Origin of the sequence: Bifidobacterium platyrrhinorum, assembly GCF_010667645.1 — a bacterium.
Lineage (GTDB): Bacteria > Actinomycetota > Actinomycetes > Actinomycetales > Bifidobacteriaceae > Bifidobacterium > Bifidobacterium platyrrhinorum.
This window is the reverse complement of sequence record NZ_WHZV01000006.1, coordinates 115,343-166,836: the sequence shown is the minus strand read 5'-3', so window position 1 is coordinate 166,836 and position 51,494 is coordinate 115,343. Positions and strand designations below refer to the sequence as shown.

Here is a 51,494-nt window from a genome sequence, read left to right as displayed (position 1 = left end):
GATCCCGTTCGACTTGCATGTGTTAAGCACGCCGCCAGCGTTCATCCTGAGCCAGAATCGAACCCTCCACAAAAAACTTCATGAAAAGCATCCGAAAAGATGACTCACAAAAAAAAGAAATCGACAATCCTTATAAGGAAAGGACAATCACAAAAACCCCACCCCCAATTACCCACTCTCATGGAACCCCGCAAAACACGAGGAAGGGAATGAACTGGCAATCATTGACTATAAAGAAGTAGTACAAACACACTCTTGAGTTCTCAAACCACCACCACACACAAACCAACCCGGCAACCAAACCAACCAAGGAAAGCAACCGGACCGCTCAGCGGCAGCGAGTGATTAACTTACACGCAAAACCCCAACCACGCAAACCCACCACCACACAACACCCCACAAACCCCGGAAACAAGCCAAAACACCGGCGTGTCGAAAACACCAAAAACACAACACAAACACACCCACCAACCCACCACACCCACAAAACACACACCAACACCAGCCACGGCACCGTCGGCGCAACCATGGCGCGCTATACCTGTAGGTATGACGAAGAAGATCGCAGTCCTGACCGGCGCAGGCATCTCCACATCCGCCGGCATCCCCGATTTCCGCGGCCCGGACGGCGTGTGGACCAAACACCCGGACCAGATGAGCGTCTACGACATCGACGCGTTCCTCACCGACAAGGAGGCTCGCGAATACTCATGGCGCTGGCAGAAGGAATCCCCCGTATGGAACGCGCAGCCCGGCGTCGCGCACAAGGCGCTCGTCAAGCTCGAGAAAGCCGGCATGCTCACCTTGCTCGCCACGCAGAACTTCGACGCCCTGCACGAGAAGGCCGGCAACAGCCCGAGCATCATCGTGAACCTGCACGGCACCATCGGCACCTCGCACTGCATGAAGTGCCATGCGAAGTACGATACGGCCGACATCATGGCCCGTCTTGACGAGGAGCCGGATCCGCGCTGCCATCGCACGCTCAAGTACCAGGGCGACATGCCCTGCAACGGCATGATTAAAACGGACGTCGTCTACTTCGGCGAGGCCCTGCCCGACGGCGCGATGGAGAAATCCTACAAGCTCGCCACGCAGGCCGACGAGCTGTGGGTGATCGGCTCGACGCTGGAGGTGTTCCCCGCCGCGAGCATCGTGCCGGTCGCCGCGCAGGCGGGCGTGCCGATCACCATCATGAATATGGGCCGCACACAATACGACCGTCTCGCCGACCGCCTCATCCACGACGACATCGCCGTCGCTCTGCCGAAGCTCGTCGACGAAACGATCGCCGCGAACAGCTGAGATCGCCCCGTTTCGTACGGGGCCGAAGGGTCGTCGTCGTTCTGTCCCCGACACACTCCAGGCCGTTCGGCCGAGCCTACGGTCGGGAACAGAACGACGACGACCCTTCTCAGTTCCGACGAATGCAGCGCCATGGCTCATCCTCCACGAACCACAACAAGAGCGACGGGCCACCGCATCCCGTTCCCGACCGTGGGCCCGGCCGAACGGCCTGGAGTGTGTCGGGAATGGGATGCGGCGGCCCGTCGCGGTCACGTCCGTCGCGGTCACGTTTGCCGAGTGGCCATTACCGTCGCACGACGATCGATCAGTAGATGCGCTTGGGCTGGAAGCCTTCGGCGCGCAGGGCGGCGAGGATGCGGTCGATGTGGTCGGGGCCGTTGGTCTCGACGGTCACGCCGAGCGACACCGCGTTCGTGTAGTGGCCGGACGCCTTGAACTGGTCGTGGTCGAGGGCGATGACGTTGGCGCGTTCGCGCGCGAGCAGCGAGGCGACCTTGACGAGCTGGCCCGGGGTGTCCGGCAGCTCCACCTCGAAGTTCATGATGCGGCCGCGGGCGATCATGCCCTTCTGGATGACCGCGCCCATCGTCACGGTGTCGATGTTGCCGCCGGACATGATCGGCACGACCACGTGCGGGCCGTGGGCCGCGGCGAACTTGCGCGAACGCAGGTTGAGGTGCTCGAGCGCGGCGAGCGACACCGCGCCGGCGGCCTCGACGACCAGCTTGTGCTTTTCGAGCATGAGCAGAATCATCTCGTTGATATCGCGTTCGGTGACGGTGACGAGATCGTCGAGGAACTCGTTGAGCAGCGCGTACGGCAGGTCGCCCGGATGCTTGACGGCGACGCCCTCGGCGGAGGTGACGACCTGGTCGGCCTCGGTGACGCGGCCCGCGGCGAACGAGTTCTTCCATGCGGGGCTGCCTTCCGGAATCGCGCCGATCACGCGCACCTCCGGCTTGAACGTCTTGATGGCGAGCGCGACGCCGGCGCCCAGGCCGCCGCCGCCGAGCGGCACGACCACGTCGGTGACGTTCGGCACGTCCTCGAGGATCTCCAGTCCGATGGTGCCCTGGCCGCAGATGACCTCGTAGTCGTCGAACGGCGGCACGAAGATCATGCCTTCCTTTTCGCTCAGTTCGGCGGCGTGCGCGGCGGCCTCGTCGAAGACGTCGCCGTAGAGGACCACGTCGGCGCCGTACGCCTTGGTGGCGTCCACCTTGAGCGGCGGGGTGATGGTCGGCATGCAGATCGTCGCCTTGGCGCCGCGTTCGCGGGCCGCGTAGGCGACGCCCTGCGCGTGGTTGCCGGCGGATGCGGTGACGATGCCGCGCGCCAGCTCCTCGTCGCTGAGGGAGGCGATCTTGTTGTAGGCGCCGCGGATCTTGAACGATCCGGTGACCTGCAGGTTCTCCGGCTTGAGGAGGATCTCGTGCCCGGTCATCTCGCTCAGTGCGGGGGACGGAATGATCTCGGTGTGGCGGGCGGTCCCCTTCAACCGCTCGGCGGCCTTCTTCAGTTCGGCCGCATGGTCACGCTGCAATGCTTTGAGGACGTCTTTCTGTTCCATAGTGCGTATTGTAGGCGGGCACGCGGCCGGAACAGGGCCGCGTGCCCGATTCGCGAATCGTCAGATCCGTACGACGATACCCTCCCACGGATCCAGTTCACGGTTGGCGAGTGAGACGACGGCGTGGGTGGCGCCGTGCGTGGCGATCACAATGTCGTGTTCGGTGACGCCGTTTTCGACCAACGCGTACGATTCGGCCGGCAGGTCGACGGTGCGCCCGGACAGGTTGACGGCGACGAGCAGCGTGCCTCCCGCAGCTCCCGGCGTGGTGGCGAGCGAGCGTGTGAACGCGTAGACGTGCTGGTCGTCGGCGTCGAGCAGCGTCCAGTCGCCGGCGGCGACCACCGGGTTCTCGTGGCGCAAGGCGATGAGCCGCTTGTAGAACGCGTACACGGAGTCGGGGTCGTCGAATTCGGCGGCCGCGTTGATGTCGACATGATTCGGGTTGACTTCGATCCACGGCTCGGCCGGAGCGTCGGGGGCGGTGAATCCGGCGTACCTGGACGCGTCCCACTGCATGGGGGTGCGGGCGTTGTCGCGGCTGATGAGCTCGAGCGACGCCATCATCGATTCGGCGGTCTGGATCTTCGCCTCCTCGACGCGCTGGCGGAACGCGTTGATCGATTCGAGGTCGCGGTATTGGTCGAGCGTCTTGAAGTGCGCGTTGGTCATGCCGAGCTCTTCGCCCTGATAGACGTACGGGGTGCCGCGGTGCATGTGCAGGAGCAGTCCGAAGGCCTTGGCGGAGCGCACCCGCGCCTCTTCGCCGGTGTCGTCGCCCCAGCGGGACACGATGCGCGGCTGGTCGTGGTTGCAGAAGAACAGGCTGGCCCAGCCGGCGTCCTTGACGGCGGCCTGCTGGTTCGCCAGAACGCCGCGCAGCCACGGGGTGCGGAACGGGACGATCTCCCACTTGGAGCGGCCTTCGCCTTCGCCCATGTGGTCGAAGAGGAAGAGCATGTCGAGTTCCTTGTTCGCCGGGTTGGTGATGTGCTCGTTGCGTTCCGGGGTGATGCCGGGCGCCTCGCCGACGGTCAGGAAGCCGTCGCGGCCCTCGAACACCTCGCGGCGCATTTCGGCGAGGAACTCGTCCTGCCGCGGGCCGTCCGCGCAGAACGGGTTCGGGTTCGAGTAGCCTTCCTCGCCGACCGGCAGGTCCTCGAGCTCGGAGCCGGCTTCGCCGGGCAGGCGCCCGGCCGCGTCGGTGCGCTTGGAGATCAGGGTGATGACGTCCATGCGGAAGCCGTCGATGCCGCGATCGAGCCACCAGTTCATCATGTCGTACACGGCGCGGCGCACGTCCGGGTTCTCCCAGTTGAGGTCGGGCTGCTTCTTCGAGAACTGGTGCAGGTAGTATTCGCCGCGTTCCGGGCAGTACTCCCATGCGGAGCCGCCGAAGTAGGATCCCCAGCGGTTCGGTTCGGCGCCGGGCGCGCCGGGTTCGTAACCGGGGCGCGCGGGACGCCACCAGTACCAGTCGGCGTGCGGGTCGTCGGGGTTCTTCGACGCTTCGAACCATGCGTGCTCGTCGGACGTGTGGTTGACGACGAGGTCCATCACGATCTTCAGCCCACGCTTGTGGGCTTCGGCGAGCAGCTCGTCCATGTCGTCGAGCGTGCCGAACAGCGGGTCGATGTCGCGGTAGTCGGAGATGTCGTAGCCGTTGTCGTCCTGCGGGGACTTGTAGACCGGGGAGAGCCACAGCACGTCGACGCCGAGGTCGGCGAGATAGTCGAGACGCGAGGTGATGCCCTTGAGGTCGCCGAAGCCGTCGCCGTTCGTGTCCTGGAACGAGCGCGGGTAGATCTGGTAGACCACGGCGTTCGCCCACCACGGGTTCGGGGTGGCGCCGTTCGTACGGACGGCGTCGGGCAGAGTTTCACGGTTGAATGCGGTCATCATCGGCTCCTTTGCAGCTATGGCGTCGCCGCCGCACGGCCGTCGTGGCGCGTGCGCGGCATCTGCGAGCGAGTGTAAGCGACGACGGTTTTCTTTCCCATTCGCGTCCGTGCCGGGTGCGCCGGAAAGAAAACCGATGGAGGCGATCGCGACGGGCGGGGTTGGGTATTCTGGGGACGGAATGCACGACCGGCGGAGCGAGGACGGCTGATGGACGGAACGCAACGGGAGTTTCCCCGATGGTTCGAGGGCTCGGAGTACACGCATCGCGTGGCGCGGGCCATCGCGAAGTACGGTCCGATCGCGCGCACCACCCTGGCGCAGATGCTGGGACTGTCGCAGGGCGCGCTGTCGCGCATCACCGGCGATCTCATCTACGCGGGCGTCATCGAGGAACTGCCCGGCGACGCGGTGGGCCGCGGCCCGCTGCCGCAGGGGTTCACGCCGAAGGAGAGTTCGGAACGCCGCGGCAGGCCGCAGACCGCGTTGGTGCTGTGCGCGAACGCACGCACGTTCATCGGCGTGAAGGCGCAGGGCACGTCGGCCATCGCGGCGGCGGTGAACGCGCGCGGCGAGGTCGTGTCGTCGCGTCACGAACGCGTGTTCCCGGACCGTTCGCCGGAGACGGTGACGGCCGCGATCGCCGATCTCGTGCGGGAATGCCGTGACGACGTGGCGGCCACGACGCTGCCCTCCCCGACCGCCGTGGGCGTCGCGATCGGCGGGCACGTACGCGACGATACGGTCGTCACGCATGCGCCGTTCCTGCGCTGGGACCGTGACGTGCCGCTCGCCGCGATGGTCGAGGAGGCGAGCGACCTTCCCTGCAATCTGTACAACGACATCGACTCGCTGCTCGTGGACGCCAGCTGGTTCGGGCCGGGCGTGGGATTGGAGGCGTTCGCCGTGCTCACGATCGGTGTGGGCGTCGGCTATTCGCTCGCGATGCGCGGCGAGCCGGTCTCCTACCCGGACAAGAGCTACGGGCTGCTCGGGCATGTGCTCATCGACCCGGAAGGCCCGCGCTGCGTGCTCGGGCATATCGGATGCGCGCAGTGCCTCACCGACGAGTCGTTGGCGAACCAGTATTCACGCATGATGGGTCGAGCATGCACGTTCGACGAGTTCGCGCGCGACGCCCGCGACGGCCGGCCGCAGGCGTCGCGGCTCGTGCAGCTCACCTGTTTCCGTCTGGGTTCGCTGATCGCCATGATCGCGAACATCGCGATGCCGTCGAAGGTGATGGTGGCGGGCGAATCGGCGTTCATCGCGGCGATGGGCGTCGACGCGGTCCGCGACGGCATCCGCCGCTACCGGCACAGCCAGGCCGCGCCGGTGGAGTTCACCGTGGTCGACCACGACTGGCAGCTATGGGCGAAGGCCGCCGCCAGTCGCGTCATCGAACGGTATATCGGCTGAGGTTCCGTTCACTGCCTGACAACGGTGAACAGAACCGACTGAGCGGGATGCAGCGACGGCGGGCGTAGGCCGTAGGCGGCGAGCGTGCGGCCGGTCATGAGGACGCCGTCGGGCGTCCACCAGCCGAGCGGGGACTGGCCGTTGCCGATGCCGAGCGCCGCGAGGTCGAGGTCGAGGTGCAGCGGCTGCACGCGGTATGTGGCGTCCGGGTCGAGGCCGGGCAGACGGACCGGCGAGGCCGGATAGGTCTGCGATGTGGTGAGCTGCGTGAACCGGTAGAACGCGGCGGTCCGGTCGGGTTTGACCATGCCGTCGACGCGCACGGCCGGGTCCGGGGTGTCGGTGTGGACGCACGTGTCCACGGCGAACCAGGCGCGGTGTCGCTTGAATTCGGCGACCCATGCGGCGAGCTTGGCCACGTCGGCGTCCGGTTCCTTGAGCAGGTTCCATTCGATGCCCATGTGCCCGTAGAACGCCATCGCCATGCGCAGTTCCTGGCTGGTGGCGCGCTGCGTGGAGTGCGCGGGGCTCGCGCCCACGTGTTCGCCCATCATGCATGGCGGCACGAGCAGCGACGTGTAGCGCTGGATGTCGGCGCGTTCGACCGGGTCGACGCAGTCGGACACCCAGATGCGGTCCGCGAGTTCGAGGATGCCGAGGTCGACGCGGCCGCCGCCCGAGGAGCAGCTTTCGATCTCGAGGCCCGGATGCGCGGCCTTGAGGTCGCGGAAGATGCGGTAGACGGCGAGCGTCTGCGCGTGCACGGCCGGTACGCCGTACCCGTGGCCGCCGCCGTTGTCGAACCGCTGCGTGGCGGCTTCGGTGACGAGCTTGTTGTGGTCCCACTTGATGTAGTCGATGCTCAAGCTCCCGACGAGCCCGTCCATCGCGTTGTAGATGTAGGCGTACGCCTCCGGGTTGGTCAGGTCGAGCACCTGCTGGGAACGGCCCTGCATCGGCAGGCGGTTCGGCGTGGACTTCAGCACCCAGTCCGGGTGGGCGCGGTACGTGTCGGAATCGGGGTTGATCATCTCCGGCTCGAACCACAGGCCGAACTCCATGCCCTTGCCGTGCACGTGGTCGGCGAGCGCCTTGAGGCTCTTCGGCCCGTCCGGCCACACCGCGGACGAGATCTGCCAGTCGCCGAGTCCGGACGTGTCGTCGCGGCGGGAGCCGAACCATCCGTCGTCGACGACGAACCGTTCGACGCCGGTCGCGGCGGCCTTGTCGGCGAGCGCGGTCAACGTGTCGTAGTCGTGCTGGAAGTAGACGGCCTCCCACGTGTTGAGGATGACGGGGCGCGGTTTGGACGCGAGTTCGGGGTGGAGGTCGCGCAGGTGGGTGTGGAAGCGCGCGGCGACCTGGTTGAGGCCGTCGCCGGTCGCGCCGTACACCCACGGCGTGGTGTACGTGTCCGTCGCGGCGTCGCCATGCAACGTGGCTTCGCCGCCGAACAGGATCTCGCCGCCGCCGATCATGCCGTCCGTGTACGGCTGGCGTTCTGCGGCGAGCACGCTGTTGCCGCTCCAGCCGACGTGCACGGCGTAGGCCTCGCCGTGTTCGAAGCCGAAGCCGGGCACGCCGGCGGTGAGCAGGAGGCTCGCGTCGAAGTCGGGGCGTCCGGCCAGCGAGACCTTCTCGAACCGGCCGACGGTGAGCGGCTGGCGCTGCGGGCTGCGTTCGCGCAGATGGTGGCCGGTGGTGGTGAGGATTTCGGTGGCGACGGCGGGCAGCGGGAAGCCGAGTTCGACCTTGCCGATCTCGAGCGCGTCACTTGCCGCGCCGGTCGTGTCGGTGATGGCGGCGCGTTGGCGGATGAGGCCGCCGTGCAGCAGTTCGACGGTCCAGACGAGGCGCACGCCCTGTTCGGCGTCTTCGGCGGTGACGGTGACGACCGGGGTGTCGACGGTTGTGACCGGCGCGGCGACGCGCGCTTCGGCGGGCGTGGATTCGGGGGCGTCGACGGCCTGCGTCACGTCGAGCGCGGGGCGTGCGTCGAGCGTCGTCGCGATGTCGGTGACGGTGAACTTCGGGAACAGTTCGATGCCGCCGCGGCGCACCTCGAAGCGCTTCTGGCCGATCCACGATTCGCTTTGCGTGGGCAGGATCGACGGCCACATGGTCTCGTCGAGCGCGCCGGACACGCGTTGGGGCCTGAGGGCGTCGACCTGGGAGATCAGGGTTTCCGGCGCGGCGACCGGCTTGCCCCAGTGCACGAAGCGCGGCAGTTCGCCGCCGGGGAAGGCGAGCGCGAACGCGACGGCCGATTCGGGGGTCACGGCCGATTCGTGCGCGGTGCCGGCCTGTTCGGCGTAGATGAGGGTGATCGGGGTGCCGTCGGCGGCGGTTCCGGCGAATCGTTCGATGCGCGTCATTGCTGATCTCCTTTGGGGTATCGGATCCGGTCCCGTGGCTGGTCCGTGACTGGTCTGCATCCGGTTCCGATGGTAGGACGGCGACCTTTCCTTGCCATCCCCCTGTGTGTTCCGTGCCGCTGGAAAGAAAAACATCTCCCATGTCCGAATCCGGTTCCGGTTTTGTCGCGGTCTTCCGTTCCCTGCTCACCCGATGCGCTTCGCACGGCGGCCTACCCGCATCGACGAGGGGCCAAGGGCTAGCGCCGTGTGGCGAAGAAGCCGGCGAGCAGGGCCGCGCATTCCGCTTCGCGCACGCCGCCGTACACTTCCGGCTCGTGGCCGACGTGCGGGTCGCGCGGGATGTCCCATACGGATCCGCAGGCGCCGAGCTTCGCGTCCCATGCGCCGAACACGATGCGGCCGACGCGGGTCTGGAGGCATGCGCCCGCGCACATCGGGCAGGGCTCCAGGGTGACGGCGAGCGTGCAGTCGGCGAGGTTCCAATCGCCGCGGGATGCGGCGGCCTCGCGCATCGCGACGATCTCCGCGTGGGCGAGCGGGTCGCCGTCCGCTTCGCGCGTATTGAACCCACGTCCGATGACGGCGCCATGGTCGTCGATCACCAGCGCGCCGACCGGCACATCGCCGGTGGCCATGGCGCGACGCGCCAATCCGATGGCCTCGCCCATCACCTCGTCATACCGCATATCGCCCCCGTGCTGTTGTGGCCCGCTGTCGCATTGCGGCCGATTCCCTTGTGACCATTGTTCCATCATGGCCGTCGTTCCATGGGGGCCGCCGTTCCGTTGTGACCGCCGTTCCGTTGTGACCGCCGTTCCATCGTGACCGTTGCTCCGTTGTGACCTCACTCACCCCGTCGCGGCCGACCTTACCGCATCCGGCGGCGGATTCCACGGAGAACAACCGCCACCTCCGTAAAAACCGCCTCTCACTCCGACTCAGCGGCGGATTTCACGGAGATCAGGCCCATCCTCCGTATTTTCGGACGCTGAACCACCGTAAGAGGCGGATTCCACGGAGCAATGGAATCATCTCCGTAAAAACCGCCTCTAGATGCCGGAATCGGCATCTACTTGCATGACGTAGATGTTGCGGCGGAGTTCTCGGGCCTGGGGTCGGGAGATGTCGCCGGCTTCGAACATGTCCTGCACGACGCCGAGCTCGATCGCATAGCTCTGCTTCTTGATCTCGTCGGCCTGGCCGGCCGCCGCCGCGCTGCCCTCCATGTTCGGACGGGACTTGAGCGAGGCCTCGGCGCGACGGTAGTCGAGGATCAGCGCGGAGCAGAACTCCGTGTTGAACCGGTCGTGGCTCATCTCCTCGCCGAGCTTGCCGATCACGTGTTCGATGGCGTCCACCTGCAGCGTGCGCATGTGCGCGAAGATCTGATCCTCGCTCACCAGCGGCGTGGTGCGGCGGATCTTGTTGACCGTGCGCTTCACCAGATTCAACGTGCGATGCTGCAATCCGCGCAGACGGCCGCCGAGCTGCCATCCGATGCGCCCGCTTTCCGGGCCGGCGGTGGTGTGGCGCAGCGTGTTCATGATCTGGTCGAGCATGCGCTCGCACACCTCCACGTTGAGCTCCTGCTCGGCCTTGTCCGGGATCGGATGCGCCTTGAGGTCGGCGAGGCGGTCGCGCACGAACTGCTTCTCCCAGTTGAGCGCCTGGATCTGCAGCTCGCCGTAGCCCTGCGGGTCGAGCGCGCCGAGACGGTGCTTCAGGCGGCTGATGCGCTTCGTGTACGAGTCGATGACCATGAGTACGGCGCGGCGGTTGTCGGGCGTGATGCGGCTGGTGAGCTCCTCGACGGTGCGCCGCAGCACTTCGATGGTGATCTCGTTGAGCTCGGTGCCCGTGTCCTTGTTGCGGTTGGGGGCGAGCAGCGGCAGCAGGAAGTTGGCGAGCAGCAGCGTCATGACGATCACGCCGGAGGCGATGAAGATGAGCTCGTCGCGCATCGGGAACGGCTTGCCGCCGGACAGGTAGTACGGGATGGTGAACATCAGCGACAGGGTGATGGTGCCCTTGGCGCCGCCGAACGTCATGACCGCCGCCGAGCGCCAGCGTTCGGGCGTCATCCTGCGCCGTTTGCCGGTGTTCACGTCGCGGGCGATGCGCAGCATGCCAGACACCCAGATGAAGCGCAGCACGATGACCACGGCGGTGACGAGCAGGATCGCGACGACGAGCAGCCGGTTGCTCACCCACGGGTCGGACCAGCTGGCGATCATCGCGCCGGGCAGCAGCATGCCGAGCAGGATGAACACGGCGCCGTTGAGCGTGAACGAGAGCACGCCCCACACGCTGGTGGCGACGATGTTGGTGCGCGCCACGTTCGGCCCGATGCCGGTGCGGTCGAACCGCACGAGCAGTCCGGCGGCCACGACCGACAGGATGCCGGAGACGTGCACCTCCTCGGCGCCCAGGTACAGCAGGAACGGCAGGAACAGCTCCATGAGGATGCGCGTGGTGGTGGTCTCCCAACCCAGCGAGCGCACCGTTTCGAACAGCCAGTTGATGACCAGTCCGACGAACGTGCCGAACAGGGCGCCTCCGATGAACGAGACCGCGAAGTCGCCCGCGGCCTCGCCGACGGCGAATTCTCCGGTCACGGCGGCGGCGATGGCGAACTGGAAGCCGACGATGCCGGAGGCGTCGTTGAACAGCGATTCGCCTTTGAGCACGCCGCGCTGGCGCATGGTCAGCGACGCCTCCTTGCCGAGCGAGCTGACGGCGACCGCGTCGGTGGGGCCGAGCGCGGCGCCCAGGGCGAGCGCGGCGGCCAGGGTCATCTGCGGCCATAACGCGTGCAACGCGAAGCCGACGGCGGCCATCGTGGCGATGGCGAGCCCGATGGCGAGCGACAGGCTGAGCTTCAGGGTCTTGAGCAGGGCGGATTTGTCGATCTCATGCGCCTCCAGATAGAGCAGGGGCGCGATGAACAGCACCATGAACACTTCCGGGTTGAGGTCCACGGTCGGGAAGACGGGCAACAGCGTGATGGCCGCGCCGAGCACGATCTGCACGAGCGGGGTCGACACCTTGGGGATGAACCTGCTGAGGAACGAGGACAGCACGACCGCCGCGATGATGCATAGAATCAGTTCGAGCACGTCCATGTGTTGCCGCTCCTTCCGCCTTCTCCCAATCGCCCAAAGTATAGGAACAGGGTTAGGAAATCATTACGCGGGAGGCGTGACGGCCGCGTGGACGGGCATCACGCGGGAACCCGACCACCGTGATCATCCGGCGGACCGTCGGGTCGTTCGGACCGTTTCGGCGCCGGCCCGCGCGATCAACCGCATCGTCACCGCGCCTGTTTCGCCGCCTTCGCCGCCTGCATCGCCTTGCAGGCGACGAACACGGACCGCACGAGCAGCACACCCAGATACACGGTGAACATGATCGCGCCGGCGCGCGGCGTGACGGAGGCCGCCATCCACGTGCCGAGCGGCGCAGTGAGCGCGGCCACGACGCCGATGATCAGCGCGGCCTTGACGTGCACCATGTGGCGCCGTGCGTTCGCCACGGATGTGGTGATCGCGTTGGGGAACATGGCGAGCAGCGACGTGCCGCGCGCGATGAGGTCGCTCGCGCCGAAGAGGATCGACAGGGCGGGCACGCAGATCGCGCCGCCGCCGATGCCGAGCAGCCCGGCGAGGATGCCGGCGACCACGCCGAACGCGACGAGGCCGACCACCGTGGCGACGGTCATCTCGATGCGCGAGTCGCGAGACGGGTTCGACATGGCCTGGTTGACCATCACGAACAGCAGGAACACGACGAACGCCCACCGCAGCACGATCTCGGAAAGCCGGGAGAGCAGCCATGAGCCGATCTGCCCGCCGACGAACATGCCGGCGAACACGATGAGCGCGGCGATCCAGTCCACGTCGCCCTCGAACGCGTAGGAGGCGACGCCGGAGACGGCGGTGGGCACGATGGCCATCATCGAGGTGGCTGCGGCGTGCCGCTGCGTGAGGCCGAGCCAGACGAGCGCGGGCACGATGACGGTGCCTCCACCGATGCCGAACAGGCCGGACAGGATGCCGACGGCCACGCCCACCACGGCCATGATGATCAGGCCGCGCGGGGATTCGTCCAGATGGTTCTCGTCAAGGGCGGCGCCGGCCGCCGGTTCGGCTTCGATCGTTGCGTTCATGCCGCCAGTCTAGGCACGGGCCGCCGCGCGGGGCCGGCCGGTTTCCATTTGCCACGCCCTTACGGCGCCGCCTACAGCACGCCGGAGGTGATGTCGTGGTCGAGGAACCACTGGCGCAGGTCGGCGAGCTCCTCGAGGCTCACGTTGTGGTCGAGCGCCCGGTAGCTTTTCGTGGTGAGCCACGTGTGCTCGTTGAGCCACGCCTGCGCGGCGAACAGCTCGTACTTCGGCACCACGTCGTCGTTCTTGCCGTACGTGTAGAACACCGGCACGTTGTACCGTTCGAGGATGCCGTCGGCGGGCGCGGTGCCGGGGACCACGCCGGGCGCGATGTAGCCGGACAGCGACACCGCTGCACGGTAGCGTTTCGGGTTGACGCGCAGCAGGTGCACGGCCAGCAGGCCGCCCTGCGAGAAGCCGAGCGGCACGACCTCGCGTTCGTCGGGCAGGTTGTTCGCCACCCACCGGTCGATGGACACGGCCATCTCGTAGGCGGCGCGGTCGAGGTCCTCGCCGAACGGCACCCGTTCGCCGAACCACGCGTACGCGCCGGGCGAGTACGCGTCGCCTCCCGCCAGCCGCAGGGGCCCGCGCAGGCTCGCGAAATCATTGTAGGGGGCGATCTGGCGCATGAGGTCCGCCATCTCCGCCTCGTTGGATCCCCAGCCGTGCAGGCAGAGGAACAGCGGGTGCGTGGGATGCGTCGCTCCCCCGCCGCGCGAATACCGTGCAATGGTCAGGTCGATGGTCATGTCGTCTCGCCTCGTCGCCGATGAATGCCGATGGATCGTGGGATGTGTCCGGAATCGATTATCGCGTATGGGGCATCATCGCGCCGCCGGCGTTCCACCGATGGACAGTGTCCGCCCGCCCGCCGCCGACGACGCGTTCGCGGACGTCCCGTCGCCGCCCGTCGCGCCGATCCTGGCGAGCGTGCCGCCCCATTCCTTCTGCAGCAGCGTCATGTCGGAGGCGTCGCCGAACGCGATCCACCGACCGCCGCTCAGCGTGCGCCAGTCGCCGCCCGTCGCGTCCGCGGCCTGCGAGGCGTATTCGCCCAGCAGGTCGCCGATCTTCGTCCGCACGGCGTTGCGGTATAGCTTGGCGGCGGATTCCGAATCGAAGGTGAGGTAGGCGACGCGCGTGTCCGGGCACACCGACGCGGATTCGACGCCCGGGTAGACGTCGACGTCGATGTCCTGCCAGCCGGATGTGCATACGCCGGTCACGCGTTCGACGTCGAAGCGCATGCGGTCGCTGCTGTTGACCGGCGCTTCGTCGCGCACGGCCGGGCGGACCAGCCCGTCAGGGAAGAGCACGCCGACGACCACGCCGAGCGTGAGCAGCATCACAGCGAAGACCATCGTGATGATGCCGCCGGACGCGACGCCGCGATGGCTGACGCGGCGGGGCACGGTCGCGCGCGCGATGATGACGAGGACGAGCGTGACGCCGATGAGCACGGCGCACGCGATGGCGATGAGACGGCCCGGCACCGTGCCGTCCGGATCGACGTAGGCGGGTGCGATCTCGTGCGCGGCGGATGCGGCGCCGCATGCGATGGCGGCCAGTCCGCACAGCAGCGCGACGATGGCGAGCGTGCGGCTCACGCCTCCGGGACGATGACCGGCGTGGTAGGTGATGTCGCGCCGGTTCGCGGCACGACGGGCAGCGGGTCTGCGGGGTTCGTCGCGCGTGCCGCGGGCGCGGCGTGAAGCGCGACGACCGGAGTCGCCCGAAGCGTCGTCCCGGCCAGCGAAGAAGTCGTAGTCCTCGTTCATCGTGTCCCCCTTCATGGCCTCCGTCGCCCCTGCTGCCCCAAGTCTACCGCGGTGGGGTAAAGGCGGCCGTCATCCGCGGGAACGGCAAAGGAAAACCCCGGTGGCGAACCACCGGGGCCAGAGAAAGGAGAGAGAAGAAGAAAGGTTCAGTTGTTCGGGGCTTGCGCTCCGGGTCGGCTTGGTGCTGACGGTTATTAGATAACCATGCGTTCCTGTGCTTACCGATGTGTTTGGCTGGGAGATTTCTGGGAATCGGGGACGGCGGGCTCCGGCTGGCCGGTCCGGGCCGATCGAAGGGGCGCGTGTTGTGGGTGGGCGCTAGGCTTGTGGGCGATATCACATTCGTACTATTCCGTCCGTGAGGAGCTTTTCATGCTGCTGTCCGACCGCGACATTCTGGCCGCGCAGGCCGAAGGGCATATCTCGCTCGACCCGTGGACCCCGGAGATGGTCCAGCCGGCCTCGATCGACGTGAGGCTCGACCGGTTCTTCCGTCTGTTCAACAATCACGCATACACCTACGTCGACCCGTCCGAGAACCAGGGCGCGCTCACCGAGGAGTTCGCCGTCGACCCGGACGAGCCGTGGATCCTGCACCCGGGCGAGTTCGCGCTCGGCGCCACGTGGGAGTACGTCAAGCTCGATGCGACGATCGCCGCCAGGCTGGAGGGCAAGAGCTCGCTGGGTCGCCTCGGCATCCTCACCCATTCGACCGCCGGGTTCATCGACCCGGGCTTCGAAGGCCATATCACGTTGGAGCTGTCGAACGTGTCGACGCTGCCGGTGAAGCTGTGGCCGGGCATGAAGATCGGGCAGATGTGCTTCTTCCAGCTGAGCTCCCCCGCCGAGCATCCGTACGGATCCGCCGGCGTCGGCTCGCATTACCAGGGCCAGCGCGGCCCGACGCCGAGCCGTTCCTACGAGAACTTCTACCGCGCGCACATCGACGACTGAGCGCGCACGCACGTATCGCCGTCGCACCCGTTCCGGTGCGGCGGCGATACGGTATGCAAGACTTCGGCGGCCGGCGACGGCCGCCTTTGCTATGACGGTACACAGTGCGACGTCGACGGCAACGAACCGCCGAGCGGACAGACACGAGTGAGGAGAGACCGATGACCGACCCGAGCGGCGACTTCCATTTCGACTTCCAGAACCGACAGACGCCACAGACGCCGCCAGCTGCGCAGCCGGCGCAGCCTGTTCAGCCGGCGCAGACCGTGCAGCCGGCGCAGACCGTGCAGCCGCCGGTCGAGCATCACGGACGGCACGGCAGGCACTCGGCGCCGAGCGCGTCGGACGCGCCCGCCATGCCGGGGTACGCACCGGCCGACGCCGCGGCCACGCAGGCGTACGGCCAGCCGGCACCCATGCAGACGCCGGCACAGGGCTATGACGCGTTCACGCAGCCGTTCCCGGCGCAGGACCAGCCCACGCAGGCATTCGGCCAACCAGCGCCCATGCAGACGCCGTATGCGCAGCCGACGCAGCCCACCCAGGCGTACGCACAGCCCACGGCCGCGTACGTACAGCCCACGCAGGCGGCGCCCGCCGCGGAGCAGCCGACCCAGGCGTTCCAGCCGTCCCAGGCGACGCAGGCCTACGGTCAGCCGGCCCAGGCCTTCCCCGGTGCGCAGCCCACCCAGGCGTACGGCCAGCCCACACAGGCGTACGGCCAACCGCAGCCCGCACAGCCCACCCAGGCGTTCCCTGCGGCCCAGCCGTTCCCCGTCGCCCAGCCGTATGACGGCGGCGCCGCGGCCGCGGCGGGCGGCGAGGCCACGCAGGTCTTCGGTCCGGACGTCATCGCGCAGACCGCCGACCAGCCGGCGGTCCAGGCCGCGATGCCGCCGTCCATCGCCCCGAACGACGAGGACGAGGATGGCGACGAGGATTCCGGCAACGGCAAGGGCGGCAGGAAGCAGGGACGCCGTGGGATGCCGCGCGGCAGGATCATCGCCATCGTGGTGGCGGCGATCGCCGTCATCGCCCTGGTCGTGGGCGTCGTGATGTTCGTGCGCGCGAACAGCGGCAAGCTGCTGTACGCGGCGTGCACGAGCGCGCAAAGCAAGTACAACGACGACATGAACGATCTGCACGAGAAGGTCACCGAAGCCCAGCAGACGGCGTCCACGACCACCGCGGACCAGTTGAGCGACGCGAACACGCTCACCACGCTCAACCAGCTCATCACCGACGCCGGCAACATCAAGACCGACGCCACCTGCAAGGCCGACATGACCAAGGACGAGCTCAAGGAGAACACCACCAAGTTCAAGGACACGCGCAAGCAGGCCGACGACATGGAGGACAAGCTCGACGACGCCGAGGACGCGGTGACCAAGAGCAAGGGGTCGAAGACCTCGGATGCGCGCAAGTCCGACCTGAACGGCTCGATCTCCTCCGCGCAGAGCCTGCTCAACAGCTCCGCCGGCCAGGTGCAGGACGAGTCCACGCGCACCGCGCTGCAGAACGCGATCAGCAACGCGAACAACGTGGCCGGCCAGTCGAACCCGTCCGAATCGGATGTGAACAACGCCAAGTCGCAGCTGGAGAAGGCCATGGCCGACGTGAACGCGTCGATCTCCGCCAAGCAGCAGGCCGACGCGCAGGCCCAGCAACAACAGCAGAGCCAGCAGCAACAACAGCAACAGAACCAGTCGCAGCAGCAGAACCAGAACAACTCCGGTTCGGGGTCCGGCACGGACTCCAACACCGGAACCGGAACCGGCGGCACGGATGCCGGCGACGGCTCCAACGGCTCGAACTGAGCCCCGCCGAGCCGCGCAATACGCCGCGATCCGGTGCGCCCCCGGCACACGCCAGCCGCCACGCCCCGCACATATCGTGCATGAAAACATGAAAGAAGCCCCTCGCACGAGGGGCTTCTTTCATGCCGTCATCGATCGGAACGCATCACCGCGTCACCGCCCGGCCATCGCGCGCAGCACGCACTTGCGCAGTTCGGAGGCGACGAGCACGAACGCGGCGAGGCCGATGCATTCGAGCCAGGCCAGCGGGCTCAGCGGCGTGGTGCCGAACGCGGTGTTGAGGAACGGCACGTAGATCACGACGAGCTGCAGCACGACGGACAGGCCGATCGCACCCCACAGCCACTTGTTCGAGAACAGCCCGACGAACACGCTCTGCAGGTGGGAGCGCGAGGCGAGCGCGTTAAACAGCTGCGCGAACACGAGAATCGTGAAGCCCATCGTGCGCGCCTCGGTCATCTGCGCCTCGTGGCCGAGCGCATCCACCGAACGGTCGGTGAACAGGCCGCCGGCCAGATGCATGTCCATGCCGATGAGCGTGACGGCGGCCATGATGAGGCCGACGAAGACGATGTCGCCCCACATCGAGGCGTCGATCACACGGTCGGTCACGCGCCGTGGCCTGCGGTTCATCACGTCCTCGGTCTGCGGGTCGACGCCCATCGCGAGCGCGGGCGCCGCGTCGGTGAGCAGGTTGATCCACAGCAGCTGCGTGGCGAGCAGCGGCACGGTCACGCCGGTGGATTCGGGCTGCGTGATGCCGAGGAATCCGGCGAGCACGACGCCGAAGAACACGGTGAACACCTCGCCCACGTTGGAGCTCAGCAGGTAGCGCAGGAACTTGCGGATGTTGTCGAAGATCACGCGGCCTTCGCGCACGGCGGCCACGATGGTGGAGAAGTTGTCGTCGGCGAGGATCATCTTCGCGCTCTGCTTGGTGACCTCGGTGCCGGTGATGCCCATCGCGACGCCGATGTCGGCGGTCTTGACGGCCGGGGCGTCGTTGACGCCGTCGCCGGTCATCGCGACGATGTTGCCCTGCCGCTGCAGCGATTCGACGATCTTCAGCTTGTGTTCGGGCGCGACGCGCGCGTACACGGACACTTCGGACGTGGCCTTGTCGAACGCGGCCCGGTCGTCGGCGAGCGCGTCGAGCTGGTCGCCGGTGAGCGCCTTGCCGCCCTTGTCGATGATGCCCAGGTCGGAGGCGATGCGTGCGGCGGTCAGCGGATGGTCGCCGGTGATCATGACGGCGCGGATGCCGGCGCGATGCGCCTCGGCCACCGAGTCGCGCACTTCGGTGCGCGGCGGGTCGATGATGCCGACCATGCCGTTCCAGATGAGGTCGGATTCGATCGCGTCCGCCTGGTCGGCGATGTCCGCGACCTGCCCGGCCGCGTTCGCCGTGATGCCCGGCACTTCGGACAGGTTCGCGGTGCCGAGCGGACGGTACGCCTCGCCGAGCGTGCGGTACGCCTCGCCGGAGAGCCTCTCGACGGTCGCGAGGATCGTCTGGCGGTCGCCTTCCGTCAGCGGGCGCACCTGCCCGCCGACCGCGATGCGCGAGCAGTACGAGAGCAGCACGTCGGGCGCGCCCTTCGCGAACACGGTGAGTTTGCCGCCTTCCGTCGAGTCCTGCGCGATCACGGACATGCGTTTGCGCTCGGACGTGAACGGCACTTCGGCGACGCGCGTGAACCGGTCGTACCCCTTCATCGCGCCGGTCTTGCGCGCGGCGACGATGAGCGACACCTCGGTCGGGTCGCCGACGACCTCCCATCGCCCGTTCTCCTCGCGCAGGTCGCCGTCGTTCGCGATCGTGCCGGCGGCGAGCGTGGCGAGCGCCTCCGCCCTGAGCGACGGATCGCCGGAGAGCGGCGACCCGTCGGCGGCCGTCATCGTGCCTTCCGGCGTGTAGCCGGTGCCGGTGAGATGCACTTCGCCGCTGGGGGTGACGATGCGTTCGACGGTCATCTCGTTGCGTGTCAGCGTGCCGGTCTTGTCCGAGCAGATCACGGACGCGGAGCCGAGCGTCTCGACGGAGTGGAGCTTCTTCACGATCGCGTTGTGCGCGGCCATGCGCTGCACGCCGAGCGCGAGCACGACGGTGAGGATCGCGGCGAGGCCTTCCGGCACGGCGGCCACGGCGAGCGAGACGGCGAGCAGCAGCGAGTCGATGACGTCGTGGATGTCGTTGAAGCCTTCGAGGAACGCGAGCGCGGCGAGCACGATCACGGCGATGATGACCACGGCGATCCCGAGGATCTTGGAGACGTAGTTCATCTCCTTCTGCAGCGGGGTCTGCTCGTCCTCGGTGGCGGAGAGCATGTCGGCGATCTTGCCGACCTGCGTGGCCATGCCGGTGCCGGTGACGATGGCGCGGCCCGTGCCCTGCGTGACGGACGTGCCGTTGAAGATCATGTTCGCGCGGTCGCCGAGCGCCTTGGCCTCGCGCAACGTGTCCGGTTTCTTGCCGACGGGCACGGATTCGCCGGTGAGCGACGCTTCGGCGATGCGCAGGCTGGCCGCGGCGAACAGGCGGCCGTCCGCGGAGACCGAGTCGCCTTCCGCAAGCACGATGATGTCGCCGGGGACGACGTCGACGGTGTTGATGCGCACGACCTTGCCGTCGCGCAGCACGGATGTGGTGGGGGCCGTCATGCCGGCGAGCGCTTCGACGGCGGCCTCCGCCTTCGCCTCCTGGATGTAGCCGAGCACGGCGTTGACGATGAGGATGAGCACGATGACGATCGCGTCGAACGGCAGCGCCTCGCCGCCTTCCGCCCCGGGCACGGCGTTCGCCTTCTCGATGAACCACGCGATCACGGAGATGACGGTGGCGGCGAGCAACAGGTAGACGAGCGGATCCTGGAACTGGGCGAGGAACTTCCTCCATTTCGGCACGGGCGGCGCCCCCGCCAGCTCGTTCGGGCCGAACCGTTCGAGCCGGCGTGCGGCCTCGGCCGAACTCAGGCCGGTGTTCGGGTCGACGTCCAGCGCTTCGGCGACGTCGAACGCGTCGGTCAGGCTGGGATCCGTGTCGAGGATGCCGTCCGGCCCGATGCCGGAAGCGGTCTGCGATGGCATGCCCTCGTTCGTTGCGGGCGATGCGGATTGATCATGCGTGCGATCAACCATGGTGATCTCCTTGGTATAGCCGCGGAGTAGTCAGCACACGGGAATGCACGCCGGTTGTCTCCCCGACGGCCCGCATGCTGCGCGGTTATGGGCTTCGGCGCGACTGCCGCCGAAGCATGTGGCCCCATTATTCCACACGTTTTCCCGTACCGGCACCGACATGCCGCAGCCCGTTGCCCACCGCGTGTCGCCCGGGGGCGCCGGGGCCCTTCCCCTAAAAACACGGTTCCCTCCATGGTTTGCCATGGAGGGAACCGCAATGCCCGGGATGACCGGTTGGCCTACGGACGGTCCACCGGACTATCCGCTCAGTGGCTCCAGACGGCCGCGTCGGGGTCGAAGTCGGGGTTGTAGCCGTCGTCGTCGGGGTCGTTGTAGGTGTACTCGTCGTCGACGACGCCGGAATCGGCCTCCTCAAGGAGGGTGTCGATGTCCTTCTTGTCGAGCATCTGGCCGGGCAGCACGTCCTCGATGTAGCTGGTCACGGCCTGGCTCATCGGCACGTCGTGGCCGGCCTTCTCGGCGAGGAACCAACGGTGGGTGAGCACCTCGTGGAAGAACTGGGCCGGTTCGATCTGCGAACGGTATTCGCGCGGGATCGAACGCACGGTCGGCTCGAACACCTCGCGCATCCAGTCGGTGGCGACGATCTCCAGATCCTCGCCCTCGCGCCACGTGGAGGCACGGTAGGCGTCGAGGTCGTTGAGCAGGCGACGGGCCTGGTTCTCCTGCACGTCGAGGCCGGTGAGGCGCAGCAGCTTGCGGTTCGCATAGCCGGCGTCCACGACGCGCGGGCGCACGAGCACGCGCTTGCCGTCCTCGTCGGTCTTCATCTCCAGCTCGTCCACGTCGAAGCCGAGCTCGTTGAGCTTGTTGACGCGCTTCTCGATCTTCCACATCTCGTCCGGGCCGAACTTGTCGGTGTCGGTCAGCGCGCTCCACAGCGAGTGGTAGCGCTCGACCAGGCGGTTGCCGACCTCGATCTCGTCCACGTCGCTGGGCAGCAGCTGGCCGGAGCTCAGATCCATGAGTTCGCCGATGATGTTCGTGCGCGCCAGGTCGATGTCGTATTCGCGCTGTCCCTCGGTGAGGTTCACCTGCAGGTCGCCGGTCTCGGCGTCCACGAGGAACGCGGAGAACGCGTCGGCGTCGCGCAGGAACAGCACGTTCGACAGGGACACGTCGCCCCAGTAGAAGCCGGCCAGGTGCAGGCGCACGAGCAGCACGGCCAGCGCGTCGATGAGACGCTCGGCCGTGTCCGGGCGCAGGTTGCGGGCGAACAGGGCGCGGTACGGCAGCGAGAACTTGAGGTGCTTCGTCACGAGGATCGCCTCGAGCGGCTCGCCCTCCTTGTTGTGGCGTCCCGTCACCACGGCGACCGGGCGCACGGCCGGCAGTTCGAGCTTCTGCAGGCGGCGCAGGATCTCGTACTCGCGCTCGGCCATCTGCCGCGTGATCTCCTTCATCGCGTACACCTCGTCGCCGACGTGCACGAAGCGCACCACGTGGCGGGAGATGCCGCGCGGCAGGTTGGCGAGCAGGTCCTCCGGCCAGGTGGCGAGCGGCTTGTGCCACGGCAGGGTGAACATCTTCGGGTTCGAGCTCGCCGCCGTGATGTTCAGGGCCCGGGGCTCCGCGTTGCCGGGGGTCTCGGCCTCGGCGAGGACGCTCGTCGCCTTCGCCGCGCGCGGATCCAGTTTCGACAGATTCATCGATGCTTGCATCGTCGTGCCTACCTACCTTGTTGCCTGGTTATGCCTATGTGACCTGGTTGTACCTGTTTGCCGCGCCCGGGCATGTCCGGGACCGCGCCCGGCCATGCCCTGCCCGTCTATCGCCGACGGCCCGCGCGGCTTTCCTTACTTGGCCGCCTCGCCGGCCTTGCGGCGCGCGTTCGCGACCGAGTACAGGCTGATGCCCGCCGCCACGGACGCGTTGAGCGATTCGACCTGGCTGGAGATCGGGATGCCGGCGACCGCGTCGCACGCCTCGCGCACGAGACGGCTCACGCCCTTGCCTTCCGAACCGAGCACCACGACCAGCGGATCGGTCTCGAAACCGGTCTCGCCGACCAGCTTGTCGCCGCCGCCGTCCAGCGCGACCGCGTAGTAGCCGCGCTCCTTGAGGCTTTCGATGGCCTTCGTCAGGTTCACGACGCGGCACACCGGCAGGTGCGCGGCCGCGCCGGCCGACACCTTCCACGCGGCGGCGTTCACCGAGGCGGAGCGACGCTCCGGCAGGATCACGCCGTTCGCGCCGAACGCGGCGGCGGAACGGATCACCGCGCCCAGGTTCTGCGGGTCGGTCACGCCGTCGAGCGCGATGAACAGCGGGCGCGCGCCGATGCGGGCGGCCGCCGAGTTCGCGGCCTCCATCGCGCGCGACTTCTTGTCCGCACGGTCGGCGAGTTCCGCGAGCGAGGAGTACTGGTACGGCTGCACCTTGAGGATCACGCCCTGATGGTTGCCGGAACGGGCGATGCGGTCCATCTCCAGACGGTCCGCCTCCAGCATGTGCAGGCCCTGCACGCCCGCCAGCTTGACGATCTCGCGGGTGCGGTCGTCGTGCTCGATGCGCGACAGCACGTACAGCGTCGAGCTCGGCACGCCCACGCGCAGCGCCTCGAGCACCGAGTTGCGGCCGAACACCAGATCGGAGGTGTCCGCCGAGGAGAACTTGTCGACGCGACGACGCGCCGCGAGCCTCGGATCGGACATCCTGCGGCGGTCGGAGGCCTTCTTCGCCGCGTACGCCTTGTGATACACGCGATCCTCGGCCTTGGGCGTCGGTCCCTTGCCGCGGAGCGCGTTCCTATGCTTGCCACCCGACCCCTTGGTCGGTCCTTTCTTCGTAACCATAAGGGTCATTGTCCCAGCACCCCAGCCCAACGCCCGCGTATGCGAAGTGCCGGCGCGTTCCTTGCGGGGAGCGCGCCGGCACTTCGCCTATCGGGACGCCGGGCGGGCATATCGCCGGGGCGTCGACCGTCAGAAGCCCGTCGACGGGAAGCCCCAGTTCGTGGCGCCGGCCTTGAGCAGCAGGCCGTTGTCGTCGAGCGTGATGGTGATCGTGCCGCTGGTATTGCCGGGATCGCTGGAATTCGAACCGGTCATCGCCGTCCACCGGGTCGTGCTGGCGATGGTGGCCGTGCGCGACGAGGCGTCGTAGCTGACGTCGCCCAGCGAGACGCTGCCCTTGGGGCCCGCGCCGCCGAGGCCGCTGATGCCGCTCGGCGTCTGGTACTGCTGGCAGGCGGTCGAATCGTACTTCGCCGGCGCGAACAGGTCGTCCCCGCCCTTGGAGGAGCTCATGAAGAAGAAGTGCGTCTCCAACGACGTGCGCAGCACATCGGACGCCCCGTGCAGGCTGGTGGCGCCCACCTGCGACGCCGGCTTGACCGAGCAGGTGTCGTAGGAGTAGATGTTCGCATTCGGCGAGAGCACCGGGATCAGGTCGTCCGAGCTCGGGCCCACGCCGTAGTCGCCGTACAGCACGTACGCGATGTACAGCGCGTTGTTCTTGGCCGTGGCCTCGCTCAGCGGCGCGGCGGAGTCCTTCCAGCCGCCGTCGCTCCACGTCCACTTGCGGTCATAGCCGAGGCTGGTGTAGCAGTTGCTGCCGCTGTACGTGTACGCGGCGACGCCGTTCTTGTCGAGGTCACCGGCGGAGGACATGGTCGCCAGGCACACGCCGTTGCCGTCGTTCGCCTTGTCCGGATCGGGCGAGACGTTCTTGAGCGTGCCGTCCGCCTGCGGTTCGAGCACGAGCGGCTCGTCCAACTCGCCGTCGTTGGCGTGGGAGAACGTGGCCAGCGCGATGTGCCCGGCCTTGTCCACCGCGTCCATCACCGGCACGATGGACAGCGCCGGCTCGTAGGTGCCGGGAATCTCGCTGCGGCCGTACATCGCCTGCCCGCTGCGCGGCACGATGGCGTACGCGTAGCCCTCCGAGTACGTCTTCACGTTGGACATGCCGGGTGCGGTGCCGTTCTCGCCGCCCACGCCGAGCGTGACCACGGCGGTGCGCCCCCACACCGGATGGTCGAACAGCACGGCGCCGGTGGCGGTGCAGCTCGACGGGCACATCTTGCCGTTGCCCTTGAGGCTTTCGACCGCCTTGGTCTTGGCGGTCTCGCGCAGCTGGTCGTCGGCGGTCTTCGTCTTCGTGGCGTTCACGTCCAGCTTGGTCGTGTACGTCTTGCCGTCGCCGGTCACGGACAGTTCGATGCGCGGGTCGGAGTCGGAGGTGGAGGCGACGAACGTGCCGTGGGCGCGGCGATCGCTCTTGACCACGCCGGCGAGCACGTTGTCCGCGTCCTTCGAGGCCTTGCCGGCGACGGTCAGGGTCGCCTTGTCGGAGGGTTTCGCGCTCCAGGAGCACACCGATTCGTCGCAGTCGTTGGCGGGCGCGCGGCGGAAGTCGAGCGTGAGGAACGTCTGGCCGTCGGCCGGCTTCACGTAGGAGACGGAACCGTCGTCGAGCTTCGCCTTGACGGCGATCGGTTTATCGAGCAGGGCCAGCGAGGAGTCGTAGGCGTATGCGACGGGCGTGGAGTCGCCCACCGCGGGGATGTCGGAGTCGCCGGAGCCGTTGCCGGATTCGTTGCCGGAGCCGTTCTTGTCGGAACCGGAACCGTTGGACCCGTTGTTGCCGTCGGACGAACCGTTCTTATCGGACGAACCGCCGTTCTCCTGCGGGAACGCGGTGCACGGGCCGTTCTTGCAGACCGTCTGCTTCGGGATCACCACGCTGCCGGAGTCGATGGTGGGCAGCTTGGAGGACCATTCCTGCGAATCGTCGGTCAGGCGGGACGCGGACTTGCCGAACAGGTCGGCGGCACGCTGCGCGGCCTCGCCGTTCTTCACGATGGAGTCGTTGTCCGCGAGGTAGATGCGGTAGCGCTTGTTGGCCGAGGTGCCCTGCACCCTGGCCTTCGTGGCGCCTTGCGTGTACCCGATGTACACGTTGTGCGCGGTGCCGCCGTCCTCGCGGTAGACGCACACACCGTTGTCGGCCTCGTCGCTTCCCGGCTCGGCGGCGGTGACGTTCACGCCGAACGCCTGCGACACGTCGCCGTCGCTGCCGAGCAGGTCGCGGCACACGCGCGGCATGTCGGTGGCGGCGGCGTGCACGGTGGACTGGAAGCCGATGCTCTGCGACGGCTTGATGACGAAGAAGTAGACGCACACGCCCACGATCGCGGCCACCACGGCCACGACGGCGGCCACGATCGCCGGGATCATCCACTTCGGACGCGGTTTGCGCGCGGCGGCTGCCGCGGGCGCGGGAGCGGCAGGACCGGCCGCGGGCGCGGGAACCGGTGTTGCGGCCGTTGCCGCCGTTGCCGCCGCGACGCCGTCCGGCACCGGCACGGCCGGCGTCTCCGGTACGGCCGCCGACGCATCCGCGTCGGGCAACGGGACGGGCGCGATCGGCGTGGTGGCGGCGGTGTCCGCATCGGGTGCCGTTTCGGGCGAATCGCCGGCCGCTTCTTCACCGGCCCCGGAATCCGGTTCGGCCCCGGCGGCAGGCTCGGCGGCGGGCTGGGTTTCGGGCGCGGACCGGGCGCCGTCGGGCAACGGCACCGGCACCGTGCCGGGTTGCGCCGCGTGATCGGACGCGGCGGGCGTGCCGTCCGGCAGCGGTACGCCGCCCGAGGCGACGGTCGCGTCGGAGTCCGCCACTGGCAGTTTCGCGCCGCATTCCACGCAGAAGGATGATTGGTCGTCGTTATCGAAATGACATTTCGGACATTGCATAGGGTGCTCTTCTCTCCCCGCGACTTACCGCTGTCGCTGTGAATGCTTCTCACCGCCCAGTGTAACGCGGCGATGATGCGGACCCGCAAGCCCCGTTCCGCCCCGATAATCGGGCCGTCGGGCCCGGCACGAGGCGGGCCGCCCCGGAGCCCGCGGCGGGCAAAAAGAAAGCCCCGCAACGCAGCGGGGCTTTCTCCACGAGACGGAGTAGAGAGGAAGAGAGACGTCTCGTGTAATGGTTGGCCGGTTCACCGACAACGGCGAGCCGACCAAGTCTTATATCGGCCGATCAGTTGATGCGCAGCTCGGTCGACGGGGCGAACAGGTGCATCTTGGCCGGATCGATCTTGATCTTGACGGTCTGGCCGACCTTCGGCAGCGCACGCGGGTTCACACGGACCGTGGTGAGCTTGTTCTGGTCGGACATGACCTGGGCCTCCTCGGCGGCGGAACCATCGGTGATGATGTTGCCGTAGATGTAGCCGTCGGAGCCGAGATCCTCGACGTTGACGACCTTCAGGGAGAAGGCGTTCGGATCGTCGGCCGGGGCCAGGGAGGCGTCCTCCGGACGGAAGCCGACGACGATCTTGCCGCCGTCCTCCGGGGTGAGCTTGTTGACGGCGTCGGCCGGCAGGTCGACGGTGTCCTCACCGATCTGGGCCTTGCCGTTCACCACCGGGTGCACGTTGATGTTCATCGACGGGGAGCCGATGAAGCCGGCGACGAAGACGTTGGCCGGGCGATCGTACAGCTCGGTCGGGGCGCCGACCTGCTGCAGGATGCCGAGCTTGATGACGGCGATGCGGTCGCCCATCGTCAGGGCCTCGGTCTGGTCGTGGGTCACGTACAGGGTGGTGACGCCGAGCTGGCGCTGCAGGGCGGCGATCTGGGTACGGGTCTGGACGCGGAGCTTGGCGTCGAGGTTGGACAGCGGCTCGTCCATGAGGAAGACCTTCGGCTTACGCACGATGGCGCGGCCCATGGCAACGCGCTGACGCTGGCCGCCGGAGAGGGCCTTCGGCTTGCGGTCGAGGTACTCGGTCAGGTCGAGGATCTTGGCGGCCTCTTCGACGCGCTTGCGGATCTCCTCCTTCGGGGTGCCGGCGATCTTCAGGGCGAAGCCCATGTTGTCGGCAACGGTCATGTGCGGGTACAGCGCGTAGTTCTGGAACACCATGGCGATGTCGCGGTCCTTCGGCTGCATGGTGGTGACGTCCTTATCACCGATGAGGATGCGGCCCTTGTTGACCTCCTCCAGACCCGCGAGCATGCGCAGGGTGGTGGACTTGCCGCAGCCGGAGGGGCCGACGAGGACGAGGAACTCGCCGTCCTTGATGTCGAGGTTCAGATCATCCACGGAGGGCTTGTCGTTGCCCGGGTAGATACGAGTGACGTGGTCGAAAACGACTTCAGCCATGATTGATTCATCCTTTCAGAGGCAGGTACGTGCCTCACGATCCGTTGTAAAGGGATTACTTGCGGTTTCTGTGCTTTGATCCGTTCGTCACTGTCATCGCATCGCTGCGACCCCGGTAACCTGCAAACCTCAGCGTTTACTTGTGTTCGGAGCGGTGGGATTGTTCCCGCCGAACCTGCGCTTCACTATACACAGCGTTCCGAGCCATGCAAGGAAAGCGCTTTCGCATGGGCGTTTCGCCGAGGTCTGCCCAATGCGGGAAAACGCAAAACCGCATCGTCACGGTGCCGGCCAAACCGCGACACACCGCCGTCCGCGACCCACGTCACAGCTTCATCGAAACGGAGTCGCTACCGGTGCGCACCACGAACGAGACCTCGCTGGCGTCGGGCGATTCAAGGGAGGTGTTGTACGCGATGATCGCGCCGAATTCGTCCTTCACCGTCGACTCCGTCTCGAGCACCGGGGTGCCGTCCGGCACGCCGAAATACCAGGCCATGCGGCCGTCGAGCACGCGCACGCGCACGGTCACGTCGTTCTCCACGAGGTTGACCGCGTAGGTGCGTTCGAGGTATTCGTACAGCGAATCGGCCGTGAAGCCGTCGTCATGCACCTTCGGGAAGCGCGCGGCGGCGAGGAACGTGACCACGTGCTGGCGCGGCGCGTCGCCGATCAGACGCAGCCGCTCGAGCCGGATGAGATCGGCGTCCGCGTCGAGCCCGAGCCGTTCGGCGGCCTTGGCGTTGCGCACGATGCTGTTGTCGAGGACCTTCGTGCTCACCACGTTGCCGAGCGTGGCCTGTTGGCGGAAGAAGCCCATGATCGTGCTGCCGAGCGACTGCCTCTGCGCACCCGCGCCGCCCGTTCCGCCACCGGCACGTGCGCCGGCCGCACCGCCGGGGCCGGAGCCGTCCGCCGCGGTCTCGGTGCGGAAGGTGCCGCGCCCCTGCTCGCGCACGAGCAGCCCCTCCTGGATGAGGTCACCGATGGCATGGCGCAGCGTGATGCGGCTGACCCCGTACCGCTCGCACAGCTCGGGTTCGGCCGGCAGCTTCTCCCCCGGCCGCATGGCCCGGGCGCGCTGCCGCAGGTTGTCCCTGACCGCGACGTATTTGGGAACGCCCTCCGCCATGTCACCAGCTCCTTTCCGTACGTTTCGACTTTACCGTGTCCCGCCGTCGCGCGACGACCGACATCGTACGACGGCCGACATCGTACGATACGACGATTGCCGGAAACGGCGCATGGCCATTCCCGGCAATCGTCCACGTCGATCCGATGACGGTCCGGATCGGCGATTCGGGCCATCACCTTGTCGTCACTCGGCGGCGACGGCCTTCCTGTCGCGGCGACCCATCGCGAAGGACACGATGTAGAAGACGACGACCGCGGCGATGATGCCGCCGATCAGCGCGACCTGGCCGCCGTTGCTGCCCAGCTGGCCGAGCAGGATGCCGGCCACGCCGAAGTCGGCGTCGGAGTAGGTGGCGTTCGCCATGCCGGTCTCGCCGAGCACCGGCAGCAGGAACAGCGGCAGGAACGTGATCGCGAGGCCGTTGGCGAAGGCGCCGATGACCGCGCCGCGGATGCCGCCCTGGCCGTTGCCGATCACGCCGGTGGCGCCGCCGGTCATGAAGTGGGCGACGATGCCGGGGATGATGATGGTCGTGCCGGCGAGCGCCATGATGCCCATGCCGACGATGCCGCCGACGAAGCTGGAGATGAAGCCGATGAGCACGGCGTTCGGGGCGAAGGTGAAGATCATCGGCACGTCGAGGGCCGGCTTGGAGTCCTTCACGAGCTTCTCGGAGATGCCCTTGAAGGCGGGGACGATCTCGCCGAGGACCACGCGCACGCCGGCGAGGATGATGAACACGCCCGCGGAGAAGGTGGCGGCCTGCAGAAGGGAGAAGACGATGAAGTTCTGCCCGTCGGACAGCTTGCTCTCGATGTAGGAGCCGCCGGCGCACAGGGCGACGATCACGTAGATGACGGCCATCGACAGGGCGATGATGACGGTGGTGTCGCGCAGGAAGCCGAGGCCGGACGGGAACTTGATGTCCTCGGTGGACTTGGACGGGTGCTTCTTGGAGCGGGTGAGGCGGGCGACCAGGCCGCCGAGGGCGATGCCCGCGCCGCCGGTGTGGCCGAGCGCCACGTCGCCGGTGCCGGCCGCGTCCTTCATGAACGGCTGCACGAGGGCCGGGGAGATGGTGACGATGAGGCCCTGGGCGATGGCGCCCCACAGGATGACGCCCCAGGTGGGCAGGCCGGCGACCTCGAGGATCACGGCGACCATCGTGGCCATGTAGAACGCGACGTGGCCGGACAGGTAGATGTACTTGAAGCGGGAGGTCATCGACAGCAAGACGTTGACGATCATGCCGAAGAAGAAGATCAGGGCCGCTTCGGAGCCGTACTTCACGAGCACGGTGCCGACGATGGCCTCGTTGTTCGGCACGACGCCCTGCACGTGGAACGCGTGCTGGAACATGCTGCCGAACGGGTCGAGCGCGCCGGAGACGACGGACGCGCCGGCGGCGAGCACGAGGAAGCCGACCATCGTGCGGATGGTGCCCTTCATGATGTCGGTGGCCTTCTTGTGCTGCACGGCCAGGCCGATGAGCGAGATGAGGGCCACGATGATCGACGGCTGGCGGAAGATGTCCAGCAACACTGACAAAACGCCGTTCATAGTTGTTCCTTACCTATCCTTCTTGTTGTTCTTCGTTCTCCGGATGCTCCGGGCCCGGCGGGCCCCGGTCCTACTTGTTCGGCACCTCGACGCCGTGGCGCTCGAGGGCGGCGGCGACCTGCTTGGTGATGTTCTCCATGTCGATGAGGCTGTCGAGCACGACGACGTCGTCCATCAGGCCGGTCGCGGCCTCGGCGATGTCGCGGCCGACGAACAGCACGTCGGCGGAGGTCGGGCCGACGGACGCGATGTCCATGTGGTCGGTCTCGACGCCGTCGACGCCGAGGTTCTTCAGCGCCTTCTCGATGTTGAGCTGGGTCATGAAGCTGGAGCCGAGTCCGGTGCTGCATGCGGTGATGATCTTCATTGGTCTGCCTTTCTGGGAAAACAGGAATTGTCGGAATGGGAAAAGGGAATGGAAAGGGGAAAGCGTGCAGGCGGGATGCGCGCGGCTCTCAGGCGAACGGCTCCCGGGTGCGCGGCTCTCAGGCGAGCGCCGCGGCGAGCTCCTCGACGTCGCCGGCCGCGTTCACGGCGGCGAGCCTGTCCGCGTCGGTGAGGAGCGAGGCCAGCGCCTGCATCAGGTCGATGTGCGCGTCGGCGTCCTCGGCGGCGAGGCAGAACATCGTGGAGATCGGATGCGCCGGATCGTCGGCCAGATCGAACGGCTCGCCGACATGCAGCACGGACAGCGACGTCGCCTTCACGCCGGTCTCGGGTCGGGCGTGCGCGAGCGCGACTCCCCCGCCGAGGTCGATGTAGGTGCCGCCGGGCGACGAGATCGACGTCTTGATCGCCTCGACGTAGCCGTCGGTGATGGTGCCGGCGTCGAGCAGCGGGCGGGTGACCGTGTCGACGGCCTCATGCCAGTCCGTCACCTTGTCGGCGACGAGTACGCCTCCCGGTTGGAGATATGACGACAGCACGATGCCTCCTTGCGAAGTACGGGGTTGCGCCGTGGCCTGCGGTGGCCTCGGCCGGATCCGTCCGGCGGTCCGTCCCGTCGTCTCGGATTCGTAATGTCATCATATCGTCATAACGTCATAACGTCATATCGGGCGTGTCGTCATCATGTCCGGACGGGCACGACGGGCGGTTCCGGCACGCGGCGCCGACGGCCGCCCGCCGGCCATGCCGCCGCGTCAACGCCGGGCGTCGGCCCACTGGATGCGCAGCTGGCGCCAGTCCTCGCGCATGTCGCGGAACAGTTCCGACAGCGAGGGCCGGGCGTCGGCGCTCTCGCCGTCGGCGCCGCCGTCATTGCCGCCGACCCCCTCGCCGCCGTCCTTCCCCGCCGGTTCCGCGCGACGGGCGACGGCGGTCTTGAGCGTGCCGAGCAGTTCGCGCAACGCGTCCGGGATGGCTTCGCCGTCGCTCTCCTCGACCTCGCCGCGCAGCCCCTCGATGCGCCGGCGAAGCGCATCCGCATCCTCCGGGTCGATCTTCAGGCCGGCGATGAGCGACTGGCGCATCGTCTCGTAGTCGAGGTTCGCGAAGAAGTTGAGCTGCTGCAGCCGCATGAACCCCTTGAGTTCGGGGAACCGCTCGTCGATGTACTCCTCGCGGTCGTCGGCTGCCTTCATCCAGTCGCGCGTGAGCTGCGGGTCGAGCGTCGCGGTGATCGACCCGGCGCGCAGACGGTAGTGGTACAGCGTCTCGGGGATGCGCACGACGCGCGTGGCCGAGCCGATCACGGTGCAGATGCGCGCGAGGTCCTCGATCTTGCGCCCCACGGGGAACGCGAACCCGGTGCCCTGGTACGTGGAGGCGGGTGCGAGGAACGCCCAGAAATAGCCGTCGATCTCGGCCCGCACCTGCATTTTGACGGCCTCGACCGGCTCGAGCACCTGCACGGCGTCGTAGTCGTTGTGCCGGTAGTCGCTCAGCAGCGTCCTGCCGCTTTCGGAGATCGTGTCGAACTTGAACATCACGAGGTCGGCGTCGTACTCGCGCATCGCGGCGAGGCAGTCGGCGACGAGGTTCGGTGCGACCGTGTCGTCGGAATCGGCGAAGTAGATGTAGTCGCCGGTCGCCTCGGCGATGCCGGCGTTACGCGCGTCGGACAGGCCGCCGTTCGGTTTGTGGATGACGCGCACACGGGCGTCGCGCGCGGCCCACGCGTCGCACATGGCCGGGCAGGCGTCGGGCGACCCGTCGTCGACGAGCAGGATCTCGAGATTGCGGTACGTCTGCGCCACGACGCTCGCCACGCACGCGTCGAGGAACCTCTCGACCTTGTAGACCGGGATGACGACGCTGACCAGCGGCTCGGATTCCATGCGCTCACGTTCCATGCGCACCAGCGTAACGCCTGCAAGGAACGTAGTGCGCCGCGCGATGCGGACGGTGACGCCTGCGGCGCGGCGCATAGCCGGCCGATACAATCGGAACGGAAACCGCGTGCAAGGGAGGTCGGGCGCATGCGCGATATCAGGGTCGGGGTGGTCGAGGACGACGCCGCGGCATGCCAGAAGGTGCTGGACTATCTCAACCGGTACCAGGCCGAAAGCGCGGCCGCGGGTCCCGGCGGCGACGGCGGGGCCGGCGTGCGGTTCACGGTCTCCGTGTTCGACGACGGCGCGAAGATCGTCGAACGGTACACGCCGGTGTACGACATCCTCCTGCTCGACATCGAGATGAAGGACATGGACGGCATGGAGGCGGCGCGGCGCATCCGCGAACGCGACGACGCGGTCGTCATCGTATTCATCACCGCCGCCCCGCAGTACGCGATCAATGGATACCAGGTGGGGGCGCTGTCGTACCTGCTCAAACCGGTGTCATGGTTCGCGTTCAAGCAGGAGATGAAACGGTCGATCGATTCGGTGCGTCGACGGGCCGACGAATCGATCCTCATCGATGCGGGCGGCGCGCAGCAGCGGCTGGAACTCGCCGACGTGCTGTACGTCGAATCGATCCGGCACACGATCATCATCCACACGCTCGGCGGCAAACTCTCGGTGACGGGCACGCTGAAATCGTTCGAGGAACGACTTGCGCCGCACGATTTCTTCCGTTCGAACTCCTGCTATCTGGTGAATCTGCGGCACGTGACCGGCATGGAAGACCAGGACTGCGTGATGTCGAACGGCGAACGGCTGCGCGTGAGCCGGCCGCGCAAGAAGGCGTTCATGACCGCGCTGGCCGCGTACATGGGCGGCGCATGATGGGCGGCCTCGGCGCGTTCGACGGCGCGACGATCACGAACGCGATGCCGGACATCCCGCGCCTGTTCACTGCGATCTGCGAGTGGGCGGCGTGCATGACGTATCTCGCCGTGATCCACCGCCGCGTGGATCGGTGGCGCACGGCGACGGTCGCGGCGGTCGGACTGGCCGCGATGATCGGCGTGCAGTATCTGGCCGGAGCGATGCCGCTATGGTTCTGGATGCTCGGTATGCTGCTCGCGTTCGGTTGCATGTGGCTGATCGTGTGGTTGGGCGCCGGCACCGGCAGACGCGAAGGACTGTATGTGACGGCACGCGCATTCGTGCTCGCCGAACTGGTCGCGTCATTGCACTGGCAGATCTCGACGTTCCTTGCGTACGGCGTGGGACGGCCGTTGCGACATCCGGTCGAAACGCTCGTGCTGATCGGCGTATACACGGCCTGCTTCGCCGCGGCGTGGGCGGTGGAACGGCGCAACTTCAGCCGATCCGTGCCGACGACCGTCAGCGCGCAACTGGCCGTCGGCACGGTGGCGATCACCGTAATGACGTTCGCGATGAGCAACCTGAGTTTCGTGTCGACGAACACGCCGTTCTCCGGCAAGATCGGCCAGGAGGTGTTCTACATCCGCACGCTCGTCGACTTCTGCGGGTTCGCGATCCTGTACGCGCAGCAGGAGCAGGCGCGGCGGATGGAGGCGAGCGCGGAGCTCGCCTCCATCAACGCGCAGTTGGAGAGCCAGCATCAGGAGTATCTCGCGTCGAAGGAGAACCTGGAGTCGATCGGGCGGCTCGCACACGATCTCAAACATCAGATCGCCGCATTGCGCGCCGAGGTCGACCCGCAGCATGCGGCGGCAGGATTCGAGCAGTTGGAACGTTCGGTGGCGGAGTACAGTGCGCAGCAGCATTCCGGCAATCCGGTGCTCGACGTGATCCTGACGACGAAGACGCGCACGTGCGAGGAACGCGGGATCATGTTCACGGCGGTCGCGGACGGCGCCTTGCTGGGTGCCGCGGGAATGAGTTCGATGGACATCGCGACGCTGTTCGGCAACGCATTGGACAACGCGATCGAGGCGACGTCGCGATTGGACGATCCGGAGCAGCGGTTGATCCGTCTGGCCCTATACCGGCAGGGCGCGTTCACGGTGATCCGTGTGGAGAACTACTACGACGCCACCCTGAGGAAGGACGCGGCCGGCGATCTGCGCACCACGAAGCGCGATGCGACCGGCCATGGATTCGGCGTGAAGTCGATCCGGCACATCGCCACGCAGTATGGCGGCGAAGTGTCGATCACGGCCGAGGACCACTGGTTCACGCTGACGGTGCTGATTCCGGAGAATGGAACAGCCTCCCTCTGATGAGGGAGGCGGACGCAGAAGACCTCACCCGACTACTTGTTCCTGGGCATGATCCAGAACTTGAGGATCGGGTAACTGACGACCACGGCGAGCACGGTGTTCACCACGGAGGCGATCGTGCCGGCGATGCCGGCGTTCATGCCCCAGCCCTGGCACAGCGCGGTCACGTAGCCGGGCAGCACGAGGTTCACGACGACGATCACGACGGCGAGGATCGCGTACTTCCATGCGGCGTCGCGGAAGCTGGAATCGGACTTGAACACCCACTTCATCTGCACGAAGAAGTTCACGACCTGCGCGAGCACTTCGGCGATGAGGAAGGTGAGGAAGCCGCCCAGACCGTTGCCGGATTCCGGGTAGTTGAAGATGAGGAAGTGGAACGGCGTGGTGAGCCCAAACGCGGCAACGAACACCGCGGTGCCGATCCACGTGACCACGAATCGCGCGATTGTGGAGATGTTCGACAGCACGTTGAACAGGATGAACTCCCAGATCGTCGGATGCGTGGCGATCCAGCGGCGGATAGGCCCCCTCGCATGGGTCTTCGGCTGTGTGACGGCGGTTTGATCCGTTTCGGACATGACGGTGGATGCTCCTTCGGCGGTTTCGGTATGCGTGGTGCAGGACGGCATGGAAGCCGCGGAAACGTTCGGGGCCCGGGTCGGGCCAATAGGCTCGGTTGAATCGGTCGGTTCACTCATCGCCGAGTTCCTTCGCGGCGCGCCGTTCGGCGGACCGGTTGTGCAGGTACGCCCCGATGAGCGCACCGAGTCCGTGGCACGTGCGCCCGTTGCCGATGGCGACGATCGCGTCGACCATCGCGGAATCCACCATGCCGGCGGTCATCTTGCTCATCGCGCGGGGCGGCATGTTGAGGATGAACAGCGTGTTGAGGTCGGGTGCGCCGGTCTTCTCGCGCACGCTCGCCTCACGTTTCCTGAGCGTGTTCGCGACGGTCCTCGCGACGAATCCGCGCGAACCGCTCCAGCTCGAGATCGGATCGTTGACGCCGAACGTCGTCGCCCCGCCGTCGCGACCGGACGTCGCGGTCACGTCGTAGCCGAACAGCGCGGCCATCTCGGCGTCGGTCACATGCTTGACGTCGCCGCTCAGATAGTGGCCGAGCGCGGGGTCCGCGGGAGCCGCGTCCACGTCGCCGGCGACGGCGAACGACTCGTTCAACGGCAACGTCTCGGCATCGAAGCCGACGGACAGCGTCCACACACCCGACTCGGTACGCCACGCGCCGTCGCCGTCGCGCGCGGCGGCGTCGAAGTGGCGGAACGTGTACCGGTCGAAGTCGATGCGCACGTCGCGCGTCTCGTGCGCGGCGAGCGTCACCTTCGCGAATCCCTTGAGTTCGCGCGTGGGACGCAGCACGCCGGCGGCGTGCGTGCCGTCCGCGCCGCGCGACGGGCCGCTCACGTACAGCTGGACGACGGTCGCGCCGGCCACGTCGGAATCGTTGGAGACGGTCACGGTGACGCCGGTCTCGTCGGCGACGAGACCCGTCATCGTGAACGCGGCGTACGACAGTCCGTAGCCGAACGGGAAGCGGACGGGCACGCCCGCAGTCCCGTAGTAGCGGTAGCCGACGAACGGTCCCTCACGGTAGACCGCGTCGCGGCCGGTCGCCGGGTACCAGCCGACGGACGGGCAGTCGTCGTAGCGCATCGGCCACGTCTCGGCGAGATGGCCCGACGGATTGACCTTGCCGGTGAGCGCGCGCACGGTGGCGGACGCGCCGGCCTGGCCGGACAGTCCGACGTAGAGGATCGCGGCGACGTCGTCGTGCCACGGCAGTTCGACCGGGGAGCCGGCGACGAGCACGACGACGACCGGCTTGCCGGTTGCGGCGAGCGCGGCGATCAGATCGTTCTGCGCCTGCGGGATGGCCATCGTCGAACGGTCGAGGCCTTCCGATTCGCTGCGTTCGTCAAGGCCGACGACGGCGAGTGCGACGTCCACGTCGTCGCGCGAGACGAGGTCGACGGCCTCGCGGACGAGCTCGGGCTTCACGGCGCCCTGGCGGTCGTAGCCGGACGCGTAGCCAGCGACCGCGACGGCGGGTTCGGCGGTGTTCGCGGACGCGAGCTTGCCGAGTTCGTCGAGGATGTTCTCCTCGCGTGTGGCGTTCACCTTGGACGAGCCGGAACCTTGGAAGCGCGGGGTCTTCGCCATGTCGCCGACGACGGCGACGCGTGCGTCGGGCTTGAACGGAAGGGCGTGGGTGCCGCCGGTGCCCGCGAACGCGTTCTTCAGCAGGACCATCGAGCCTTCGGCGACGCGGCGGGCGACTTCGTGATGCGCCTTGATGATGGATTCGTCGAGCAAGTCGTCACGACCGACGCCGTCAAGGCGCGTGCGATCCGCGACCTTCGCGACCTCGCGGGCGCGGGCGTCGAGGTCGGCCTCGGCGAGCATGCCGGCGGCGACGGCGTCTTCGAGTTCGCGCACGGACGTGAATCCGGGGCTCGGCATCTCGAGCGAGCCACCCGCCATGACGGCGGCGACGGCCGAGTTGGAGCCGCCCCAATCGGAGACGACCATGCCATCGAAGCCCCATTCGTCGCGCAGGATGTCCTGCAGCAGATGCTTGTTCTCGTGCGCATAGACGCCGTTGATCTCGTTGTACGAGGTCATGATCGTCATCGGCGCGGCCTCGCGCACGGCGATTTCGAAGCCTGTCAGGTAGATCTCGCGCATCGTGCGCTCGTCGATGACCGAGTTGGAGGCCTGGCGGCGCAGCTCCTGGCTGTTGACCGCGAAATGTTTCGGGCAGGCGGAGACACCGTTCGACTGGATGCCGCGGATCAGGCCGGCGGCCATACGGCCGGCGACAATCGGATCCTCCGAGTAGTACTCGAAGTTGCGGCCGCACAGCGGATTGCGCTTGATGTTGAGGCCGGGGCCGAGCAGCACGTTCACGTCGAGGTCGTGCGCCTCGCGGCCGAGCGCCTCACCCATCGTTTCGGCGAGCGCCGGATCCCATGAGTTCGCGACCGTTCCGGCGGTCGGAAAACAGGTGGCGGGCTTGGAGGCGCCGAGTCCCAGATGGTCGCCCTCGCCGAGCTGGCGGCGCACGCCATGGGGGCCGTCGCTCATCACGAAGCTCGGAATGCCGGCGCGCTTGTTGCCGCGGGAATCCCACTCGGATCCGCCGGACAGCAGAGCCGCTTTCTCGGCCACCGAAAGCTCTTCGAGTTCCATGTCACTCTCCCTTGCAGTGATGGTATGTCCTGGTCTTTGGGGTCTGGCCCTTTTCCTTAGGAGCCTGTGTTCTTGCCGTCGATTCATTCGATCGGTGACGGCCACAGGGCTATCCGTTCCTTCGTTCGTCGTCGATTCGATTCAATCAGGATTGGTGGGCGAATCGGCCCATCCTGCGGAAGAACCGGGGCGTCATCCATATGTAGGTGAATGGTTCTCCCGGGCGATGCCGGGAGAACCATCGTCCGGTCATCGAAGACCGTCATTTGATCTCACCTGGTCTTGACCACGGTGATGGTCGCGGTCTTGCGGCGCGCGAGGTATCGCCTGATCATCAGCACCTCGATGCCGATGAGCACGACGGCGAGGACCGCATCCGCACCGATGGTGATCTTCTTCCAGGTCTCCATGCCGACATTCTGCGCGGAATCCTCGTACACCCAACTATTCACCACGGTGTAGAGCACGTTCTTGCTGGCGTTGCGCATGTACTGCACGGTGCTGGCATCGTTGGTATCGGCGGGGATGTTCGGACCGGAGCCATAGGTCGCAAGCATGGCGTCGGTACCGTTGGCCAAAGCGGCGTCGGCGGTCATGAAGCCTCGACCATCCTCACGGAAGTAGTCGGTGAGGACCATGCCCTGGAAGCCCCATTCATCACGAAGGACGGTGCTGTTGAGATTGCCGGACTCGCCTGCCCACGTCGTTCCCAGGAAGCTCCATGCGTTCATGACCGCATGGGCATCACCGTCCTTCACCGCCATCTCGAATGGCTTGAGGTAGATTTCACGCACCGCCTGTTCATTGGACCAGACGGACACCATTCGGGCATTGCTGTCATAGAGGGCGAAGTGCTTGATGTAGGCGTACACGCCCCTTTCCGCGGCTCCCTTGACCGCGTGGGCGGCCATGATGCCGGACAATGTGGCATCCTCGGAGTAATACTCGAAGTTGCGGGCGCCGAACGGGGTGCGGTGCATGTTCGCGCCGGGCGCATACCAACCGGACACGTTCATTTCCCGGGCCAGCTGACCGATGATGTCGCCGAACGATTCGGCCAGATCGGCGTTCCACGTGCAGGCGGTCACCGTTTCCACCGGGAAGCCGATGGAACCGGCACCGGTGAAGTTGTTGTTGATGGCGGCGGGACCGTCGGCATCATTGGTGGCCACCTTGTCGATGGATTTGACGGCCGCGGTCTGGAAGCCGGCAAGCGAAGTGAGTTTGGTCATCTCGTCCACGGTCATCTCGTCGAGCAGCTTCTCCCAACGAGGATCGTCGTAATCGGCGCCGCGCAAGTCGGCGAGTTTGAGACCGTTCTTCGCGCCGGTCGTCGGCATCTTGGCATCGGCCTTGAGATACATCGTGTGATCGAAGGTCTTGTTGAGATGGTACTTGGCCTTGTACTTGTCCGGCATGACGTCGCTGCCCTTGGCGGTGGCGGAGTCGTAGTTGGCGAAGTGGTCCTTGCGGCTCAGATAGGTGACGTCGCCGGCCATGTCGGCGAATTGGTTGGTCGCCGCCTGCTTGTCGCCGTCATGGGTGGTGTCGCCGGAGTAGACGATCTTCTTGCCGACCGTGTACGTGCGATGATCAAGCACGGTGTGCGAGTCGCTGTTGATCGAGATCTCGTAGTCACCGGCATCAAGCACGTACGCCTTGGCATCCTGGTAGTCATACGATGCCAGATCGTCCTTGCCGATGCTGATGGAAACCTTCTGGGATGCACCCGGACGGATCTCCGGGGTCTTCTCGGCCGCGACGAGGTTGGCCGTGGCCTTCTCGACTCCGCCGTTGGTGTACGGCGGGTTGGAGTACACCTCGACGACGTCCTTGCCGGCCTTGTCGCCGGTGTTCGTCACGGTGACGGTGAAGGTGAGGTTGTCGCCGGACTCCTTGATGTCGCTCATCTTCTGCTCGAACGTGGTGTAGCTCAAACCGTAACCGAACGGATATTGCACGGTCTTGTCGTAATCGATGATGCCTTCATCCGCGGCGGTTTCGTAGTATTTGTATCCGACGTAAATACCTTCGGCGTAATTGATGAAGGACGGCGAGAACTTGGTCATCTTGCCGTTGGCCAGACCGGTGACGGTAAGGTTCTTCAGATTCGAGTAGGAGGTCTTCTCCACGTTGTTCCACCACGGGGTGGAGGTCATGTCATACACGAAGGTGTCGGAGGTGCGGCCCGACGGGTCGATATCGCCGGCGATGATCTTGCCGAGGGCGTTGAAGCCCACGTTTCCGGCACCCGCGAGCCACAACGCGGACTTGATCTGAGGATGCTCGTTGATGAAGCCGAGCTGCATCGGATTGTTGCCGTTGTACAGCACGATGACGTCGTCGAAGTTCTTGCAGACCAGATCGACGAGGTCGCGTTCGGTCTTCGATAGTTGCAGATAGTGCTCGCCGGATTCGAAATCCCGGTAATCCTTCGAGTTGCTGCCCACTTCGCCGCTGGCGTCGGTCGGAAGATCGGTGTAGCCTTCGCCGCCGAGTCGTCCCAGTACCAGCACGGCCACGTCGGAGTACTGCTTCGCGTCATTGATGAGCCTGTCGGAGTATGTGCTCACCGGAGGCTCCGGCAGCTGCCAGCTCATGTCGGTATCGGAGGAATTGTCGCGTCCGTCCTGATAGTCCTTGTAGAAATCGATGAGATCCTGATTGACGGAGATACCGGCGTTCTTCAGTCCCTGCTCGATGCTTACCGTCTCGTACAGGTCATTGATCGCACCGGAACCGGTACCGCCGTAAACCGGGTTCGCGGAGGTCCAGCCGAACATGTTGACCTTCGACGTATCGGTGAGCGGCAAAAGATTGTCGTCGTTCTTCAGCAGGACCGTTCCCTCTCCTGCGATCTTCTCGGCGACGGCCTTCGCCTTCTGCGTCGTTTGCGCGGTGGCCTGTCCCGAGCCCATGGTCAGACTGATGAGCGTGGACATCGGTCCGAGGGCGATAAGATTGGCGATCACCAGAATCGAGGCGACACCCACCACGGCGACGTTGCCACGGACGAAGGCGCGATGTCCCTTGAACCAGTGCGCGATGACCATTCCGACGATCATGAGCGCCACGACCACGGCCAGCGCTATGAGATAAGGCTTGCACGTCTCGAGAACGCCGATGACGTCCTCGAAGTTGATCTGCAGCATAAGGTTCTCCTCCTTGGTCCGGCTACTGCTTTCTTCGGCTTCGAACCGACATTCCCTTGTCGTCGATGCCGTTGGTTCGATTGTGGCCGAACCGCTCGGAGGCCGGGGCCCACTCACCCCATCCTGTCGTTTCGCACGCATATTCTGCATCGGCATGCATTGCCGACGCCGGCATACGAACCGTGCTAGTCCGCGAACAGCTCATCAATGCCGATGAGCCGCGTATCGGCATCGTTCATGACGCCGAGCTCCGGCGTGAATCCCGCAAGCGAGAACAGGTAATGCTTCCTGTTCCCCACACCGGCGTACGCGGATCGATCGCGCAGGAGACCGAGCATCCTCATGTCCATCGGGACATTACGGAACTTGCATTCGCCCACGATGGCGGGCTCTCCCGTGTCACCGATGGCCATCACGTCGATCTCATGGCTACGGTCCCACCATCGGCCGATACGGACCGCATGCAACGGCAACCTTCCCGCGGCGCTCTCCCGCCATAGCCATTCACGGCACAGTTCCTCGAACGGTTTGCCTGCGAAATCATGCAGCGCCGGTCGAATACGCCGTTCGTAGACGCTATTCACATCGCCGTGTTCCAATTCGGAACGGTACGGGAACACGAACGAATACCAGAAGCGGAAGAAGTTGTCGTTCAACTGGTACAGTCCACGCGCGCCTTTCGCCCGCTCCTTCATTTTTGCGGTGACGGGGAATTCGCGTTCCAGGATTCCCAGCTCCATGAGATTCGACAGATAGGCCGTGGCGGTGCCATTCGCGATCATCGTGTGAGTGGCGATCTCATTGAGCGATGTGTCGCCCAAGGCGATGGCACGGATCACGCTGTTGTATCGCGCTGTTTCGCGAAGTTCCTCGTGCAGCAGGAACTCGACCTCGCTATACAGGGGCGCTATACGACGCAACACATGCCTTTTGATGTTGTCCTCAAGCGGGACGTCCGGATCGAACTCCTCCAGATACCGGGGAACACCGCCGAGTATGGCATACGCCAGGGCCTTGTCCTCGCTGCTGTAGTCGGGGAAGAACTTCGCGGCGTCCCAATATGGCAGAGGATGGATCTTGAGCACGCCCGTCGCCCGACCGTACAGCGGAGATTTCTCCGCCAGCAGCTCCTTTTCGATGAAACTCATCGCACTGCCGCAGATGACGATCATCAGATTCGTGTTGCGCAACATATGGTCCCACAGGTTCTGCAGCACCGACGGCAATGACGGATCCGATTTCACCAGATACGGGAACTCATCGAACACGATCAGTCTGCGAGCGCCATTCGACGGCTCGGGCATCCTCGCCAACTCGGACAGGGCGCTTTCCCAGTCTGGATACTGCCGCAGATAGTCCTTCCCCGGCGCCCCGGCCTCGAACATGAGCCGTGAGAACGAGGCAAGCTGCTCCTCCTTGGTGGCGTTCTGCGCCGCGAAGAACACAGTGGGCTTGCCGTTCGAAAATCGCGTCAGCAGCTCGGTCTTGCCGACACGTCTGCGGCCGTAGACGAACACCATCTGCGCTTTGCGCGCCTGATAACGCTCTTGCAGCTGCTCCAGATCATCCTCGCGTCCGATAAACATGATTTCAGGGTACCATGGTTACATCTTTTACATTATTACAATTATACTTATCTCGATAATACTTATTGAGATTATAAACAGCCTGCATGTCATTCATCCATCACGCCATGAACCACGGCGTTTGCCGACGGCACTCTTCCGGCGTCCGCCGGATCACACAGGCGTCGCGCCAAGTTCCAGCAGATCCTCCGCCTTGCAGCCGAGCACGCGTGCGAGCGCGAGCACCGCGGTGACGGACGCCCTGTTGATGTTCTTGCGCCGCTGCTCGTACATCTGCACCGAACGCGGCGAGACCCCGTTCCCACCTCCTCTTGACTATAGGAAAAGCAGGAACGGAGTCTGATGTCGCAAGACGAAGGTGCGACCGCCGTCCGTCACCGTCGGATCATTCGCCGGCGGCCCGGGCGTGGCGTTCGGCGAGCTCGGCCTTGATCTGCGGCTCCATCTTCTCGTACTTGCGGTAGAGAAGCATGATCGCGCCGACGATCACGTAGATGATGACGGGCAGCCAGATGAAGCAGAAGCTGATCGCGCCGAGGGACGCCGCCGACTGCCTGGCGTTGGCCACGTAGCCGAAGTGGTTCATGATCTGCAGCGGGATGAACGCGCCGAGACCGGAGCCGACCTGAATGCAGAAGGTGGAGCCGAACGCGGTGAGGAAGCCGGCCGCGTGGATGCCGGTCTTCCACTCGCCGTAGTCGACGGTGTCGGCCAGCATGCCGAACGGCATGCCGCAGGCGACCGCCGCGCCAAGGACGCCGATGGTCCAGAAGACGACCGCGAGCGCCACGGAGTCGCCGGCGAGCGGCATGAGCGACTGGCCGACGATGCCCACGATGAGACCGATGATCATGGTCAGCGTCTTGTTCTTCGTGTACTTCACCAGGAACGGCATCGACAGGGTGCCGAGCAGGCCAAGCACGTTCACGCCGTTGAACAGGGAGGTGAGGTTCTCGTTGCCGAGCACGTACTTCGAGTAGTAGACCGCCATGCCGCTGCGGGTGGATGCGGCGATCCAGAAGATGACGAAGGCGACGACCAGGATGATCCACGGCATGTTGCCCTTGCAGGCGCGCAGCGAATCCTTGAACGGGATCGGCTTCTGCTGCTCGGGATGGTAGTTGTGCTCCTTGAGGTTCTTGAAGGAGAACAGCAGCAGCGCGATGGCGATGAGACCGAACAGCGCGGTGACGATCATGAAGCCGGCCTTGTCGCCGCCTCCCACGAGCGTGCCGAAGAAGCCGACCAGCGGGATGCAGAACGCGGAGGTGATGAAGGAGCCGATGTTGCCGCCGGCCATGCGGTAGGTGTTGGCGCTGATGCGCTCGGTCGGGTCGGAGGTGAGGTTCGGCAGGATCGCGGTGATCGGCGTCTGGATGCCGGTGTACACGGCGCCGGCCGCCAGGATGTACGTGCACATGGCGTACCAGAACTTCGGGGCGCCGTCCGGCAGGCCCGGTGCGGTGAACGCCAGCCACACGGTGATGGCGAACGGCACGGCCAGCCACAGGAACCACGGACGCGACTGACCCCACTTGGTCTGCGTATGGTCGACGACCGACCCCCAGAAGACCGCGGCAATGGCGTCGGCGAAACGGGCGGCCAGCAGGATGACGCTGGCGCCCCACGCACCGGACGCGGGGATGCCGAAGACATCCGTGTAGAAGTACATGATGTACGACGAGATGGTCACGTACAGCAGGTTGCCCGCCATATCGGTGAAGGAGTAGGCGATCTTCTCCTTGACGGTCAGCCTGGTGGACGACGCGGAGGCCGCGGACGAAGCCACGGGGCGGGACGACGCCGCATGTGTCGCGGCGACTTGCATGGTGCTCATGATGCTGTTCTCTTCCTTGATGATGGATTGTTGCGATTGATGACTGCTTGATGGCCTACGGCCGCCCACGGCCGACGACAGTCAACGACGGCCATGGGCGGGACTCACTGCGGGTCGTTGGCGCCTTCGGCGACGGGCGCGAAGTCGCAGGGCTTCACCGGATGCGTGGCATCGGTGTTGAGATACACGGAGTAGTCCTCGCCACCGGTCACGCCGTACAGCGGCAGCAGGTCGAGCGGCTCCTCGCCGCCCGGCATGTCGAGGCGGAGGCGCAACGCGTTCCCCTCGCCGCCGGCCACACCCTCGGCATCGGCGGCCACGACACGGCCCGCCAGCGACTCGGGCGGCAGCTCGCCGACGTTGGCACGGTCGCCGAGTGCGGCCAACAGCACGTCGCCGTACAACAGCGCCACGCGTTCGGGGGCGCCGAGCAGCGCCTCCTCATGCAGGGCCTCACGCAGTTCGATCTCGATGATGTCGCCGTCGTCGAAGGCGCGTTCCACGTCGACGAACCCGCCCTCGACCGTGATGGCCGCGGGAATCGCGGCGCCGGTGGCATCCTTCACCACGACCGACGCCACGAGATCGGCGCGAAGTTTCACGTGAAACCTCACCGGCTCCCCGCCTTTCACATGCACGGTGATGCCGGCGCGCAGACCCGCCGGGTATGCGGTGGCGAGGTCGAGCGTCACGCCCCGTTCGCGCCAGTCGAGCCGCGAGGCGATGAACGCGGACAGCACGACGGTCGGCGCGGAGGCGCCGTCTCCCCCGTTGCCATCGGCGGCCACCGTGTGGAACCAGATGTCCTTCTGCAGGTCGGACCCGCCTTCGACGCCGGTGCCGGTGCAGCACCAGAACGACCGATCCTCGGTGCTGAACACCTTGCGCACGCCCACGCCCATCGGCTGGTGGTACTGCGACAGGCCGGTGCGCGGGTTGAAGCAGTTGAGGATCGCATTGAACTTGAGCCGCGCCACATGCGCGAGCACGTCGGCGTCGCCGTTCCAAGAGAACAGCTCGGAGGCGATGAGCTCGGTGTTGTGGCCGTTGCAGGACTCGCTTTCGCCGCAGGTGAGCGCGTCGTGCAGATCGCCGGCGGCACCCCAGTGCTCGGCCTTGTCGGAGACGCCGTACACGGTGGTGTAGTGGGTGGCCTTGGAGCTGTTGGAACCGTTGGCGAAGGTGCGGACGCGCAGGAACCGGTAGAAGTTCTCGGCGGCGGTGCGGTAGCGTTCATCGCCGGTCGCGTCGTAGCGGCGCATGGCGGCCAGCACGACGGGCAGGTGCGTGTTCGCGTGCAGGTCCTCGAGCATGTCGACGCCGTCGATGAGGCGCCCGGTGAAGTAGTCGCGGTCGAAGATCTTCGCGGTCTCGAGGATGGACTCGTCGCCGGTCAGGCCGTACAGCGTGTACAGCACCTCGCCGATGCCTCCGTATTCGTTGAGCGGGTTGAGCCTGGTCGGGTGCAGGATGTTCTCGATCTTCCAGTAGCCGAGCTTCGCGAACCGCCCGGCGATGTAGTGCGCGAGGCTCACCGCCAGGGTGAGCGCATCCTCGTTGCCGGCGTACCGGTAGGCGTCAACAAGTCCCTGCATGATCTTGTGCAGCGTGTAGTAGGGCGCCCAGACCGTGCGGAACTCCTTCTCCTCCAGCCGGTCGATCTCGGTCTCCGGGAAGGCGCTCACGTAGCCGTTGGGCTTGGCGCACCGCTTCATCACGGCGACGATGGTGTTCACCTCGGCGAGGAGGCGTTCACGTTCGGCGTCCGTGTTGTCGGCGTCCACGGTGAACTTCGACGCGGCGGAGAGGAAGTGCCCGACGAAGTGGCCGCGCAGGCCGCAGTCCGGCGCCTCCCACCCGCCGAGGGGCTCGGCGTCGGACGGCAGTCCGGCGTTCACGCGGAACGTGTGCAGCAGACGATCAAGGTCGAAGTCCAGTACGTATCGCTTCACCAGTCGCTGGCGGCGCAGGAATTCGCCGTCGGTTAACGACACCTCTTGTATCGGAAATGCTTCATATCGCCTCATTGACGACCCACCTTTCATCAGGGTATGCTCGCGCGCGGCCGAACCGCTGGCCGATGCCGCATAATGCTGTATTTGCAATGGTTGTAAGGAGTCGGGCAACATCCACGTCCCACCCGTCGCCAACCATCGTCCGATTGCTGACACCATTACGATAACCCGGATCCGATGTGCTAGATTATGAGCAAAAGTGTCATTTTCCGACTTCACTTTGCCGCATCCGGCGACAACGGCGGACAGGAGGCCAGCATGGCCGTCACCTATGAGATCGACATCGCCAAGCCGGTCTATTACCTTGTGACCGGCGAGTTCACCAGCGAGCCCGGATGGACCCATGCGCGGTACGAGCATGAGGACGATTTCGAGCTGATACTGGGGCTTTCCGGCCATTTCGACCTCACCGTGCGCAATCTCGCCGGCGATGCGAACGAGCGCCGGTTCCGCGTGGGCCCTTCGACCTGCCTGCTGCTCCCACCGCGGATCGTCGTGCAGGGAGCCGACCGCACCGGCGAGAACGTCGACTTCATCTGGCTGCATTTCCTCGCCGAATGGCATGAAAGTGAACGATTCCAGAGCAAAAGTGTCACGTTCCTACCACAGTCGGAGGAAAGCCCGGCCGCAGACGCGACCACGGGCACGCACCCGGACGCCGCACGCACCTTCCAGCGCATCCGACGGCGCGAGTACTGCCCCGATGTCAACAACACCGTCATCCTGCCGGACCGCTTCGCCGTGCAGAACCGGAACCGCATCCTGCTCGCCGCCAGGAACCTGCTGTCCGTCACGAACTCCTACCGGTATTCGCAGCGGGAGAACGACTTCCTCACCTCCGCGCTGCTTCTCGAACTCAGCGACGACTACCTGCACACCCTCGCCGACGCCGGCACCAACGAACGCCGGACGGCACCGATCGTCTCCTGGATCAAGACCAATATGTCGTCGTCGCTGAGCGCCATCGACGTGGCCGACCATTTCGCCATGAACCCCGACTATCTCACCCGCCTGTTCAAACGCGAGAACGACGTCACGCTGCGCGACTACATCATCTCGCTGCGCATCGAGACGGCGAAGGCGCTGCTGGTGCGCACCGACCTGCCCATCCCCCTGGTCGCCCGCTACGCGCATTTCAACGACGCACGCAACTTCATGAAACAGTTCAAGAAGCACACGTCGCTCACCCCCACCGGCTACCGGTCGACGTTCGCGCAGGCGCATATCAACACCCCGTTCGTCGACGTGGAACTGCCCCTGCCGCACGAGGTGTCCGTCATGATCCACGAGGGGCGACGCTCGTGACGCCGCGGAAACGCGTAGGAATAGGCGCATAAGAATAAAGGAGAGATGAAGATAGGATGGGCCGTATGAGTGATCTGACGGCGTTGAATCTGGAACCGGGCGAAGTGGTGGGCGGCTACACGCTCATCTCCCGCCTCGGCTCCGGCGCGATGGGTTCGGTGTGGCGCGTGCGCGACGACGGCGGTCAGGTGTACGCGATGAAGATCCTGCGCGACTCCCTCGCCGAGGACGGCGCGGACGCGGGCGCCCCCGGAGCCCCGGGCTCCCCCGCGCGCCGGCCCGTGCAGGACCCGAACCTCAAGGAGAACGTGACGCCGCGCGAGCGCCTGCGCCGCGAGGCCCTCGCCCTGCGCAAGGTGAACCACCCGGGCGTGTGCGGCATCGTCGACATGGAGCTCGACGACGCCCTCGCCTTCATCGTCACCGAGCTCATCGAGGGCAGGAACCTCAAGGACGACGTCGCCGCGAACGGCCGGTACGTGGGCGACGACCTGGAACGTCTCACACGCAAGCTCATCGAGGCGGTGAAGGCGGTGCACGCGGCCGGCATCGTGCACCGTGACATCAAACCGACGAACGTGATGGTCTCCGCGTCCGGCCCGGTGCTCGTCGATTTCGGCATCGCGATGGGCGAGGGCGAAAGCCATGTGACGCGCACCGGACTGGTGATGGGCACGCCCGGCTTCATCGCCCCGGAGATCATCGACGGCGCCGATTCCGACGAGGCGACCGACTGGTGGTCGGTGGCCTCCGTGCTCGCGTTCGCCGCGATGGGCGAACCGGTGTTCGGCACGAAACCGATGATGGCGGTGCTCGAACGCGAGGCGAGCGGCAACGCGAATCTCGCCGGTCTGCCCGCACACACGCTCACGGCCTTCCGCAGCGCGCTCAACCCCGATCCGTCGCGACGCTGCACGCCCGACCAGCTGCTGCACGCCATCGCCCTCGACGCGCTCAATCCGCTCGGCTGGGACGGCGACGCCATGGACGCCGGCATGGGGGCGACGCCCGGCGCGACCGAGGTGATGCGCCCTTTTGACGCGATCGCCGATGATGCGGCGACCACGCCGATCACCGACATGCCGACCAGCCTGATGGCCGGACCGCACACCGTTCCGACGACCGATGCCGCCGACACCAACGCCGACACCAACGGCAACGCCAACGACGCCGACGCCGACGCCTCAAACATCGATCACGTTGCGTCCGCGCGCGACGCCTGGCGATACGGCGACGGCGACGGTTCCACCGACGCCACGCAGGCGCTCACGCCCGACCAATGCACGGTCGCCCTGCCCAGCGACAGGCTCGGCCCGGGCGACGCCACCGCGGTTCTCACCGGCACGGCCACCGACCGCTCCCCGTTGCAGCGCCTCGCCGACGCGACGAACCGTACCGCGGCGTCCCTGCCTCCCGCCTACGTGCCGTCCTCGCCGCGGGACGGCGACGCGGGCGCACCGGACACCACAAACGCCAATGACGACGCCGGCAAGACGGCGGTCATGCCGTCGGGCGGCGTCGTGCCGGAATTCCTGCGCGACGCCCAGCCCACCGCGATCCAACCACCGCTGCCCCCGCAGCCGGCGTATCCCGCCGCAGCGCCGCCGAACGCCGTGCAGCCGTATGCGGCCCCGATGGCGAACCGGCCGCCGTACCCGCCGAACCAACCGGCCTACCCGAACCGGCCGCCATATCCGAACCAGGGGAACCCGGCGGCCATGCGGCGTGAACGCTACCTGCAGCGCGGCACGCTGCCGTTGTCGCTCACGGCCATCGCGCCGGCCATCGCCGCCCTCGTCCATCCGCTGGCGGGACTCGCCGTCGCCGCCGTGCTGCTGTGGCTGCTGTACGCCATCGGATACGGCGTCGAATCCCAGCTCGAGCGCGAGGCGAAACGCGGCGGCGTGCGCAAGGGCAGCGACGTCGCGCTCACCATCGTGCAGCTGCCGTGGCATCTGGTCCGTGCGCTGCTCGCCGCATTGGGCCGCACCGTGCAGTTCGCCCTCATCGACATCGCCGGCATGACGGCCGTGACGATCGCCATGCCGCTGCCATGGGCGATGACGCCGACGCCCGGCGGCTACTGGCCGTACGAACTGCCCTGGCCCACCGACGGCCCGTTCTCGAACACCGGGGTGGCGCTGGCCGGCATGGCCGCCATCGCCTGGCTGCTCACCGCGCTGTGGCCGAGCTCCGGCGCGTTGCGGCTCGGCGCCGGGGCGCTGCGCGGCACCGGCATCGACGCCGCGGCGTAGCGCCGTCCGGTGCGGACCGCGTCGGCCCCGGAGCATCCCCGACGCAGTTCACCCGGAGTTCAACCATCGCCCAGGGCATATGTCGATTCGTGGGCTAGACTGGCCCTCAGACCGTCCGGACCAAGGATTCGTCGCGGCCGAACCACGCCCATCACACCATGTCGGGCATCGGCCGGTTTGGGGAAAGGAACATCTCGTATGGCCACGAACGCCAACAAGGACCAGAAGCGCAAGACCCGCGCCGCACGCCGCGCCGCCGAGGAGGCGGCCGCCAAGGCGCGCGCCGAACAGGCGGCGAAGGAACGCAAGCAGCAGACCATCATCGGCGCCATCGTCGTGGCGGTCGTCGTCGTGCTCGTGGCCGTCGCCGGCATCGCGATCTGGCGCTCGCACGTCGCCTCGCAGAACTCGGGCGACAACCTGAGCGTCGACCAGGCGTACGCCAAGCTGCAGGAGGTGAAGGACAAGCCGAGCACCGCCGACGAGAAGGGCGGCATCCTCGTGTCGCAGAGCGGCGTGGGCAAGAAGGTCGACGGTGCCCCGACCGTGCAGGTGTACATGGACTTCATGTGCTCCGGCTGCGGCAACTTCGAACGCGCCTCCGGCGAGACGCTGGAGAAGATGGTGCTGGCCGGCCAGATCAACCTCGAACTGCACCCGATGTCGTTCGGCGACACGTGGAGCACCGACAAGTACTCCACCCGCGCCGCGAACATGCTGCTGTCGATCACCGAGCAGGACCAGGACCCCGAGCACATCCTCGGCTTCATCCGGAACATGTACGCCGACGACTTCCAGCCGGCCGAGAACTCCGGCGTGAAGACCTCCGACGACCAGATGAAGAAGCAGGCCACCAAGGCCGGCGTCTCGCAGAAGGTGGCCGACGCCTCCGTGACCGACAAGTACACCAAGTGGCTCGACGCCATCAACGTCTACAACCCGAAGCGCTCCGAGCTGTTCAACGTGTCCGGCACGTACAAGGGCCAGATGACCACGCCCACCGTGCTCATCAACGGCAAGTACTGGGACATGAACGAGCTGACCACCGCCGGCATGACCTCCAAGGAGGGCCTGATCACCTCCCTCGGCCTGACCGACGCGCAGGTGGGTGTCGAAGGCCAGATGCCGTCGATCGGCGCCAGCGGCAAGCCGGTCTCCGTGACCACCGGCAAGTAGGCAGGTAGTCAAGTAGGCAGGTAGTCCGCCCCGCGCCATGACCCGGCCGGCCGTTCCCCGATGCACCTTCGTCGGAGATCGGCCGGCCGTCGTCGTTCGGGTGCCGTCCACGTCCATACGATGC

At 66.5% G+C, this 51,494-nt stretch carries 33 protein-coding genes and 1 rRNA gene; 9 read left to right on the top strand and 25 right to left on the bottom strand.

Features of this window, described 5'->3' with window-relative positions; all coding sequences use genetic code 11:
• A 16S ribosomal RNA gene (locus tag GFD21_RS07890) occupies positions 1 to 73 on the bottom strand; the annotation flags it as partial.
• Positions 74 to 549: 476 nt separating this feature from the next.
• Here GFD21_RS07890 and GFD21_RS07885 point away from each other — a divergent pair.
• Complete coding sequence (locus GFD21_RS07885; protein ID WP_163197420.1) at positions 550 to 1,305, top strand: Sir2 family NAD-dependent protein deacetylase; 756 nt, start codon at positions 550 to 552, stop codon at positions 1,303 to 1,305.
• Between the two features lie 307 nt (positions 1,306 to 1,612).
• Here the strand turns inward: GFD21_RS07885 and ilvA are convergent, their stop codons facing one another.
• Positions 1,613 to 2,878: a threonine ammonia-lyase gene (gene ilvA, locus GFD21_RS07880; protein WP_163197418.1), complete on the bottom strand. Its 1,266-nt coding sequence runs from the start codon at positions 2,876 to 2,878 to the stop codon at positions 1,613 to 1,615.
• 60 nt (positions 2,879 to 2,938) lie between these two features.
• Positions 2,939 to 4,777, bottom strand: coding sequence for an alpha-glucosidase (locus GFD21_RS07875; protein ID WP_163197446.1), 1,839 nt, complete (start codon positions 4,775 to 4,777; stop codon positions 2,939 to 2,941).
• 210 nt (positions 4,778 to 4,987) lie between these two features.
• Here GFD21_RS07875 and GFD21_RS07870 point away from each other — a divergent pair, with 210 nt between their 5' ends.
• A complete protein-coding gene (locus GFD21_RS07870; RefSeq protein ID WP_191996897.1) occupies positions 4,988 to 6,196 on the top strand; it encodes an ROK family transcriptional regulator in 1,209 nt (402 codons plus the stop codon).
• An 8-nt stretch (positions 6,197 to 6,204) separates the two neighbouring features.
• On the opposite strand, the gene GFD21_RS07865 is transcribed toward GFD21_RS07870, so the two are convergent.
• From GFD21_RS07865 to GFD21_RS07840, 6 genes are all read right to left on the bottom strand, one after another.
• The gene (locus GFD21_RS07865; RefSeq protein ID WP_163197416.1) at positions 6,205 to 8,571 is read right to left on the bottom strand and encodes an alpha-galactosidase; all 2,367 of its coding nucleotides are present in this window, start codon (positions 8,569 to 8,571) and stop codon (positions 6,205 to 6,207) included.
• Positions 8,572 to 8,810: 239 nt separating this feature from the next.
• Positions 8,811 to 9,260 carry a nucleoside deaminase gene (locus GFD21_RS07860; RefSeq protein ID WP_163197415.1) on the bottom strand — a complete coding sequence of 150 codons (450 nt, stop codon included), beginning with the start codon at positions 9,258 to 9,260 and terminating at the stop codon, positions 8,811 to 8,813.
• 363 nt (positions 9,261 to 9,623) lie between these two features.
• Positions 9,624 to 11,696: a cation:proton antiporter gene (locus GFD21_RS07855; protein ID WP_163197414.1), complete on the bottom strand. Its 2,073-nt coding sequence runs from the start codon at positions 11,694 to 11,696 to the stop codon at positions 9,624 to 9,626.
• Between the two features lie 188 nt (positions 11,697 to 11,884).
• Positions 11,885 to 12,739 carry a sulfite exporter TauE/SafE family protein gene (locus tag GFD21_RS07850; protein WP_163197412.1) on the bottom strand — a complete coding sequence of 285 codons (855 nt, stop codon included), beginning with the start codon at positions 12,737 to 12,739 and terminating at the stop codon, positions 11,885 to 11,887.
• Between the two features lie 71 nt (positions 12,740 to 12,810).
• The gene (locus GFD21_RS07845) at positions 12,811 to 13,491 is read right to left on the bottom strand and encodes an alpha/beta hydrolase (protein WP_163197411.1); all 681 of its coding nucleotides are present in this window, start codon (positions 13,489 to 13,491) and stop codon (positions 12,811 to 12,813) included.
• Positions 13,492 to 13,566: 75 nt separating this feature from the next.
• Entirely contained in the window at positions 13,567 to 14,535 is a 969-nt protein-coding gene (locus GFD21_RS07840; protein ID WP_163197410.1) for a hypothetical protein, read from the bottom strand.
• Positions 14,536 to 14,892: 357 nt separating this feature from the next.
• On the opposite strand from GFD21_RS07840, the gene dcd reads away from it, so the two are divergent.
• Together dcd and GFD21_RS07830 are read left to right on the top strand one after the other, a co-directional pair.
• The gene (gene dcd, locus GFD21_RS07835; protein ID WP_163197409.1) at positions 14,893 to 15,474 is read left to right on the top strand and encodes a dCTP deaminase; all 582 of its coding nucleotides are present in this window, start codon (positions 14,893 to 14,895) and stop codon (positions 15,472 to 15,474) included.
• Positions 15,475 to 15,635: 161 nt separating this feature from the next.
• A complete protein-coding gene (locus GFD21_RS07830; protein ID WP_163197408.1) occupies positions 15,636 to 17,291 on the top strand; it encodes an FIVAR domain-containing protein in 1,656 nt (551 codons plus the stop codon).
• 153 nt (positions 17,292 to 17,444) lie between these two features.
• Here GFD21_RS07830 and GFD21_RS07825 read toward each other — a convergent pair whose 3' ends face one another.
• The 10 genes from GFD21_RS07825 to GFD21_RS07780 all read right to left on the bottom strand — a co-directional run bounded on the left by GFD21_RS07825 (position 17,445) and on the right by GFD21_RS07780 (position 32,579).
• Entirely contained in the window at positions 17,445 to 20,378 is a 2,934-nt protein-coding gene (locus tag GFD21_RS07825; protein ID WP_225431732.1) for a cation-translocating P-type ATPase, read from the bottom strand.
• 359 nt (positions 20,379 to 20,737) lie between these two features.
• The gene (locus tag GFD21_RS07820) at positions 20,738 to 22,141 is read right to left on the bottom strand and encodes a DUF4032 domain-containing protein (RefSeq protein ID WP_404801568.1); all 1,404 of its coding nucleotides are present in this window, start codon (positions 22,139 to 22,141) and stop codon (positions 20,738 to 20,740) included.
• 147 nt (positions 22,142 to 22,288) lie between these two features.
• Positions 22,289 to 23,287: a 23S rRNA (guanosine(2251)-2'-O)-methyltransferase RlmB gene (gene rlmB / locus GFD21_RS07815; RefSeq protein WP_163197402.1), complete on the bottom strand. Its 999-nt coding sequence runs from the start codon at positions 23,285 to 23,287 to the stop codon at positions 22,289 to 22,291.
• Positions 23,288 to 23,416: 129 nt separating this feature from the next.
• Entirely contained in the window at positions 23,417 to 26,113 is a 2,697-nt protein-coding gene (locus GFD21_RS07810; RefSeq protein WP_163197400.1) for a hypothetical protein, read from the bottom strand.
• A gap of 364 nt (positions 26,114 to 26,477) precedes the next feature.
• Complete coding sequence (locus tag GFD21_RS07805) at positions 26,478 to 27,605, bottom strand: ABC transporter ATP-binding protein (RefSeq protein ID WP_163197398.1); 1,128 nt, start codon at positions 27,603 to 27,605, stop codon at positions 26,478 to 26,480.
• Positions 27,606 to 27,930: 325 nt separating this feature from the next.
• Complete coding sequence (locus tag GFD21_RS07800) at positions 27,931 to 28,737, bottom strand: GntR family transcriptional regulator (RefSeq protein WP_163197397.1); 807 nt, start codon at positions 28,735 to 28,737, stop codon at positions 27,931 to 27,933.
• 186 nt (positions 28,738 to 28,923) lie between these two features.
• Positions 28,924 to 30,300 (bottom strand): PTS ascorbate transporter subunit IIC, encoded by a 1,377-nt coding sequence (locus GFD21_RS07795; protein WP_163197396.1) that lies wholly within the window; start codon positions 30,298 to 30,300, stop codon positions 28,924 to 28,926.
• A 70-nt stretch (positions 30,301 to 30,370) separates the two neighbouring features.
• Positions 30,371 to 30,667: a PTS sugar transporter subunit IIB gene (locus GFD21_RS07790; protein WP_163197395.1), complete on the bottom strand. Its 297-nt coding sequence runs from the start codon at positions 30,665 to 30,667 to the stop codon at positions 30,371 to 30,373.
• Positions 30,668 to 30,785: 118 nt separating this feature from the next.
• Positions 30,786 to 31,226, bottom strand: coding sequence for a PTS sugar transporter subunit IIA (locus GFD21_RS07785; RefSeq protein ID WP_163197394.1), 441 nt, complete (start codon positions 31,224 to 31,226; stop codon positions 30,786 to 30,788).
• A 216-nt stretch (positions 31,227 to 31,442) separates the two neighbouring features.
• Positions 31,443 to 32,579 (bottom strand): glycosyltransferase family 2 protein, encoded by a 1,137-nt coding sequence (locus GFD21_RS07780; RefSeq protein ID WP_163197393.1) that lies wholly within the window; start codon positions 32,577 to 32,579, stop codon positions 31,443 to 31,445.
• Positions 32,580 to 32,720: 141 nt separating this feature from the next.
• Here GFD21_RS07780 and GFD21_RS07775 point away from each other — a divergent pair, with 141 nt between their 5' ends.
• Both GFD21_RS07775 and GFD21_RS07770 read left to right on the top strand, forming a co-directional pair.
• Entirely contained in the window at positions 32,721 to 33,467 is a 747-nt protein-coding gene (locus GFD21_RS07775) for a LytR/AlgR family response regulator transcription factor (protein WP_163197392.1), read from the top strand.
• Complete coding sequence (locus GFD21_RS07770; RefSeq protein ID WP_163197391.1) at positions 33,464 to 34,834, top strand: sensor histidine kinase; 1,371 nt, start codon at positions 33,464 to 33,466, stop codon at positions 34,832 to 34,834. The genes GFD21_RS07775 and GFD21_RS07770 overlap by 4 nt, the downstream gene beginning before the upstream one ends.
• Before the next feature lie 32 nt (positions 34,835 to 34,866).
• On the opposite strand, the gene GFD21_RS07765 is transcribed toward GFD21_RS07770, so the two are convergent.
• The 6 genes from GFD21_RS07765 to GFD21_RS07740 form a co-directional block, all read right to left on the bottom strand.
• Positions 34,867 to 35,415, bottom strand: coding sequence for a GtrA family protein (locus tag GFD21_RS07765; RefSeq protein ID WP_163197390.1), 549 nt, complete (start codon positions 35,413 to 35,415; stop codon positions 34,867 to 34,869).
• A 112-nt stretch (positions 35,416 to 35,527) separates the two neighbouring features.
• Complete coding sequence (locus GFD21_RS07760; protein ID WP_163197389.1) at positions 35,528 to 38,044, bottom strand: glycoside hydrolase family 3 C-terminal domain-containing protein; 2,517 nt, start codon at positions 38,042 to 38,044, stop codon at positions 35,528 to 35,530.
• 272 nt (positions 38,045 to 38,316) lie between these two features.
• Positions 38,317 to 41,196, bottom strand: coding sequence for a glycoside hydrolase family 3 C-terminal domain-containing protein (locus GFD21_RS07755; protein ID WP_163197388.1), 2,880 nt, complete (start codon positions 41,194 to 41,196; stop codon positions 38,317 to 38,319).
• Between the two features lie 185 nt (positions 41,197 to 41,381).
• Positions 41,382 to 42,782 carry an ATP-binding protein gene (locus GFD21_RS07750; protein WP_191996896.1) on the bottom strand — a complete coding sequence of 467 codons (1,401 nt, stop codon included), beginning with the start codon at positions 42,780 to 42,782 and terminating at the stop codon, positions 41,382 to 41,384.
• Positions 42,783 to 43,167: 385 nt separating this feature from the next.
• Positions 43,168 to 44,619, bottom strand: a complete 1,452-nt coding sequence (locus tag GFD21_RS07745; protein ID WP_225431731.1) for an MFS transporter — start codon at positions 44,617 to 44,619, stop codon at positions 43,168 to 43,170.
• Positions 44,620 to 44,723: 104 nt separating this feature from the next.
• Entirely contained in the window at positions 44,724 to 46,613 is a 1,890-nt protein-coding gene (locus GFD21_RS07740) for a beta-L-arabinofuranosidase domain-containing protein (RefSeq protein ID WP_163197387.1), read from the bottom strand.
• A gap of 279 nt (positions 46,614 to 46,892) precedes the next feature.
• Here GFD21_RS07740 and GFD21_RS07735 point away from each other — a divergent pair, with 279 nt between their 5' ends.
• From GFD21_RS07735 to GFD21_RS07725, 3 genes are all read left to right on the top strand, one after another.
• The gene (locus GFD21_RS07735; RefSeq protein WP_163197386.1) at positions 46,893 to 47,939 is read left to right on the top strand and encodes a helix-turn-helix domain-containing protein; all 1,047 of its coding nucleotides are present in this window, start codon (positions 46,893 to 46,895) and stop codon (positions 47,937 to 47,939) included.
• A 56-nt stretch (positions 47,940 to 47,995) separates the two neighbouring features.
• On the top strand, positions 47,996 to 50,194 hold the full coding sequence (locus tag GFD21_RS07730; protein ID WP_163197385.1) for a serine/threonine-protein kinase: 2,199 nt from the start codon (positions 47,996 to 47,998) through the stop codon (positions 50,192 to 50,194).
• A gap of 198 nt (positions 50,195 to 50,392) precedes the next feature.
• Positions 50,393 to 51,370, top strand: a complete 978-nt coding sequence (locus GFD21_RS07725; RefSeq protein ID WP_163197384.1) for a DsbA family protein — start codon at positions 50,393 to 50,395, stop codon at positions 51,368 to 51,370.
• The last annotated feature ends 124 nt before the right edge of the window (positions 51,371 to 51,494 follow it).

Coding starts and splice junctions, on each gene's coding strand:
- GFD21_RS07885 (WP_163197420.1), top strand. CDS start 550: ATGACGAAGAAGATCGCAGTCCTGACCGGCGCAGGCATCTCCACATCC.
- ilvA (WP_163197418.1), bottom strand. CDS start 2,878: ATGGAACAGAAAGACGTCCTCAAAGCATTGCAGCGTGACCATGCGGCC.
- GFD21_RS07875 (WP_163197446.1), bottom strand. CDS start 4,777: ATGACCGCATTCAACCGTGAAACTCTGCCCGACGCCGTCCGTACGAAC.
- GFD21_RS07870 (WP_191996897.1), top strand. CDS start 4,988: ATGGACGGAACGCAACGGGAGTTTCCCCGATGGTTCGAGGGCTCGGAG.
- GFD21_RS07865 (WP_163197416.1), bottom strand. CDS start 8,571: ATGACGCGCATCGAACGATTCGCCGGAACCGCCGCCGACGGCACCCCG.
- GFD21_RS07860 (WP_163197415.1), bottom strand. CDS start 9,260: ATGCGGTATGACGAGGTGATGGGCGAGGCCATCGGATTGGCGCGTCGC.
- GFD21_RS07855 (WP_163197414.1), bottom strand. CDS start 11,696: ATGGACGTGCTCGAACTGATTCTATGCATCATCGCGGCGGTCGTGCTG.
- GFD21_RS07850 (WP_163197412.1), bottom strand. CDS start 12,739: ATGAACGCAACGATCGAAGCCGAACCGGCGGCCGGCGCCGCCCTTGAC.
- GFD21_RS07845 (WP_163197411.1), bottom strand. CDS start 13,491: ATGACCATCGACCTGACCATTGCACGGTATTCGCGCGGCGGGGGAGCG.
- GFD21_RS07840 (WP_163197410.1), bottom strand. CDS start 14,535: ATGAAGGGGGACACGATGAACGAGGACTACGACTTCTTCGCTGGCCGG.
- dcd (WP_163197409.1), top strand. CDS start 14,893: ATGCTGCTGTCCGACCGCGACATTCTGGCCGCGCAGGCCGAAGGGCAT.
- GFD21_RS07830 (WP_163197408.1), top strand. CDS start 15,636: ATGACCGACCCGAGCGGCGACTTCCATTTCGACTTCCAGAACCGACAG.
- GFD21_RS07825 (WP_225431732.1), bottom strand. CDS start 20,378: ATGCCATCGCAGACCGCTTCCGGCATCGGGCCGGACGGCATCCTCGAC.
- GFD21_RS07820 (WP_404801568.1), bottom strand. CDS start 22,141: ATGAATCTGTCGAAACTGGATCCGCGCGCGGCGAAGGCGACGAGCGTC.
- rlmB (WP_163197402.1), bottom strand. CDS start 23,287: ATGGTTACGAAGAAAGGACCGACCAAGGGGTCGGGTGGCAAGCATAGG.
- GFD21_RS07805 (WP_163197398.1), bottom strand. CDS start 27,605: ATGGCTGAAGTCGTTTTCGACCACGTCACTCGTATCTACCCGGGCAAC.
- GFD21_RS07800 (WP_163197397.1), bottom strand. CDS start 28,737: ATGGCGGAGGGCGTTCCCAAATACGTCGCGGTCAGGGACAACCTGCGG.
- GFD21_RS07795 (WP_163197396.1), bottom strand. CDS start 30,300: ATGAACGGCGTTTTGTCAGTGTTGCTGGACATCTTCCGCCAGCCGTCG.
- GFD21_RS07790 (WP_163197395.1), bottom strand. CDS start 30,667: ATGAAGATCATCACCGCATGCAGCACCGGACTCGGCTCCAGCTTCATG.
- GFD21_RS07780 (WP_163197393.1), bottom strand. CDS start 32,579: ATGGAATCCGAGCCGCTGGTCAGCGTCGTCATCCCGGTCTACAAGGTC.
- GFD21_RS07775 (WP_163197392.1), top strand. CDS start 32,721: ATGCGCGATATCAGGGTCGGGGTGGTCGAGGACGACGCCGCGGCATGC.
- GFD21_RS07770 (WP_163197391.1), top strand. CDS start 33,464: ATGATGGGCGGCCTCGGCGCGTTCGACGGCGCGACGATCACGAACGCG.
- GFD21_RS07765 (WP_163197390.1), bottom strand. CDS start 35,415: ATGTCCGAAACGGATCAAACCGCCGTCACACAGCCGAAGACCCATGCG.
- GFD21_RS07760 (WP_163197389.1), bottom strand. CDS start 38,044: ATGGAACTCGAAGAGCTTTCGGTGGCCGAGAAAGCGGCTCTGCTGTCC.
- GFD21_RS07755 (WP_163197388.1), bottom strand. CDS start 41,196: ATGCTGCAGATCAACTTCGAGGACGTCATCGGCGTTCTCGAGACGTGC.
- GFD21_RS07750 (WP_191996896.1), bottom strand. CDS start 42,782: ATGTTTATCGGACGCGAGGATGATCTGGAGCAGCTGCAAGAGCGTTAT.
- GFD21_RS07745 (WP_225431731.1), bottom strand. CDS start 44,619: ATGAGCACCATGCAAGTCGCCGCGACACATGCGGCGTCGTCCCGCCCC.
- GFD21_RS07735 (WP_163197386.1), top strand. CDS start 46,893: ATGGCCGTCACCTATGAGATCGACATCGCCAAGCCGGTCTATTACCTT.
- GFD21_RS07730 (WP_163197385.1), top strand. CDS start 47,996: ATGGGCCGTATGAGTGATCTGACGGCGTTGAATCTGGAACCGGGCGAA.
- GFD21_RS07725 (WP_163197384.1), top strand. CDS start 50,393: ATGGCCACGAACGCCAACAAGGACCAGAAGCGCAAGACCCGCGCCGCA.